This is a genomic window from Chromobacterium vaccinii, from assembly GCF_001855275.1.
Classification (GTDB): domain Bacteria; phylum Pseudomonadota; class Gammaproteobacteria; order Burkholderiales; family Chromobacteriaceae; genus Chromobacterium; species Chromobacterium vaccinii.
Genome location: NZ_CP017707.1, coordinates 3866116 through 3921276 on the forward strand (window position 1 = coordinate 3866116; position 55161 = coordinate 3921276).

The following is a 55161-nucleotide window of genomic DNA, read 5'->3' on the forward strand; positions in this document are numbered from 1 at the left end:
CTTCGATGAAGGACTTGGCGCCCGGGCTCGGCGAGCGGTAGAAGGTGCCGACCATCGGCGACTTCATCGCGTTCTGGGTGTCGGCGACCGGGGCGGCGGCGGGAGCTGCCGCTGCCGGAGCCGCGGCCGGGGTGCCGGCCGGAGCGGCGTACATCTGCGCCATCGGCTGGACAAAAGCTTGTTGAGCGACCGAGGATACGCGGGTGATGCGGACTTTTTCCTCGCCTTCGGTCACTTCCAGTTCGGCGATGCCGGACTCTTCGACCAGGTCGATCAGTTTTTTCAGTTTACGCAGGTCCATTGTCGATCCTTCGATTTGGATATTCTGTTCTGTAACGATGGTCAGGCTTGCGCGGACAGGTGTCGTACCGCGTGCGCAAGCGCCAGTTCGTAGCCATGGGCGCCCAGACCGCAGATCACGCCGATCGCCAGATCGGAGAAATACGAATGCTGGCGGAACGGTTCGCGGGCGTGGACGTTGGATAGATGTACTTCAATGAACGGGACCTTCACCGAGGCCAGCGCGTCGCGCAACGCGACGCTGGTGTGGGTGAACGCCGCCGGATTGATCAGGATGAAGGCGGTGCCGTCATCCAGGCATTGGTGTATGCGTTCTATCAGTATGTGCTCGGCGTTGCTCTGCAGCGCGGACAGGGAAAAGCCCGCCGCTTTGGCCTGCTGAGTCAGGCGCCGATTGATGTCGTCAAGGGTGTCCCGGCCGTAGTGTTGTGGTTCCCGAACGCCAAGCAAGTTGAGGTTGGGGCCGTGCAGCACGAGGATGGATTGGCTCAAGGCCAGGCTCCTGTTTTTCATCTTGGCCGCGAGTTTGCCGCAATTCGCCGCAAGATGTCCAGCGTTTGCGGGATTTAAAACGGTTGTTTGGTGCGCCGCGCCGCGCATCGCTTCGCGCGGTTTAGAGTGAAGGCCCTAGATTTTTCGGCGTTTTTTCGGGCGCGCGCGTTTTCGCCATGCCGGGAGAATACTGTGGCGAAAAGTCGGAGATGGCAAGGGCTGTCGACGCGCGGCACTGTGCCCGGAGAGTGGGCGCGGGTATAATTCGCCGATTCAGAACGATAGTTTCCGCAATGCAGCTTTCCGATTTCGACTACCACCTGCCCGAGGCGCTGATCGCGCAGCACCCGCCGGCCGAGCGCGGCGCCAGCCGCCTGTTGCACGTGGACGGCATGACGCTGTCCGACCTGGGCTTCGCCGACCTGCCGTCCCGGCTGCAAGCCGGCGATCTTCTGGTGTTCAACGACACTCGCGTGATCCGCGCCCGCCTGTTCGGCGAAAAAGCCAGCGGCGGCAAGGTTGAGGCCTTGATCGAGCGGGTGCTGGACGACCACACCGCGCTGGCCCATGTCCGCGCCTCCAAATCGCCGAAGCCGGGCAGCCGGCTGATCTTCGCCGGCCGCTGGGAGGCGGAAATGGTGGAGCGCCACGACGCCTTGTTCAAACTGCGCTTCCTGGCCGAGGAAAACGTCTACGACATCCTGGAGGCGTCCGGCAGGCTGCCGTTGCCGCCTTATATCGAGCGCAGCGCCGAGCACGACGACGACGAGCGCTACCAGACCGTTTACGCCCGCGAGCAGGGCGCGGTGGCGGCGCCGACCGCCGGCCTGCATTTCACCGACGAGATGCTGGCCGGGCTGAAGGCCCAGGGCGTGGAAACCGCCTTCGTCACGCTGCACGTCGGCGCCGGCACCTTCCAGCCGGTGAAGGTGGACAACGTGGCCGAGCACAAGATGCACAGCGAGATTTACGACATTCCGCAGGCCACGGTGGACGCCGTCGCCGCCGCCCGCGCCCGCGGCGGCCGGGTGGTGGCCATCGGCACCACCAGCGTGCGCGCGCTGGAATCGGCCGTCCGCGGCGGCGAGTTGACCGCCGGCCGCGGCGAAACCGACATCTTCATCACGCCAGGATACCGTTTCCGCGTGGTGGACCGCCTGCTGACCAATTTCCATCTGCCGAAATCGACGCTGTTGATGCTGGTGTCGGCCTTCGCCGGCTACGACCAGATTTTCCAAGCTTACCGCCACGCGGTGGAAAAGGAATACCGTTTCTTCAGTTATGGCGACGCCATGCTGCTGGAAAAGAAGGCCTGACCGCGCCGCCGCGGTCCAATCAGATATAGAGGGATCATGCCCATGTCCGGACTCGCGCCCGACGCCGCCCAGCCGGTGGAAATCCAGTTGCACCAGGTGTCCAAGATATTGGAAATCGCCTTCGACGACGGCGCCCGTTTCGAGCTGCCGTGCGAATACCTGCGCGTGCACTCCCCGTCGGCGGAAGTGCGCGGCCACGGCGCCGGCCAGGAGACGCTGCAGACCGGCAAGATGCATGTCGGCATCACGGCGCTGGAGCCGATAGGGCATTACGCGCTGAAAATCACCTTCGACGACGGCCACGACAGCGGCCTATACAGCTGGACCTACCTATACGAGCTGGGCGCCAAGCGCGGCCAGTATTGGCAGCAATATCTGGACAAGCTCGCCGCCGCCGGCGCGAGCAGGGAGTGAGCATGGAAAAGAGCACGCATTTCGGTTACAAGACCGTGGCGGAGAGCGACAAGGCCGGCAAGGTGGCCGAAGTCTTCCACTCGGTGGCCAGCAAATACGATGTGATGAACGACCTGATGTCCGGCGGCCTGCACCGGGTGTGGAAGCATTTCACGCTGACCACCTCCGGCGTGCGCGCCGGCGACAAGGTGCTGGACATCGCCGGCGGCACCGGCGACCTGTCGCGCGGCTGGGCCAAGCGCGTCGGCAAGACCGGCGAAGTGTGGCTGACCGACATCAATAGCTCGATGCTGACCGTGGGCCGCGACCGCCTGCTGGACGAGGGCGTGATCCTGCCGGTGTCGCTGGCCGACGCCGAGAAGCTGCCGTTCCCGGACAACTATTTCGACGCGGTGTCGGTGGCCTTCGGCCTGCGCAACATGACCCACAAGGACGGAGCGCTGAAGGAGATGTGCCGGGTGCTGAAGCCGGGCGGCAAACTGTTCGTGCTGGAGTTCTCCAAGGTGTGGAAGCCGTTGTCGCCGTTCTACGACTTCTACTCGTTCAAAGCGCTGCCGGTCATGGGCAAGCTGGTGGCGGGCGATGCCGACAGCTACCAGTACCTGGCCGAATCCATCCGCATGCACCCGGACCAGGAAACGCTGAAGCAGATGATGCTGGACGCGGGCTTCGGCAAGGTGGACTACCATAATCTGACCGGCGGCGTTGTTGCGCTGCACAAGGGCGTCAAGTTCTAATCTCGCGGGAGAGCGCTTCATGGCCATCCAGATCGCAGCCTTCAACCATCTGCTGAACCAGCACCCGGCACGGCGCGATGAGCTGGCGGCCCATGCCGGCCGCCGGGTGGCGATCGCGCTGCCGCCCTTGCACGTGGCCGGCGTGATCACGGAGGAGGGCTGGCTGGCCGCCTGCGACGGCGAGCCTGAGGCCAGGCTGAAGCTGCGCCACGGCGCGGTGCTGTCGCATCTGACCGGCCAGGCGCCGAAACTGGCGGACATCGCGCTGGAGGGCGACGCCGAGCTGGCGTCTGCGGTGGGGCGCATCGTCGGCCAGCTGCACTGGCACGCCAGCGAGGACTTGTCGCGGGTGTTCGGCGACGTGGCCGCGCAGCGGATGGAAAACCTGGCGCGCGGCTTGTTCGGCTTCAAGGGCCAATTGGCCTTCCGCCTGGCCGACGGCTGGATCGAGCATCTGCGCGAGGAAGCGCCGCTGCTGGCCAGCCGCCATCTGGTGCAGCGCTTCGTCGCCGAAGTGGACCATCTGCGCGACGACGCCGGCCGCTTGGGCAAGCGGCTGGAGCGCTTGGAAGCCGCGTTCAACAATAAACAGAATTCCCAGACCTGACGGATTTATGTCGATATCGCGTTCGCTGAAGATTGTTGCCACCCTGTACCGTTACGGCCTGGACGATTTCCTCGAGGGGCATTCCAGGCTCGCCTTCCTGCACAAGCTGTTCGGCCTGTGTCCGGTCCGCCGCGACACCTCGGCGCCGCTGCCGCTGCGGGTGAGGCTGGCGCTGGAAGGCCTGGGGCCGATCTTCGTCAAGTTCGGCCAGGTGCTGTCCACCCGCCGCGACCTGCTGCCGCCGGAGTACGCCGACGAGCTGGCGCGGCTGCAGGACCGGGTGCCGCCGTTCGACGGCGAAATTGCCCGCCAGGTGGTGGAGCGCAGCCTGGGCCGCAAGGTGGAGGAGCTGTTTGTCGATTTCGACCTGAAGCCGGTGGCCAGCGCCTCGGTCGCCCAGGTGCACAAGGCCTGGCTGCGCCAGGCGGACGGCAGCCGCGGCCGCGAGGTGGCGGTCAAGGTGCTGCGGCCCGGCATCCTGCCGGTGATCGAGCAGGATCTGTCCCTGATGCGGACGCTGGCCGGCTGGGTGGAGCGGCTGTTCTCCGACGGCAAGCGGCTGAAGCCGCGCGAGGTAGTGGCCGAGTTCGACAAATACCTGCACGACGAGCTGGACATGATGCACGAGGCGGCCAACGCCTCGCAGCTGCGGCGCAACTTCAAGGGTTCGGACATGCTGATCGTGCCCGAGGTGTTCTACGACTACTCTAGCCGCGAGGTGCTGACGCTGGAGTGGATGCACGGCATCCCGGTGGGGCAGATCGACAGGCTGCGCGAGGCCGGGGTCGACCTGAAGAAGCTCAGCCGTTTCGGCGTGGAGATCTTCTTCACCCAGGTGTTCCGCCACGGTTTCTTCCACGCCGACATGCACCCGGGCAATATCTTCGTCGCGCCGGACGGCCGCTACATCGCGCTGGATTTCGGCATCGTCGGCAGCCTGACCGATTCCGACAAGCATTACCTGGCGGTCAACTTCCTGGCCTTCTTCAACCGCGACTACCACCGCGTGGCCACCGCCCACATCGAATCCGGCTGGGTGCCCAAGGATACCCGCGCCGAAGAGCTGGAGGCCGCGGTGCGCACCGTGTGCGAGCCGATCTTCGAGAAGCCGTTGAGCCAGATCTCGTTCGGCATGGTGCTGTTGCGCCTGTTCGAGACCAGCCGCCGCTTCAACGTCGAGATCCAGCCGCAGCTGGTGTTGCTGCAGAAGACCCTGCTCAATATCGAGGGCCTGGGCCGGCAACTGGATCCGGAGCTGGACCTGTGGGACACCGCCAAGCCGTTCCTGACCAAGTGGATGAACGAGCAGATCGGCTGGCGCGGCCTGCTGCGGACGCTGAAGAACGAGGCGCCGCAGTGGGCGACCACGCTGCCGACCCTGCCGCGCAAATTGAACGAGGCCCTGGGCTCGGCCAAGACTGATCTCTTGGTGGAAGGCTATATGCACCTGATGCGCGAGCAGAAGCGGCAGAATTTCCTGCTGATGCTGATCGCCATCCTGTTGGCAGGACTGCTGGCGAAGATGCTTTGGTAGGGAGGCGTCTTCGATGGGAGCATGCCGCCTCCCTGGATGATTGCGGCGCAAACGGGCAACGGCCATCGGCCGCGGCCCGTTTTTCATGCCAGGAGCGTTTAGGCTGTGGACAAGTGGCGGTTCGGCGCGTGGCTGTGGATAAGAGACGCGAGCCCAAGCCCTGATCCTGTGTTGCGCCTTCGCGCCGCGCCTGTTGTATTGCGAGCGTCGTCGGAAGCGAGCCAAAGACATATTTTCTGGCGGCGGCCTGGCGTCGGCCGCCGCCAAATGACCGCGGGGCCAGGCTATCGGCATGAAGTTTCCATGGCATGGTGCTAATTTTCTCCGGACGCCGCTGGCGGGACGAAAAATGCGGTAATCTTGGCAAAAAATACCACTCATCAGGAGCTGCTTATGTTAAGCCGCAACGCGGCCGTGCCGCGCATCGTCATCGTCGGGGGCGGAGCCGGGGGGCTGGAGCTGGCTACCCGGCTGGGACGCACGCTGGGCGCGCGCCATCGCGCGCAGGTCGTGCTGGTGGACGGCTCGCCCACCCATATCTGGAAACCGTTGCTGCATGAAGTGGCTACCGGCGCGCTGAACACCGGCGAGGACGAGGTCAACTACTTCGCCCATGGCTACCGCAACGGCTACGATTTCGAGTTCGGCTTCATGCAGGGCCTGGACCAGAAGCGCCGCACCATCCGCCTGTCGGCGATACCCGGCAGCGACGGCCAGCTGCTGAGCCCCGAGCGCGAGATCGGCTACGACTGGCTGGTGATCGCCGTCGGCGCCGAGGCCAACGATTTCGGCACGCCGGGCGTTGCCGAGCACGCGATGTTCCTGAATACCCCAAACGACGCCGAGAAGCTGCGCCACCGCGTGCTGGAGCAGGCTTTCCGCGCCAGCAGCGGCGAAGCCCCGGCGCGCGCGCTGTCCATCGCCATCGTCGGCGGCGGCGCCACCGGCGTGGAGCTGGCGGCGGAGCTCAACCACACCATGTGCGAGCTGCACCACTACGGCGCGCGCTTGCAGCCGGAACGGGTGAGAATCAGCGTGATCGAAGGCGCGGACCGCATCCTGGCCGCCGCGCCGCCGTCCTTGTCGGCCTATGCCGAGGAGCAGCTCGCCGGCAAGCACATCCAGGTGCTGACCGGCAGCCGGGTGGCGGCGGTGGAGGCGGACGGAGTCGCCTTGGCCGATGGCCGCAAGGTGGAGGCCGACATCACGGTGTGGGCGGCGGGCGTCAAGGCGCCGAGCTGGCTGGCCGGCCTGGATGGGCTGGAAACCAACCGCGTCAACCAGCTGGTGGTGGATACCCGGCTGCATTGCGCCGGCGGCGACTGCGTCTACGCGATGGGCGACTGCGCTGCCGCGCCGGACGGCGACAGCGGCCGCATGCTGGCCGCCACCGCCCAGGTGGCTCACCAGCAGGCGCGCTATCTGGCCGACGAGCTGGCGCGCAGGCTGGAAGACAAGCCGGCGCGGTCGTTCGCCTTCAAGCCGCAGGGCATGATGGTGTCGCTGGGCAAGCACACCGCGGTGGGCAGCCTGGCGGCGGTGGTGGGCCCGAAGCGCGACTACCACGTGGAAGGCCGCGGCGCGAAGCTGATCTACGCGTCGCTGTACCGGATGCACCAGGCGGCCGTGCATGGCTGGGCGCTGGCGATTCTGCTGTTCATTGGCGACAAGCTGCGCCGCGCGGCGCGGCCGGCGTTGAAGCTGCACTGAGGCTGATCTGGGGGGGCGGAGCCCGTCTGCATCGATGCCGTTCGCCTATTTGGCGAGCGGCATTTTCTTTGGCGACAAAGCAGTGGACGTTTGCCGGTTTTGGCGTTCGTGTAGATGGCTGATGGGCGACCATACCCCCTTCGGCACGCGCCGGCAAAAAATAGCATCCGCTTGAATGTGTGCTGCGCCGCAGCTTGACCCATTGCCGCCTTTCTTCGATGCTGTTTTGACATTCGCATATCGAAGGGGTGGGCATGGAGTTGGGCAAGTGGCTGGATGAGCGGCCGTTGGGCGGATTTCAGCACCGGCTGTTGGTCTTGTGCGGGCTTTGCATGATTCTGGACGGCTTCGACGTGCAGGCGATGGGTTATGTCGCGCCGGCCCTGCTGGAGGATTGGGGCATCGCCAAATCGGCGCTGGGGCCGGTGTTCGCCGCCGGGCTGTTCGGGCTGCTGCTGGGCGCGCTGTTGTTCGGCGCCTTGTCCGATCTGGTCGGCCGCCGGCCGGTCTTGCTGACCTGCACGCTGATGTTCGCCTCGGGCATGCTGGCGACGGCTGCGGCGCAGACCTTGCCGCAGCTGATCGTTCTGCGCTTTCTCACCGGCCTGGGCTTGGGCGGCATCATGCCCAACGCGATGGCGCTGGCCGGCGAGTATAGTCCGGCGCGGCGGCGCGCCAGCCTGATGATGATCATTTCCTGCGGCTTCACCGCCGGCGCGCTGCTGGGCGGCTTGCTGGCGGCGTGGCTGATTCCGGCGCACGGCTGGCGGGCGGTGTTCGTGTTCGGCGGCGTCGCGCCGCTGCTGCTGTGGCTGCCGATGCTGCGCGGACTGCCGGAATCGGCGCGCTTTCTGCTGCTGCGCGGCCGCGCGCCCCAGGCCCTGTTCTGGCTGCGGCGGATGGAGCCGGGCCTGCCGGCGGATTGCCGGCCGTGGCTGGCGGAGACGCCGTTGGCCGGGAACTCGGTGGCCGCGCTGTTTGGCGGCGGCTTGGCCCGGCGAACGCTGCTGCTGTGGCTGCTGAGTTTCCTCAACCTGATCGTGCTGTATTTCCTGTCCAACTGGATGCCGTCGCTGCTGCGGGCGCAGGGTTTGGAGATGCGCGACGCGCTGCTGGCCGGCAGCATGCTGCAGTTGGGCGGCGTGGCCGGCACGCTGCTGTTGGGGTGGTGGATAGACCGCGGCGGGTTCCGACGCGCGTTGCCGCCTTGCTTTCTGTTGGCCGCGCTCGGCCTGTTGCTGCTGGGGCAGGTGGAGGGGCAGGCCTTGTGGCTGTACGCGCTGTTGTTCTGCGTCGGCTTCTTCATCATCGGCGGCCAGCCGGCGGTCAACGCGCTGGCGGCCAGCGCCTATCCCACCGGACTGAGAGCCACCGGCGTCGGCTGGAGCCTGGGCATCGGCCGCGTCGGCTCGGTGTTGGGGCCGTGGCTGGGCGGCGTGCTGATCGGCCTGGCCTGGAGCCAGGCGGCGCTGTTCGCCTTGCTGGCGCTGGTGTCGCTGGCTTCGGCCGCGGTGGTGTGGGCCTACCACCGCGACGGCGGCGGGCCGCGAAAGCGCGCGGCGCTTTAAATCGCCAGCAGCGCGGCGACCACGCGGCGGTCTTCGGCCAGCAGGATGTTGAAGGTGCGGCAGACGGCCTGGGTGTCCATGCATTCCACGCCGATGCGGGCCTGGGTCAACGCCGCGTACAGCCGGGGATGGACGAAGCGCTGGGCGGCGCCGGAGCCGAACAGCACCACTTCGGGCCGGTAGGCCAGCAGCGCCTCGAAGTGTTCGGCGGCGAGGCTGGCGAAATCCGGCGCGGACCAGGCCGCCACCTCGTCGGCGCTGACGATCAGGTTGCCGTCGCGGCGCTCGGCGTTGATCAGCACGTGGCCTTCGCCGTAGCCGGTGAACAGGTTTTTGCCTTGTCCCAGCGACTGATGCATTTTCATCGGAATGGCTCCATGGGCGTGTGTTGGTGGCGCGGCGGGCGGGCCGCGCGGCGGCGCTGTGCAGCGCACCAAAGATTGGGATAGGATTATACCCAGACCCGGGGCCGGCGCGACCACGCGCGAAGCGTGGTTTCCAGTCGGCCGGACAATGACAAGAGATCCCATGAAACAACCACACCGCCAGCGCAAGACCGTTCCGTCCGGCGGGCGGCCCGAAACGGAAACCGCCGCCGCCATGCAGCCAGTACACAAATCGCAGAAACTCGCCAACGTCTGTTACGACATCCGCGGTCCGGTGCTCGAACACGCGAAGAAGATGGAGGACGAGGGCCATCGCATCATCAAGCTGAACATCGGCAACCCGGCGCCGTTCGGCTTCTTCGCGCCTGACGAGTTGATCGAGGATGTGATCGCCAATCTGCCGGCGGCGTCCGGCTATTCCGATTCCAAGGGATTGTTCGCCGCGCGCAAGGCCATCATGCACTACGCGCAGCAGAAGCATCTGCCGAATGTGGCGATGGACGACATCATCGTCGGCAACGGCGTGTCCGAGCTGATCGTGATGGCGATGCAGGCATTGCTGGACAACGGCGACGAAGTGCTGGTGCCGGCGCCGGACTATCCGCTGTGGACCGCCGCGGTGAGCCTGGCAGGCGGCCGCGCGGTGCACTATGTCTGCGACGAGGAGCAGGGCTGGTTCCCCAGCATCGACGACATCCGCGCAAAGATCACGCCGTCCACCCGCGCCATCGTCATCATCAACCCCAACAATCCGACCGGCGCGGTGTATCCGCCCGAGCTGCTGCAGCAGATCGTCGAAGTGGCGCGCCAGCATCAGCTGATCATCTACGCCGACGAGATCTACGACAAGGTGCTGTACGACGAGGTCAAGCACACCTCGATCGCGTCCCTGGCGCCGGATCTGTTCGTGGTGACCTTCAACGGCCTGTCGAAGAACTACCGCGCCTGCGGCTACCGCGCAGGCTGGATGATCCTGTCCGGCGAGAAGAAGCACGCCAAGGACTACATCGAGGGCCTGAACATGCTGGCCTCGATGCGCCTGTGCGCCAACGTGCCGTCGCAGCACGCGATCCAGACCGCGCTGGGCGGCTACCAGAGCATAGACGATCTGGTGGCGCCTGGCGGACGCCTGGCGCGCCAGCGCGATCTGGCGCACAAGCTGTTGACCGAGATTCCGGGCGTGTCCTGCACCAAGCCGCAGGGCGCGCTGTACCTGTTCCCCAAGCTTGATCCCAAGGTGTATCCGATCGCCGACGACCAGCAGTTCATCCTGGAACTGCTGCAGCAGGAGAAGGTGCTGCTGGTGCAGGGCAGCGGCTTCAACTGGATTGCGCCCGATCACTTCCGCGTGGTATTCCTTCCCAACTCGGACGATCTGATCGAGGCCATCGGCCGCGTCGCGCGCTTCCTGGAAAGCTACCGCAAGCGTCACGGCGCCGCCGAGTAAGCGTTTGAAAACGGGCGGCGGGCCAATTTCCGCCGCCTGAGGACCGCCCGGACAGGACGCGCCTGTCCAGACGGCCTTCGGCCGGAATAAAACCAGGGACTGAATGGAGATGTGCATGAAACCGATCAATATCGGCCTGCTGGGCGTGGGCACCGTAGGCGGCGGCACTGCCACCGTGCTGAAACGGAACGCCGGCGAAATCAGCCGCCGCGCCGGCCGCGAGATCCGCCTGTTGGTGGCCGCCAGCCGCGACGCGGCCAAGGCGCGCGCCGCGCTGGGGCCGGAGGTGTCTGTGGTGGACGACGCGCACCATGTCGTCGACAACCCCGAAGTGGACATCGTGGTCGAGCTGATCGGCGGCGACGCCATCGCCAAGGAACTGGTGCTGAAGGCCATCGCAAACGGCAAGCATGTGGTCACCGCCAACAAGAAGCTGCTGGCGCTGCACGGCACCGAGATCTTCGCCCGCGCGCAGGAAAAAGGCGTGATGGTGGCGTTCGAAGCGGCGGTAGCGGGCGGCATCCCCATCATCAAGACCCTGCGCGAAGGCCTGGCGGCCAACCGCATCGAATGGATCGCCGGCATCATCAACGGCACCTCCAACTTCATCCTGACCGAGATGCGCGACAAAGGCGCGAGCTTCGCCGACGTGCTGGCCGAGGCGCAGAAGCTGGGCTACGCCGAGGCGGACCCCACATTCGACATCGAAGGCCACGATGCCGGCCACAAGCTGACCATCATGGCGGCGCTGGCCTTCGGCATCCCGATGCAGTTCGACCAGTGCTATCTGGAAGGCATCAGCAAGCTGGACGGCCGCGACATCCGCTACGCCGAGGAGCTGGGCTACCGCGTCAAGCTGCTGGGCCTGACCCGCCGCACCGACAAGGGGGTGGAGCTGCGCGTGCATCCGACGCTGATCCCGGAAGGCCGGCTGATCGCCAACGTCAACGGCGTGATGAACGCGGTGCTGGTCAAGGGCGACGCGCTGGGCCCGACGCTGTACTACGGCGCCGGCGCCGGCGCGCTGCCGACCGCGTCCGCGGTGGTGGCCGACATCGTCGACGTCACCCGCCTGTTGACCTCGGACCCGGAACACCGCGTGCCGCATCTGGCCTTCCAGCCGGACCAGTTGCAGGATCTGCCCATCCTGCCGATCGCTGAGGTGACCAGCTCCTACTACTTGCGGATCGGGGCGATCGATCGCGCCGGCGTGCTGGCCAATATCACCCGCCTGTTGGCGGAGAACGGCATCTCGATCGAGGCGCTGATCCAGAAGGGCTCGATCAGCGCCGGCACGGCCGAAGTGGTGATCCTGACCCACCGGGTGCTGGAGAAGGCGATCAACCGCGCCATCGCCGGCATCGAGGCGCTGGACAGCGTCGACGGCAAAGTGGTGCGTTTGCGAATGGAAGAGTTGAATGACTAAGTTCTTGCAAGCCGGCCTGTGCGCCGCGCTGCTTTCCGGCATGGCCGCCGCGACGCCGCTCAGTTCCGGCCAGCATCAGTTGCTGCAGGGCTTCCTGATGCGAAGCTGCCTGAAGCGCACGCCGGCGTCCGACGGCGTCGGCCAGCCCGGCAACGAGCAGGTGCAGCGCTACTGCCAGTGCGCGAGCGAGAAGCTGGCCGGCACCTTCTCCGAGGAAGACGTGATGGGGGTGGTCACCGGCCAGATCAAAAAGGACGATCCGCGCGGCAAGCAGAGGCTGAAGGAAGCCTCCGCCGCCTGCGGCCAATACCTGGAACAACGTTGATGCGATATATCAGTACCCGCGGCGGCATGGCGCCGCTGCCGTTCTGCGAAACCGTGCTGATGGGCTTGGCGCCGGACGGCGGCCTGCTGCTGCCTGAGCGCTATCCCCGGATCGACCGCGCCACGCTGGACGCCTGGCGCGGCCTGGGCTACGCCGAGCTGGCGTTCGAGATCATCCGCCTGTTCGCCGACGACATCCCGGCGGACGAGCTGAAAGGCATCGTCTCGCGCGCCTATCGCGCGGAAACGTTCGGCAGCGAGGCCATCACGCCGATCAAGCGCCTGCATGACGGCCTGGCGATCCTGGAGCTGTCCAATGGCCCGACGCTGGCGTTCAAGGACATGGCGATGCAGTTCCTCGGCCAGTTGTTCGAGTATGTGCTGGACCAGCGCGGCGAGACGCTGAACATTCTGGGCGCCACCTCCGGCGACACCGGCTCCGCCGCCGAATACGCGATGCGCGGCAAGCGCGGCATCAATGTGTTCATGCTGAGCCCGGACGGCAAGATGAGCGCCTTCCAGCGCGCGCAGATGTACAGCCTGCAGGATGAGAACATCCACAACATCGCCATCCAGGGCATGTTCGACGACTGCCAGGACATCGTGAAGGCGGTGCAGAACGACCACGCCTTCAAGGCGCGCCATAAGATAGGCACCGTCAACTCGATCAACTGGGCCCGGGTCGTCGCCCAGGTGGTGTATTACTTCAACGGCTATTTCCGCGCGACCGCCGGCAACGACGAGAAAGTCAGCTTCTGCGTGCCGTCCGGCAACTTCGGCAACGTCTGCGCCGGCCACGTGGCGCGCAGCATGGGCCTGCCGGTGGAGCGCCTGATCGTCGCCACCAACGAGAACGACGTGTTGGACGAATTCTTCAAGAGCGGCCGCTACGCGCCGCGCGGCAGCGAGCGCACCTACGTCACCTCCAGCCCGTCGATGGACATCTCCAAGGCGTCCAACTTCGAGCGCTTCGTGTTCGACCTGGTCGGCCGCGACGGGGCGAAAGTGAAGCAATTGTGGGTAGAAGTGGACGCCGGCGGCGGCTTTCAGCTGGATGCGGAAGCGATGGGGCGCGTGCGCGACGTGTTCGGCTTCGTCTCCGGCAAGAGCGCGCACGTCGACCGCATCGCCGCTATCCGCCAGGTGGACGCCGAGGACGGCGTGGTGGTGGATACCCATACCGCCGACGGCATCAAGGTGGCGCGCGAACTGCGCCGCGGCGGCGAGAACGTGGTCTGCCTGGAAACCGCGCTGCCAGCCAAGTTCGCCGAGACCATACGCGAGGCGCTGGACCGTGATCCGCCGCGTCCGGCCGGGTTCGAGGCGCTGGAATCGCTGCCGCAGCGGGTGGTGACGCTGCCGGCGGACGCCGGCCAGGTGAAGGCGCTGATCGAGAAGACGTTGGGCTGATCCAAGCCCGGCGCTCAGGCAAAAAAACAGGCTCCCGAGGGAGCCTGTTTCGTTTTGAGCAAAACGATCAGAACGACATGGCGACGCCGATGTTGCCGCCGGTCTGGTTGCCGCCGTTCTTGCCGCTGGTGGCGGTCAGTTGGCCGAAGGCGGTGACGGTCTTGTTGAAGTTGGCGCTGACGCCGGCGGTCCATTCCACCCAGTTGGCATCCGGCTTGCCCAGATTGGTGGTCCAGTCGCCGACGGTGGTGGCGAGGCCGGCGGTCACGTTGCGGTCGTCCTGCTTGAACTCGTGGGCGAGGCTGACCTTGGCGTAGGGGCTGAACCTGCCGACGTCTGCGTCCAGCTGCCAGCCGACGCGGCCCACCAGCGAGCTGACGTTCTGGCTGGAGAAGTTCATGCTGCTGCTGTTGCCGCCTTGTTCGGCGAAACCGGCGACCTTGGCGTAGGCGTAGTCCAGGCCGACTACCGGCCCGGTGGTGACGCCCCGGTACTGCATCCGATAGCCACCGGCGGCGCGCAGGCCGAACTGGGTGGCGCGGGTCTTGCCGTCGATGCCCACCGTTGTCGGCCCCAGGGTCACGTTGCGGTGGGTGTCGAGATCGCCGGAGCCGAGGTGCAGGTCGCCGTCCACCCAGAACTTGTCCTGGTTGTAGCTGGCGAAGCCGCTCATCAGCGTGGTGCGGTCGTTGATGCTGCCCGGCGTGCCGACGCTGTCGACATCAGTCTTGCCCTGCTGGCGTGACATCGCCAGGCCGACGCTCAGCGCCGGTGTCGCCTGGAAGTCCAGACCCACCGTGTACAGCTGACCCTTGGGCTTGGCCGACAGGCCGCCGTAGCTGGCCTTGTCGGCGCTGAAGGCGCCGTCCGCGAAGGCGCTGACCGTGCCGACCGCGCGCTTCTGCGAGCGGATGGCCTGGTAGCGGGCGTCCAGCGCGCCGCCGAGCTGGCGGGCGTTGTTCAGCGACGATTCCGGGATTGCGGCGGCGAAGTAGGGGGCCTGAGTTAAACCATAATAGTAATCCCCGACTATTTTATAGGCAGTAGGGGTCGGATGCAGTGCATCGGTGAATAGATAGATCAGTCCAGGTGTTGTTTTTGTATTTTGATAGCAATAAATTGCGGATTGAGGGCAGGCCGAGCCAGATGTATTGGTAATGCCATACGCTTGGGGGTTGGCCAGGATTTCCTTAAACAGCGTATTGATGTCGGCTCGAATGATATTGTGTTGCAAGCCTGCGGAAACTAAGCCGTTATCTACCAATTGGTTGTAACCACCCGACAATTGCTGCAGCAAGTTTTGGGTCAGCAAGTTGGTTTGGTTAAAGGTTCCAGCAGGCTGGCCCAATGTGGATGCTGCGGCATTCAAGGCCTGAGTAATAAGTGTGCTGGAGTTTGTGGTTTGTCCTGCGCTGAGGACGCTCCATGCAGATTGCCAAGCATTCTGAAGATTGCTTCCGCTGAGGCCTGCGGCCTGGAGAGTAGCGAGAACTGCCAGCGGCGCAGCGGAGATATCTGGCAAATTGGGGGCCAGAACTAGGTTTGCACCTGCGACGCGTAAGGCCCCGATTGATTGGATCGTAGCGGTGGCCGAGGTCGTGAGATATGTTGTCCCAGCGGTCGTCGCAGCGGCATTGCCCGCAGCTGCCGCTGCAGTTTGGCTGGCGCCTCCTGTCAGGGCGTTGATGTAAGCAGTCTGATAGGCGGAGCCTGCTTTTGTCGCTGCGGCGATTACATCATTTCCGCCAATCCATACCGAGTAGATTGCATTTGGGTCGGCTTTGCCGCCAGTTTGCGCCAAGTAGGTTTGTACTTGACCTTGCAAGTCAGCGACGTTGATGGCGTCTGCAGTTGGGGTGTCCGTGATATCGCTGGGTTCGCGGGTGGCCGGGCTGGCTGCTTGGGCTTGGGCTCCGCCTTGCGCATAGTTGTTCCCGCTGCTGCTTGTGTGAGCAGCATTGGCGGGATTGTTGGCGCTGACCGTCAAACCATAATGACCTGCAAAAACTTGAGACCAGTTGGTGCCTGTGTTGACCCCCAAGGTCCAGCGCGCGTTTACGGGCAGGCCCCCTAGTCCGCCAAAGGCACCTGTGTCAGTTAGGCTGTCGCCGAAAAAATAGAAATTGCTGTAAGCATGGGCGGCTGCGGGCAGAGCCATCGCGGTGGCCAGGGCGAGTGTGGTCAAGCGGTTGCGCATCATGTTCCTCTTTTCGTTCGGGGTGTTGTCTGCTGTTATTTAGTGTCAAGAGTCTAAGCTCTAATCAAACGATTATTCGAATATGACGACCGTTTGTCAATCGCCGTCGCGCCGGGAGGGAGCATCGGTTAAAATGCCGACATGCGAAGACTAATCATCGGCCTGTGCTGGCTGCTTGCCGCTGGCCTCGCCTGGGGCGGCGGAACGCAGGATCTGGCGCAGCTGGAGCGTCTGGCGAATCTGTTTCTGAAGCGCGAGCTGGAAATGCGCGCCGCCACATGGACGCTGGGGCAGCTGGACCGCCGGTTGGCGGTGCCGGCTTGCAAGGCGCCGAAAGCGGATTGGGCGACGCCGGGCGTGACCACCGGATCCACTTTCGTGGCGGTGTCCTGCCAGGAGCTGGGCTGGTCCTTCCGCATTCCGGTGAGGATCAATGAAAAGCGGCTGGGCGTGGTGCTGAACCGCGCGATGGCGGCTGGCGAGACCATCGGCGGCGACGATGTGCGGGTGGTGGACATCAGCAATCCCGCCTTGGCCAGCAATGTGCTGACCGACGCCAGCCAGGCGGTGGGGCAGGTGCTGCGGACCGGCGCGCCGGCCGGCGTCTGGCTGCGCAACTTCATGGTGCGCGCGCCGTATCTTGTGCGCAGCAACCAAAGGGTGAAGGTCCTGGCGCAGGGCGATGGCTTCAGCGCCGAAGCCGAAGGCACGGCGCTGGCCAACGCGGCCCAGGGCGAGCAGATCAGCGTGCGGCTGAGCACCGGACGGGTGGTTCGGGGCGCGGTCCAGGCGGACGGCAGCGTGGCCGTGGTTTTCTAGACTGGGGAATCTCGCAGAAAATAGTTCAAGAGATTGTTTTTTCGGTCGATAATAGGATCAGTTGAGTTTAGCTACGGGAAGGTCAGGCCATGAAGATCGACAATTCGGGCAAGCTGTCGGGCACTTACAGCACCCAGAGCAAGCCGTCGCCCCGTGCTTCCTCCAGTTCCAGCAGCAGCGCGAGCGCTGGCGACGACAGCGTGAAGATCGATTCGCTGGCGAGCAAGCTGAGCGCCATCGGAAACGATCCCAGCACCCAGCAGCCGTCGTTTGACGCGGCCAAGGTGGATCAGATCAAGTCTGCGATCGCCAACGGCAGTTTCAACATCAATGCAGACAAGATCGCGGATGGCTTGATTTCCTCTGCCCGCGAGTTGTTGAATGGTTGAGGCCTAGGCCGGGACGGATAACGGAAGAAGCGATATGTCAGCCGTCGAGCAGTTCGTCAATTTTTGCCGGGACGAGACCGAAATCGTCGACCGGCTGGTCGACTTGCTGGAGCAGGAGCAAGCGCTGCTGATCCAGGGCGAGAGCCTGCCGCTGGAAGGGTTGGCGGATCGCAAGAGCGAGGTGCTCGATCTGCTTGCCGCGCAGTCGTCGCAGCGAGGGCGGCTGATGGAGTCGCTGGGCGTGCAGGACAAGGATACGCTGTACATCTGGCTGGCGGACAAGCCTGAGGCGTGCGTCGAGTGGACCCGGCTGGAGGACGCGGTGAACCGCGCGCAGAGCATCAATCAGCTGAATGCCGTTTTCGTCAGCGAGCGTCTGGCGCTGGTGGAAGGGTCGCTGGATGTTTTGCGCAGCGCCGCCGCCGCGACGCTGGGCTATGGCCGAGACGGCCAGACGCCGGAACTGGTGACCGGACGCCGTTTGCTGGGGTCCGCCTGAGCTGTTTTTGCCGGAATGATTTGCACGGGGCGCGAGAGGCGCCCCTTGTTGTTTCTGGCGCGGCCGCGATATCTCGGGTGGGCGCGCCCCTGCCTTTATGGTATCTTCCCCAGCGGTCCCGTGAAAACCGCTAACCAGAATCCATGACCCTGATTTCACTGATTCTTGCCCTGGCTTTGGAGCAATTGCGTCCGCTAGGCAATCGCAACCGGGTGTGGCTGCTGTTCACCCGCTACGCCAATCATCTCGAGCGCAACCTGAATGCCGGCGCCGAGCGCCATGGCGTGCTGGCGTGGCTTGCCGCCATCGTGCCGGCTCTGCTGTTGAGCCTGCTGCTGTTCTATTCGCTGAAGGCGATGAGCCCCGTTCTGGCACTGGCCTTCAATGTGCTGGTGTTGTACCTGACTATGGGCTTTCGCCATTTCTCCAGCGCCTTTTCCGAGATTTCCCAAGCGTTGGCCGAGGGGCGGGAATACGACGCCCGGGTGGCGCTGGCCAATTGGACCGGCCTGCCGACCGCTGAGTTGTCGGTGGAGGAGATTTCCCGCCTGGCGATAGAACAGGGGGTAGTCGACAGCTATCGCCACGTGTTCGGCACGATGTTCTGGTTCGTGGTGCTGCCGGGACCGTCCGGCGCCTTGTTGTACCGCTTGTGTTCTATGCTGAATCAGAAGTGGGGCAGCCGGAATGCCGACGAAGATCCGTTCGGCCTGTTCGCCGCCCGCTTCGCGGCCTGGCTGGATTGGATTCCGGTGCGCCTGACCGCGGTTTCGTTCGCGATCATGGGCGATTTCGAGGATGCGATCTACTGCTGGCGTTCTCAGGCGCGGACCTGGGGCAACTACGCCAACGGCATTCTGCTGGCGTCCGCCGCCGGCGCGCTGGGCGTCAAGCTGGGGGACCCGCTGCGCCAGGACTATTCGGTGAAATACCGGCCGGAACTGGGCCTGGGTGATGAAGCCGATCCCAGCTTCTTGAAAAGCGCGGTTGGCTTGGTGTGGCGTTCCGCCTTGCTGTGGCTGGCCGTGACGCTGCTGATCAGCGTGGTCAGCCATATGGGTTGATCTGGAGTCGCCGCCTGAGGGCGGCGCGTTTCTGTCTGCCGCCGGTTTAGAGCGGCCAGCATGGCAAGCGCCCGAAGCCGAGCGTTGCCTTATGAGTCTGGCAGCTGTTATTGATGAACATCGGGGCGCGTTGGCGCGAAAGGCGCAACGTGCCCTTACGTATTGCAGGAGTGTGTTGAATGTTGTTTTCCGAACTCGGCTTGTCGCCGGAAATCCTGCGCGCCATCGACGAGCAGGGCTATAGCCAGCCGACGCCGATCCAGGAGAAGGCGATTCCCCTGGTGCTGTCCGGCCGCGATCTGCTGGCCGCTGCCCAGACCGGCACCGGCAAGACCGCAGCCTTCATGTTGCCGATCCTGGAGAGGCTGAAGAAGTTCGCCAATACCAGCGTGTCGCCGGCGATGCATCCAATCCGCGCGCTGGTGCTGTCGCCGACCCGCGAGCTGGCCGACCAGATCGGCGTCAATGTGCAGAGCTATACCAAATATCTGCCGTTGCGCGCCACCACCGTCTATGGCGGCGTCAATATGGACCCGCAGACTCAGGAACTGCGCCGCGGCGTGGAAGTCCTGATCGCGACGCCGGGCCGCCTGCTGGACCACATCCAGCAGAAGACCGTGCAGCTGAACAAGGTGGAAGTGCTGGTGCTGGACGAAGCCGACCGCATGCTGGACATGGGTTTCATCCAGGATATCCGCAAGATCATGGGCATGTTGCCGAAGGAACGCCAGACGCTGCTGTTCTCCGCGACCTTCGCGCCGGAAATCAAGCGCCTGGCCGCCGATTTCATGCATACGCCGCAGACTGTGGAAGTCGCGCGCCAGAACGCCACCAACGAGCAGGTCGAGCAACTGGTGTTCAAGGTGGACAATTTCAAGAAGCGCCAGGTGCTGGCCCACTTGATCCGTTCGCGCGAGATGAGCCAGGTGATCGTGTTCTGCAAGACCAAGATCAGCGCCGACCAGCTGGCGCGCGATCTGAAGCGCGACGGCCTGGATGCCGAAGCCATCCATGGCGACAAGACCCAAGGCACGCGCCTGGAGACGCTGGCCGCCTTCAAGGAAGGCAAGCTGCGCGTGCTGGTGGCCACCGACGTCGCCGCGCGCGGCCTGGACATTTCCGAGCTGCCTTATGTGGTGAACTTCGAGATGCCCAATTCGCCGGAGGACTACGTGCACCGCATCGGCCGCACCGGCCGCGCCGGCGCCAAGGGCGTGGCGATTTCGCTGATGGGGCCGGAGGAGACGCGCCAGCATGAGGCGATCGAGAAACTGACCAAGCAGACCTTGACGCCGCAGAGCGTCGATGGTTTCGGATTGTCCAGTCAGCAGCGGCCGAAACCGATGCTGACGCCGATGCGTGAACCGATGCGCGAACCGATGCGTGAATCTATGCGTGAATCGATGCGTGAATCGTCGCGCGATCTGTCGCCGACGCCGGTGTTGTCGGCTGGCAAGGGCGAAGGGCTGAAGCAAGCCCGCCCGGGCCGCCGCAACCGCAAGGAAAAGCGCGAGGTGCCGGCCTTGCTGCTGCCGCCGCGCTACAAAGTCGAAATCATCCGTTAATGGCTGTTAACGAAACCCCGCTGCGGCGGGGTTTTGTTTTGGCGGCGGTTCCGGCGAAATGGCGGTATGCTGGGAAAAGAAAACGGTTCTCCCTAGGGAGGAAGTCGATGACGAAGAACAGAAGGTGGATTTACGCCTGTGGCGCAGGCGGGATGCTGCTGGCCGCGGCTTGCCAGGCAGGAGCTGTGCCGGTGCCGACGGAGCAGCCGATGCCTCATGGCGGTGGCGGCGTGGTTCTGGGCCCGCCTTTTCAAGGGGGCAGCTCCGCGGCGGAGGCGGCGCGGCTGTACAGGCTGCGGGTTTTGGTGCACGAGGCCGCCATCCATTGCAACGATCCCAATTGTCCGATCTGCCATCCGCAGCGCCGTCAATCGGCGCCGCTTTGACGCGAGGCGCGAAAAACGCCGGCTGCGGGAGCGCTGCCGGCGTTTTTGTTTTCAGGATTGCGGTTCAGGCGTTGTCGCCGGGGCGCAAGGGCAGCGTAGCGATGTCGCGCACCGGCGTGCCGGCGTCGCGTTTGGCATCGGCGTGGCGGAATTGATCGCGCACTTCCTGCACCAGCAGGAAGGGCGTGTCAGCCGGCCAGGATTCGTTCCAGGTGGTGGCAATCATCGGCTCTGCCGACTGGGGTGGCGCGTGGTTGACGGCGTAGGTCTCGAATTGCCAGAGCAGGCTCAGCATCAGCAGCGTCGGCACGCCGCGGCGCCAGGCATGGAAAACAGGTGTGGTCATGGTGGGGATAGACCGTCCATCCAGGGTAAAGTTGCCTGACGGATTATATGGATGGAAATGAAAATGGAATAGTTTGCGGCCTGGGTGTCGCCTGAGGCCCTGGATCAGGCCATGCGGCCCAAGCCGCGCGGTTCTTCCAGCCCGGCCGGATCGATGTGGGTCATCACATCCAGAACCGGCAGCTCATTCAGCACGCGGCCGCGGGCGCGCTCGGTGATTTCATGGGCCTGGTAGACATTGATGCGGCCATCCACCTCCAGGTGCACGTCCACCAGGATCAGGTCGCCCATCTTGCGGGTGCGCAGGTCGTGGATGCCGACAATGCCGGGCGTGTCCAGCAAGGTGTCGCGTATGGCCGCGATGTCTTCCTCGCTGGCCGCGCGGTCCATCAGGTCGTGCAGCGCGTCCCAGGCGAAGTTCCAACCCATTTTGCCCACCAGCAGGCCGACCACCAGGGCCGCCACCGGGTCCAGTATCGGGTAGCCCATCAGATTGCCGGCCACGCCGGCGGCGACCACCAGCGAAGAGGCCGCGTCGGAGCGCGCGTGCCAGGCGTTGGCCACCAGCATGCTGGAGCGCACGCGCTGCGCCACCGCCAGCATGTAGCGGAACAGCGTTTCTTTGGCCAGCAGCGCCAGCGCGGCGATCCACAATGCCAGCGAGTGCACCGAAGGAATGTCTTCAGGATGCAGGAACTTGGCTGCCGCCGAGTACAGCATGCCGCCGCCGACGGCCAGCAGCAGCAGCCCGAGAACCAGCGACGCGGCGTTTTCGTAGCGCTGATGGCCGTAATGGTGGTCATCGTCCGGCTCCTTGCCGCTGTGCCGGCCGGCCAGCAGGACCACGAAGTCGGCGAACAGGTCGGACAATGAGTGCACGCCGTCTGCGATCAGCGCCGAGGAATGCGACCACGCGCCGGCCACGATCTGCAGCGTGGACAGCACGATGTTGACGGCGACGCTGACCAGCGTGCTGCGGCGAGCGGCCTGTCGGCGCTCGGCGTTGTCGGCTTCGTCGCGGGCAAAAGTGCGGGTTTGGCTCATGGTGATTCGCATCGGCTGATTATCTCGGTATTTTATAATTGTTTTCTCTATCGGTCATTAAATTTTGATTTATAAAGTAAATGATAATGAAAACGATAATGAGATGCAGAGACCATTAAGCAAGTATGGTCGAACCTCCTGAGGCCGGATGATGAGCGGGGAATGGCCGGAAGGCGGCGTTGATTGCGTTCCTAAAAACGCTGCGAAGCCAGGTAGAGCAGATAGGCCAGCGACAGCAGCACCAGCGTGCCGCTGAGCCAGCAGGCCAGCCATTCGAGCAGTTGCCACGGAGCGTGGCGGCGGGCGAGTGTCCATGCCCGCCGCCTGGCGGCGCGGTGGAACAACAATAGCCAGCCCTGAAGGGTGATGTCGGCCCAGCGTTCGACGCCATGCCGCAGCATGGCGCTGTCCGGATGGAAACCGCGGGAAGGAAAAAACAGTTTCATGGGGTGGCTCCGGGCCTGGCATTCTCTCTTTGAAATTAGCAGATCCGGACCCGCCGCGTCGTTGAAACCCCGCGTCGCGGGGGCGACTGCCGCTATAATCCGCGGATGGACAACGCACACACTCCCCCATTCGCCGGCCTGACGCCGGATGCCATTCTCGACGCCGTGGAAAGCCTGGGTCTGCGCGCCAGCGGCAGCCTGCTGGCGCTCAACAGCTATGAAAACCGCGTTTACCAGGTGGGGCTGGACGACGAAGCGCCGCTGGTGGCCAAGTTCTACCGTCCGGAGCGCTGGAGCGACGAGGCCATTCTGGAGGAGCACGCGTTCTCCCTGCAGCTGGCCGAGCGCGAGATTCCGGCGGTGCCGCCGCTGGTTTTCGACGGCCGCACCTTGCACAGCCATGGCGGCTTCCGTTTCGCCCTGTTCGCCCGGCGCGGCGGCCGGGTGCCGGAGCTGGACCGGGACGAGACGCTGCAATGGGTCGGCCGCTTTCTGGGCCGCATCCACGCGGTGGGTCGGACCGAGGCCTACCGCCACCGTCCGACGCTGGACATCCGGAGCTTCGGCCGCGATTCGGTGGATTTCCTGCTGAATGGCCGCTTGTTGCCGCCGGAGCTGGAGGAGGTTTACCGCGGCGTGGCGGAGCAGGCGCTGCAGGGCGTGGCGCGCTGCTTCGAGCGGGCCGGCGCGGTGGCGCAGCTCAGGCTGCACGGCGACTGCCATGTCGGCAATCTGCTGTGGACCGACGCGGGGCCGCATTTCGTCGACTTCGACGACAGCCGCACCGGCCCGGCGGTGCAGGATCTGTGGATGCTGCTGTCCGGCGATCGGGCAGACCAGTCGCGCCAGCTGGGCGAGGTGTTGGCCGGCTATGAGGACTTCTGCGACTTCGACCAGCGCGAACTCAATTTGCTGGAGGCGCTGCGCACCCTGCGGCTGATGCATTACAGCGCCTGGCTGGCGCGCCGCTGGCATGATCCGGCCTTCCCGGCGGCCTTTCCCTGGTTCGGCGCGCAGCGTTACTGGGAGGAGCAGATCCTGGCCTTGCGCGAGCAGATCGCGCTGATGGACGAGCCGCCGCTGTGGTCGTGCTGAGCGCTCAGCTCGCGGCGCCGGCGGTGGGCAGCACCGGCGGCTGCCGGGTCCATTCCAGGAAGGCGGCGGCGGGCAGCGGCCGGGCGAAGTAATAGCCCTGGCCCAGCTGGCAGCCGCGTTCCGACATCAGCCGGTAGTCTTCCGCGGTTTCTATGCCTTCGGCGACCGTGGACAGCTGCAGCCGGCGGGCCATTTCGATGATGCTGTTGAAGACGGCTTGAAGGTGGGGCTTGTCTGAGATGCCGGTGACCAGGGACTGGTCGATTTTCAGCTCGGTGAAGGGGAAGCGGGTCAACTGCTGCAGGGTGGCGAAACCGGTGCCGAAATCGTCGATCGACAGGCCCAGTCCCGCCAGCCGCAATCGGACCGCGCAGCCTATCGCCTGCGCCAGGTTGTCGACGATGGCGGTTTCCGTCACCTCGAATATGATGAAGCGCGGCGGCACGTGGCTGCCGCGCACATAGCACTCGATCTCGTCCACCAGGTCGTCGCCGCGCAGCGACAGCGCGGACAGGTTGACCGACAGCGGCAGCCGCAAGCCATGGCGCGCCCATTCCTGCCATTGCGTCAGGCCTTGGCGCAGCATCAGCATGGTCAGCTCGGTGGCCCAGCCGCTTTCCTCTATCACCGGGATGAAGCGGCTGGGCGGGATCAGTCCCTGGTCGGGATGCTGCCAGCGCGCCAGCATCTCGGCGCCCTTGACCCTGCCGTCGGCCAGATTCACCTTGGGCTGGTAGTAGGGGATGATCTGGCCTTTCTCCAGCGCGACGCGGACTTCGTCCGCGGCTAGCTGAGAATCGTCGGACCGCTCTGCCTTAGGCGTCCAGACGCGGTGCATCAGGTCGAGCAGGGCGGGCAGCTGCAGCGGCTTTTGCAGGCAGCCCAGCACCGGCAGGCCCAGCTCGCGGCCCATCAGCTCCACGGTGGAGATCAGCAGGTAATCCTTGCCCGAGGTGATGATGACGGGCGCGATCAGGCCGGAGCGGGCCATCTCCTGCATCACTTGCACGCCGTCCTGTTTGGGCATTTCCAGGTCCAGCAGCAGCAGGTCGGGCATCTGCACCCGCATCAGGGTCAGGCCGCGCTCGCCGTCCGGCGCCTCCCGCACGCTGGCGATGCCGAGTTGGCGGCAGAGGTCCGTCGCGTGCTGGCGTTGCACCCGGCTGTCGTCGATGATCAGGATGTCGTGGATGTCCATGCGTCGGAATTCGTCCTGTTCAGCGGCAGATGGCTTTGGCGATCAGTTCCAGCGACATCACCTCGTCGGCGGCCCCCAGTTTGATCGCTTCCTTGGGCATGCCGAACACCACGCAGCTTTCTTCGTCCTGGGCGATGGTCTTGGCGCCACAATCGTGCATTTCCTTCAGCCCCTTGGCGCCGTCGTCCCCCATGCCGGTCATGATGATGCCCAGCGCGTTCTTGCCGGCGAACTTGGCGGCGGAGCGGAACAGCACGTCGACCGATGGCTTGTGGCGGCTCACCAGCGGGCCGTCCACCACTTCCACCTGGTAATAGGCGCCGCTGCGCTTGACCATCATGTGCTTGCCGCCGGGGGCGATCAGCGCGCGGCCGGGCAGGATGCGGTCGCCGTTGTCGGCTTCCTTCACCTCGATCTGGGACAAGCTGTTCAGCCGGTCGGCGAAGGAGCGGGTGAATTTTTCCGGCATGTGCTGGACGATGGCCAGGCCGGGGCAGGTCCGCGGCAACTGGGTCAGCACCGCCTCCAGCGCCTGGGTGCCGCCGGTGGAGGTGCCGATGGCGATGATGCGCTCGGTGGTGGCGAACACATTGCTGCCGGTGGGGGCGGACAGGATGGCGTCGGCCGACAGCTTGGGACGGGTTTCCAGCGGGTTGCCGCCGTTGGCCGACGGCATCACCCGCACCCGGTTCATCCGCGCGGCGGCGGCGCAGCGCACCGCCATCACCAGCTCGTGCGAGCTCTCCTCGAGAAAGCCCTTGACGCCGGAGACCGGCTTGGCGATGACCTCCACCGCGCCCGCGGCCATCGCCTGCATGCTGATGTCGGTGCCTTTCTGCGTCAGCGACGAACAGATCACTACCGGCGTCGGCCGGCTGGCCATCAGCTGCTTCAGGAAGGTGATGCCGTCCATTCGCGGCATCTCCACGTCCAGCACGATCACGTCCGGCCAGTGCGCCTTCATCTTGTCCATCGCCATATAGGGGTCGTTGGCGACGTCCATCACCTCGATGCCGTTGGCGGCGGTGAAAACCTGGCTCAACACCTGGCGGACCACGGCGGAATCGTCGACGATCAAAACCTTGATGCTCATTTGCGCGTCCTCGTGTTGGGAGCCTGCTCCAGCTCGGCTTCTTGCGATTGCTTGATCCAGACGTTGCCGCTGGAGACGTCGAACAGCACCAGGCGCGGGCAGTTGCCGCCCAGGTCCTCGGCCAGCAGCTTCAGGCCGAGCTGCTTCACCATCGAACGCGCCTGCTGAATATTGCGGGAGGGCACGTCGTGGCTGAGCTTGCGTTCCCGGCTCAGCAGCATCGAAGCGCCGCCTATCAGCCTGGCCTGGAATTCCAGCAGCGGCAGGCCGGTGGCCAGGATCTCGCGCAGCAGCAGCAGCATCGCTTCGTCGCCGTAGCGGCCGGACAGCGATTCGCCGCGGTGGGGCGTGCGCTGGGCGAGCAGGTAGTGGCACATGCCGCCGACCCTGGCTTGCGGGTGCCACAGCGTGATCGACACGCAGGAGCCCAGCAGGGTGCGGATGCGGGTCTGGCTGTCGCCGAAATGCCAGTCGCCCGGATGCAGGAATACCGCCTCGCCCGCCGGCTCTGCGGTCGGAGAGGGGGGCGAGCGAGGATCGGCGGGAGCCGCCGGACGCGCCGGCGGAGTGTGCGGCATGGTGCTGGCCTTCCAGGTGCGCGGCTTTGCAGCCGTTGGTGTCGTCATGGTTTCAATCTAGTACAGCGCGTTGTCAGAAGCGGAACATGTCTTCCAGTTCGTTGGCCTCCCCGGCGAGGGGGCGCGCGCCCGTCATCGGCGCCGCGGCCGGGAGCGCGCGGCGCGGCAGGTCTCGCGCCGCCGCGGGGCCCAGTTTGAAGAAGGCCATCGCCTGCTGCAGCCGCTCGGCCTGGTGGCTCATTTCCTCCGCGGTGGAGGCCAGTTGTTCGCTGGCGGCCGCGTTTTGTTGGGTCGCGTGGTTCAGATGCTGGACCGCGTGGCTGATCTGGCCGATGCCGCCGGCCTGTTCCCGGGTGGCGGCGGCGATCTCCTGCACCAAGTCCGCGGTGCGGCCGCTGGAGCGCACGATTTCCTTCAGCAGCTTGCCGGCTTGTTCGGAAACGGTGACGCTGCGCTCGGCCAGCTCGCCGATTTCCTGGGCGGCCACCTGGCTGCGCTCGGCCAGCTTGCGCACTTCGGCGGCCACCACGGCGAAACCCGCGCCGTGCTTGCCGGCGCGCGCGGCCTCGATGGCGGCGTTCAGCGCCAAGAGATTGGTCTGGTAGGCGATGTCGTCGATGATGCCGATCTTTTCGGCGATCTGCCGCATCGCCGCCACCGTCTGCAGCACCGCCTCGCCGCCTTCGGTGGCCTCGGCGGAGGCTTTTTCCGCGATGGCTTCTGTGGTGCGGGAGTTGTCGCTGGTCTGATTGATCGACGCCGACACCTGCTCGATCGAGGCCGAGCTCTGCTGCAGGCCGGCGGCCGAGGTGCTGGCGCCCTGGGACAGCGCCATCGCCGTCGAGCTGACTTGCTGCGCGGCGCAGGCGATGCCGTCCGAGCTGTTCTTGACTTCGGCGATGATGGCGAGCAGTTGCCGGCACATCTGCTGCACCGAGTCGGACAGGCTGCCGGCCGGCGCGGGCGGCATTTCGACGTCCAGCCGGCCGATCGCCACCTCGCCGGCGATTCGCGCCACCTCGTGCGGCTCGCCGCCCAGTCCGCGGATCAGCTGGCGGTAGATCATGACCAGCGATCCGACCAGCAGCACCAGCACCAGCACGCTGACCGCCGCCACGGCGGCGAAGGTTTGCGCGGTGATGCGCTGCGCTTCGCCCTCCATCCGCGCCTGCCGGTCCATGGTCTTGGCGATCAGCGGCTGCATCGCCTGGTCGTTGCGGTCGTATTGCGCCGACAGGCGGTCGAACGACTGGTTGATCGCCAGCTGGTCATGGGATTCCAGCGCCGGCAGGTAGCGGCTGTCGATTTCCTGGAAGAAGGCGTCGGCCGATTGCCGCACCTGCTGCGTCAGCAGGTCGCGCAGTTCTTGCGGCAGTTCGCTGTTGCCCCATTTTTTCTGGCCGTCGTAGAAGATGGCGCGCTGTTTCTGCAGCTGGTTGGTCAATTGCTGGCGTATCGAGGGATCGTTGGTGTTGCGCAGCTGGTTGGCCAGCAGGAAGCTGGAGATCAGCTGCTGGGTGGGAGGATCCAGATCGTTGATGAAATCCTTGCCTATCACCACCTGGTGGTACATGGCTCCATTGATCATCACGGTGCGCAGGCCCTGCCAGGAGGTGAGGGTCAGCCCTCCCAGGCCCAGCAGCACGCAGGCGGCCAGCAGGATGAATTGCCGGCGGACGGTGAATGTTTTCATCTTGGTTCCAGGCGGTCTGGTTTCGGGCTGCGGTGCGGGGTCATTCTTCCTGCGCCTCTTCCTGCCGGCTCAGTTCGGACAGCAGCGACATCTCGCCCACCGACAGCACCTTGTCCACGTCCAGCATCACCACGAAGCGGTTGTCTATCCTGGCCATGCCGGAGATGAAGTCGACGCGTATCTTGCTGCCGAACTGCGGCGGCGGCTCGATCTCGCTGTCGGGAATGGCCAGCACTTCGTGCACGGTGTCCACCAGCACGCCGATCAGCTGCCACTGTTCGTCGTATTCCATTTCGATGATGACGATGCAGGTGCGGCGGTTGATCGCGGTTTCGTCGCGGCCGAAGCGCAGCGACAGGTCGATCACCGGCACCACGGCGCCGCGCAGGTTCATCACCCCGCGGATGAAGGGCGGCATCAACGGCACCGAAGTGGGTTTGATGTATTCCAGGATTTCCCGTATCCGCAGAATGCCGATGGCGAAGGTTTCGCCGGCGAGCTGGAAGGTCAGGAATTGCCTCACCTCGGCCTGGGCGCCAGGCTCAGGGGCGGTTTCGCTGCGGCGGAGAATATTGAGTGCGGCCATGTCTGTGTCTCTCCTGCCGGGTCAGAACTGCATCAGGCCGTGTGGATCCGGCGCCGGCGGCGGTCTGCGGGCGGTATCGGACGGGGTGGCGGCATGCAGCGATCCCAGGTGGAAAAAGCCTATCAGGTCGTGCAGGTTTTCCGCCTGGCGGTTCATTTCCTCCGCCGTGGCGGCCAGCTCTTCGCTGGCGCTGGCGTTCTGCTGGGTGGTCTGATTCAGCTGCTGCACCGCCAGGCTGATCTGGCCGACGCCGCCGGACTGTTCCTTGGAGGCGGCGGCGATCTCCTGCACCAGGTCCGAGGTGCGGCGGCTGGAGCGGACGATTTCCTCCAGCAGGCTGCCGGCGCCGTCCACCAGGTCGACGCTGCTGCGGGCGAGGCCGCTGATTTCCTGAGCGGCCACCTGGCTGCGCTCGGCCAGCTTGCGCACTTCGGCGGCCACCACGGCGAAGCCCTTGCCGTGCTCGCCGGCGCGCGCGGCCTCGATCGCGGCGTTCAGCGCCAGCAGGTTGGTCTGGTAGGCGATGTCGTCGATGATGCTGATCTTGTCGGCGATCTCGCGCATCGCCCGTATCGTCTGTTGCACCGCCTGGCCTCCCTCGGCGGCTTCGCCGGACGCCTTCTCGGCCATGCTCTCGGTCAGACGCGCGTTGTCGTTGGTCTGGTTGATCGAATTGGACATCTGCTGGACCGAGGCCGACGTCTCTTCCAGTCCGGACGCCTGCTGGCTGGCCGATTGCGCGATCATCTGCGAGGTAGAGTGGATGTGCTGCGCGGCGACGGACAGGTTTTCCGAGCCGTTCTTCACCTCGCCCAGGATGGCGCCCAGCGTTTGTATCGTTTGCATGATGGAGGCGGCCAGGCTGCTCTGGTCGCCGGCGCGCAGCGGAATCTGGCCGTTCAGGTTGCCGCCGGCCACCTGGCGCATCAGCTCCGCGACCTGCCGTGGCTCGCCTCCCAGCGTGCGCAGCAGGTCGCGGCGGATCAGCAGCCCGATCGCCAGGCTGGCGAGCAGCGCGATTCCCGCCAGCAGCAGCAGGCGGTTGCGGCTGTCGATGTAGGTTTCCTCCCCTTGATGGGCGAGATCGTCGTTCAGCTTGTCCTCATAGGCGGCGAGCGCAGTAATGGTTTCGTTCAGCTGTCCGCCCTTTCCGGTCAGCAGCTGGGCTGCTTCTTTGCCTTGCTGCCTGGCCATCAGCGCCAGCGCCTGAAGGTAGTCTTGATGGACGACGCGGCTGCCGTTCTGGATGGCGTTTATCAATTCCCTCTCGCGGGGCTGGGTGCCGGATTCGCGCTGGAACATCTGCGCCAGTTGCTGCTCGGTGTCCTGGTAGCGGCGCAGCGAGTCCTGCAGGGCCTGGACCGTGCGCGCGGCCTCTTCGGGGCTGGCGGCCAGCAGGCCGTTGCGGATCTCGATGCGGATCTGCTGGTTTTGTTCCAGCAACTGGTGGGCCAGCCGCCCCTCTACATTGTTGACCTGGGTGATGTCGTGGATGATGCCGCTGGTGCTGGAGAAGCCATGCAGGGCGGCCGCCACGCACAGCAGCAGCAGGGCGATGATGGCGCCGTAGCCCAATGCCTGCTTGGTTTGAATGCGCATGCCTGATAGGGCTGTCATGGCGTGTTTCCTTGCAAGGGTGTGCCGGGGCGGGGAACGGCGTCGGCGCGCGGCGGCAGCGCGAAGCGCTCGGACTCGCGTCGGCAGGCGCGCTGTATCAGCGAGGGGACATCCAGAATCAACGCGACTTCGCCGGTGCCGAGTATGGTGGAGCCGCTGATCGCTTTCAGCGTGTTGAACAGCGCGCCCAGCGGCTTGATCACGGTCTGGAATTCGCCCTGCAGCGCGTCCACCACCAGGCCGGCCTTGCGCTCTCCGTATTGCACCACCACCACGTTGCGGCGGAGGGTCGCGGCGGGCGGCAGCTCGAAGAAGCTGTCGAGGTGCAGCAGGGGCAGCAGCTCGCCGCGCAGGTTGATGCAGTCGTGCACGCCGTTTTCGGGCAGGCCGGCCGGCAGTTCTATGCACTCGATCACGGCCTCCAGCGGCAGCACGAAGGTGGATGCGGCCACCTCCACCAGAAAACCGTCGATGATGGCCAGCGTCAGCGGCAGCCGGATGCGGAAGGTGGTGCCCTGGCCGGCTTCGCTGTCGATCTCGATGTTGCCGTGCAGCTGCTCGATGCCGCGCCGGACCACGTCCATGCCGACGCCTCGCCCGGACAGATTGGTCACTTGGTCGGCGGTGGAGAAGCCAGCCTCGAATATCTGCTGGAACACCACGCTGTCCGGCGGCTCCTCATCCAGGCCGAGCAGGCCGCGCTCGCGCGCCTTGGCCAGGATGCGTCCGCGATCGAGGCCGCCGCCGTCGTCGGCCACTTCGATCACCACGCTGCCGGATTCGTGGTAGGCGTTGAGCCAGAGATTGCCTTGGGCGGGCTTGCCGTGGGCCTGGCGGACGTCGGTGGGCTCGATGCCGTGGTCTATGGCGTTGCGCACGATGTGCAGCAGCGGGTCGCCCAGTTTTTCCACCATCGACTTGTCCAGTTCGGTTTCCGCGCCGACGATGCGCAGCTGGATGTCCTTGCCCAGTTCGCGCGAGACGTCGCGGACCACGCGCGGGAAGCGGTGGAAGATTTCTCCTATCTGCACCATGCGCATCGACAGCGTGCCGGTGCGGATCTGTTCGATCAGATTGGCGATGCCCAGTGTGGCCTCCACCAACTGCGGCTGCTGCGAGCGGCGCGCGATCAGGTTGGCCGCCGAGCCGGCGATCACCAGTTCGCCTATCAGATTGATCAGGCTGTCCAGTTTGCCGGCCTCCACCTTGATGAAGCGGCTCTCTCCGCCGCGTCCGGCGCGGGCCTCGCCGTGGGTGGGCGGGGTTTCCGGAGGGAGAGGCGCATGCGGCTCGGCCTGGGCGGCGGGCTGAGCCGGCTCGGCGGGAGAGGGCTCGGCTGTCGCGGCCAGTGGGTGCTCCAGCAAGGGATCGACGCCGGCGGGGGCCTCTTCCTCAAGCGGCTGCGGCTGGCCCAGCGCGCCGAACCGCCGCCAGGCCTCCTCCACTTCCCGCGCCTCGTCCGGCGTCGCGCTGGCGCAGGATTCATGCAAATGGGCGGCGGCGATCTTCAGCGGCCAGATGAATAGCTCGCTGTCCTCGCGGATGAATTCGAAGACTTCATGCAGCGATTTCTCGTCGATGTCCGAGTGGTACAGCAGCTCGAAGCGCAGGTAATTGCTTTCCGCGTCGAAATCGGCGCCGGCGGGCAGCCGGCAGGCGATCGCGCGGATGCCCTCCACGGTGCCCAGCGTCGCCAGATAGCGGATGAAGGATGAAGGGTCGAGGCCATTGCGCAGCACGTCTGGGCCGAAGCGCAGCGACAGCACCCAGCGCTCCGGCCGGGATGCCGCGGGGGGAGGCGCTTCCCGGACGGGAGGCTGCATCGCCTGCGGCACGGTCAGATAGCCTAGCAGCGCGGCTTCCAGCGCCTCGTCGCTCAGCGCCTCCAGCGAGTCGCCGGCCGCCAGCGCCTGGATCAGCAGCTTGACGTGATCGTGGCAGCGCAGCAGCAGGCCGACCAGCTCGTCATCCAGCTTCAGCTTGCCGTCGCGCAGCTGGTCCAGCAGATTCTCGGCCTGATGGCTGAAGCGGATGATGGGGTCCAGGCCGAACAGCCCGGCCGAGCCCTTGATGGTGTGCATGGTGCGGAACAGCGCGTTCAGCTGCTCCGAGCTGGTCTGCTCGGCCTCGACGTCCAGCAGGATGCTTTCCATCTCGTCCAGCAGCTCGCGGGACTCTTCCAGGAAAGTCTGCATCGCCTGTTCAAGATCCATCGCCGGCTCCGCTGCGCCTGAATGCCAGTTCGCCCTCCATGCCCATCTGGCGGAGGAATTCATCCAGCGGACGGCTGGGGTCGAGCAAGCCCATCCGCCTGTCCAGCCTGGCGGCCTCGCGCTGCAGCCACAGCAGCACTTGGGCGCCGGCGCAGTCGATCTCCTCTATCGAGGACAGGTCGAGCAGGATGTCCTCGCCGCTTCGCAGGGCGGCCTCCAGCTCCGTCCGCCATTGCGCGGCCTGGTAGATGGTCTGTTCGTGTCCGGCGACGATCGAAAGCGCCATGTCCGCTCCAGGGTTCGTTGGCCGGTTCAGGGCAGGATCAGCTTGGACACCGCGGTCAGCAGCACCGGGGGCTGGAACGGCTTGACCACCCAGGCCTTGGCGCCAGCCTCCTTGCCCTCGCGTTTTTTCTCATCCGCCGACTCCGTCGTCAGCATGATCACCGGCGTGAACTTGTAGTGGGGCAGCTGCTTGATGTTTTTCAGCAGGCTGATGCCGTCCATCTGCGGCATATTGACGTCCGAGATGATCAGATGGATCTTGCGGCCGTCCAGAATGTCCAGCGCTTCCTTGCCATTGCCGGCCTCCAGCACTTCGTAGCCGGCGCCGGCCAGCGTCATGCGCACCACCTGCCGCAAGGTGGTGGAGTCGTCGACGATCAATATGGTTTTGCCCATCTGCGACTACCCCGTCATTCAGAAAAAAGTGATATCGCTGGGCCCCGGCGCCTTGTCATTGCCTTCCCGGCCGTGAAGCGCGCGTTGCTCGTGGGTGGTGTAGCTGTTCTTCAGCGCGGACAGCCAGGCTTCGGTGTCCGGCGGAGTCGGCAATTCGCCTTCGCAGTTCAAGGCTTCATGCAGCGAGGCCTCCAGTTGCCAGATGTCGTTTTGCACGTGGGACAGTATCTGGCTGACCCGGTCTTGAAATTGGAGATGGGTCAGGATGTCTTCCACGGTGGCGGGCAGGTCGAAGCCGTCGGCCCGGAAGCCGGCGGCGATCTGCTGGTCCAGCGCGTGCAGCCGCTGCGCCAGCGTGCGGGCCTCTCCGGCGATTGTCGTCGCGTGGGCCGCGCCGCCGCCGGACTGGGCCAACTCGTCCAGCTTCAAGCTGGACTGGCGCAACTGCCGCAGTTCGGTCGAGAGCCTGCGCTGCAGCCCGGCGGGCGGCCACTGCGCGTCGCGTGCGTCGGCGGCGGGGATTTCGGCCGCGTCTATCGAATCCAGACCGTCATGCTCTGCCGGCTGGTGGCCGAGCAGGCGCAGCATGCTGTCGAAACGGTCGGTCAGGTGGCCGGCGGCCTCGTCTATTTGTTCGCGGCTGAGCGCGATGTGTCCGGCCCACAGCGGCAGCAGCGCATAGACGTGGCTGGCGTAGTCTCGCCAGTAGCTCTCGTTGCCGCCGCCGGAGACTAGCCGGTGGGCAGAGGAGGCGATCGGGATCGGCCACAGCAGCAAAAGCGCGATCAACAACGAAGTCAGGCCCAGAGCGGGCCAGAACAAGGGATGGTTGATCAGCAGCGTGTATTGGATTCCCCCGTTGACGGCCAGGCCGATTTGCAGCCGGATCCAGCGCCAGGGTTGAACAGGGGCGATCATGCAAGGGTCCTGTCGGTCGGATGCGTATTCTTCCTACTGATTTGTAGCCGCTGCGATGTGGGGATGCAAACAGGCAGTCAATTGTCGTAAACCGCCGGCGCCGGGCGCGGATGCCCAATTCCGCCTTGCATTTATCGACATTCTGTGGTCAGAATCGAAGTTCGACATTTCAACCATTTTGAAACAAGAAGCACGTATGGCACTCATCGTACAGAAGTACGGCGGCACCTCGGTCGGGACAACCGAGCGCATCAAGAATGTGGCCCGTCGCGTCGCCAAGTGGAAGGCCCAGGGGCATGATGTGGTGGTGGTGGTTTCCGCGATGAGCGGCGAAACCAATCGCCTGATCGCCCTGGCCAAGGACATTCAGGACTATCCGGACCCGCGCGAGCTGGACGTGATCGTCTCCACCGGCGAGCAGGTCACCATTGGCCTGTTGGCGATGGCGCTGAAGGAAATCGGCGTGCCGGCCAAGAGCTATTGCGGCTGGCAGGTGAAGGTGGTGACCGACCAGGCCCACACCAAGGCCCGCATACAGTCGATAGACGAGGGCGTGATGCGCGCCGACCTGAAGGAAGGCCGCGTGGTGATCGTCGCCGGCTTTCAGGGGGTGGACGAGGAAGGCAACATCACCACGCTGGGCCGCGGCGGCTCGGATACCTCGGCGGTGGCGCTGGCCGCCGCGCTCAAGGCCGACGAGTGCCAGATCTACACCGACGTCGACGGCGTCTACACCACCGATCCGCGCGTGGTGCCGGAGGCGCGCCGCCTGAAGACGGTCACTTTCGAAGAAATGATCGAAATGGCGTCGCTGGGCTCCAAGGTATTGCAGATCCGTTCGGTGGAATTCGCCGGCAAGTACAAGGTGCGCTTGCGCGTGCTCTCCAGCTTCGAGGACGAAGGCGAGGGCACCCTGATTACGTTTGAGGAAGATGAGAGCATGGAAAAGGCGGTAGTGGCAGGCATCGCGTTCGATCGCAACGAAGCCCGCATCAATGTGAAGGGCGTGCCGGACAAGCCGGGCATCGCCTACCAGATCCTGGGCCCGATCGCGGATGCCAACATCGAAGTGGACATGATCATCCAGAATGTCGGCGAGAACGGCACCACCGATTTCTCGTTCACCGTGCCGCGCGGCGAATTCAACCGCGCGCTGGCCATCCTGCGCGAAGTGCAGACCCACATCGGCGCCGCCAAGATCGACGCCGACGACAAGGTGGCCAAGATCTCCATCGTCGGCGTCGGCATGCGCTCGCATTGCGGCATCGCGTCCACCATGTTCCGCACGCTGGCGGAAGAGGGCATCAATATCCAGATGATTTCCACCTCGGAAATCAAGGTGTCGGTGCTGGTGGATGAGAAGTACCTGGAACTGGCGGTTCGCGTTTTGCATAAAGTTTTCGGCCTGGATCAGGCGGCGTAAATATTTTTGCGCAGCTTGCTTGACAGAGGGGGCGCCGCTAATTAATATGGCGCTCTCTGAACGGAGAAATGGCCGAGTGGTCGAAGGCACTTCCCTGCTAAGGAAGCATACGGGCTTAAACCTGTATCGAGGGTTCGAATCCCTCTTTCTCCGCCAGAAACTGCACCCGTAGCTCAGTTGGATAGAGTATCTGGCTACGAACCAGAGGGTCGGGCGTTCGAATCGCTCCGGGTGCACCAAAACGTCCCTATAGTTTAGCGGTTAGAACACCGCCCTTTCACGGCGGTAGCCGGGGTTCGATTCCCCGTGGGGACGCCAGGATTCAGAAAAAAGCCTCGCATGAAAATGCGGGGCTTTTTTCATTTCTTTATTCATTTTCGTGCCGGATCGCGTAACAAAGGGATGCCTTGCGGCATCCCTTTCTCGTCTCCGCCTTAGAACTTGTGGTTCAGCTCCAGCCAGGCCTGGCGGCCGTATGGCGCGTAACTGCCTACTGGGTAGTAGGGCCAGCCGCCGGTGTAGTCCTTCTTGAGGAAATCCTGGACGTTGTTGACGATCAGCCCAAGCGATGTCTTCTTGTTCAGCTGGCGGGTGACGCTCAGGTTGGCGAGCACGGTCGGCGTCAGGTAGCCATTGCCGGCGCCGTTGGGGATCTTGCCGTAGCGAGTCAGCAGCAGCGTGGACGACCAGTCGCCGATGTTCCAGGTGGTGGTGAAGTCCAGCTTGTCCGGCCAGTCGGTGTTGCTCATGTCGGTCAACTCGTTCTGGGCCGGGTCGCCGGCGAATTGTTGGTAGGTGTGGGTCAGGACCTTGGTATAGGTGGCTTTGAACAGGAAATCGCCCAGCTTGGCGGTGCGCAGGCGGTATTTGCCGCTGAGGTCGATGCCGCTGGTGCGTTCGCTGGCGGCGTTGATCGGATTGACGACGATGGTGTTGATCGCGCCGGGGTCTACCACTGCATTGTTCGGATTGCGCATCACGCGACGGAGCGCGTCCTGGCACTGGGTGGAGCTGGCGTTCAACTGGCCGCCGCGGCACAGCGCCTCGTCGCGCAGCAGCTTGTCGGCGCTGAGGGTGGTGACCAGGTCGTCGATGGTGATGTTCCAGTAGTCCAGCGAGATGTCGGCGTCGCGGCTGGGCGACCAGACGAAGCCCAGTCCATACGATTTCCCGCTTTCCGGCTTCAGGCCGGCGTTGCCGTTGCTGATGTAGTTGGAGCCGGGCGAGACGCCGGCGTATTGGCAGTTGGCCAGCGGCTGGCCGGCTTGCGCGCAGCGCCAGTAGTCGGTGGTGGATGAGTAGTAGCCTCGGGTCTGGGTCTGGAACAGGTAGCTCATGTCCGGAGCGCGGAAGCTGGTGGCGTAGTTGCTGCGCAGCAGCAGGCTTCCGGTGGGGCGGTATTCCAGGCCGGCGCCGTAGGTGAGCTTGCCTTCGCTGTTGGCGGAGGTCTGGTAGCGGTCGTAGCGGCCGGACAGGGTCAGGTTGACCGGTTTGGCCAACGGCAGCAGCAGTTCGGCGCCGGCCGCCTCGCGCGAGCGGGAGCCGCTGGCTCGGATCGCGGGGCTGGCGTTGTAGTACACGCCCTGGTTCAGGCTTTGGTCGGGGTCGTTGCTGAAGCCTTGGCTGCCCCATTCCAGCAGGCCCGCCAATTTGGCGGGGCCGGCCGGCAATTGGAAGGCCTCTCCGCTGGCGCTCAGGCTGAGCACCTGCAGCCAGGATTTGTTGTTGCCAGTGCTGTCGCCGATCAGGCTGGAGGCTTGCGTCGGCGTCAGCGGCCGGTAGAAGCGGCTGGTGTTGGGGGCGTAGATAGGAACGCCGCTGCCGTCGGTCCCGAGCTGCGAGCCGAGGAAGTAAGCGTTGACGCCGGAGAGCAGCATCGGGGTGGTGGTGCGGCTGGTGTAGACTGAGGCGTTGTAGGCCGCCTCGTAATTCCAGCTGCCGGTCAGGTCGCCGCGCACGCCCAGCGTCAGGTTGGCCGCCAGGTCGTCCCACTTGCGGTTGTAATTGCTGGTTCCGCCCAGCTCTTCGGGGGCGAAGCGCTTGTTCCAGACTTCGTAATTGCCGCTGTTCTGGTTCAGGAAGTAGCCGCCCTGGCCGGCGGCCGCGGTCCAGTTGGGGCCGCGGGTGTTGTTTTCGGTGTGAGTGACGCCCAGCATGGCGTCGCTGAACAGCTCGGCATGCGAATTGATCTGGTAGTTGAGGCTGAGGAATCCGCTCTGGCTTTGGGTGGCCGTCTGTATCGTCCAGTACGATGGTTTCAGCAGGCCGCTGGCGCAATATCCTTTTTGGCTGTTGCCCACGGTGGTGACGCTGCCGGCGAACATGCCGGCGAAATTGCCGCAGGCGCTGCCGGCGTCGAGATAGGCGCCGCCGGCGATGCGTCGCGACAGGATGGCGGAGGGGGCTTCTCCGAGGGCGGTGGAGTCGGACATGAAGCCCCGCTGGCGCGACCAGATCGCGTTGCGTTTGCTCAATTCCAGGCCGTAGACCGCGCTGAGCTGATCCCAGCTTTTGCCGCCGGTCAGCTGCAGCCTGGCGTTTTCGCCGCCGTGATGCTCGGTGGAGCCGATCTTGACGTTGACGGCGGCGCCGTCGGTTTTCTTTTTCAGGATGATGTTGACCACGCCGGCGATGGCGTCGGAGCCGTAGATGGCGGAGGCGCCGCCGTTCAGGATTTCGATGCGGTCTATCAGCGCGGCGGGGATGTTGGCCAGGTTGACGAAGTTGACCTGGCCCTCGTAGGCGATCGGATAGTCGGCCATGCGGCGGCCGTTGATCAGCGTCAGCGTGTGATTCGGTCCGAGGCCGCGCAGGCTGATGGCGTTGGCGGCCGGCGTGAAGGTATTGCCGAAGTCGGCGCCCTGGGTGAAGCCGGTGTTCTGCGTCAGGTTGTTCAGGGCATCGTAGACATTGGTGTAACCCTGTTTTTCGATGTCGTCGCCGCTGATGACGGTGACGCTGGTCGGGCCCTCTTTGGCGGAGCGGGCGATGCGCGAGCCGGTGACGGTCACGCGTTCCAGCGAGTCGGCCGGCGGCGTGTCGGCCAGGGCTGGCCAGGCGGAGAGAAGCAGCAGGGCGGATAGCAGCCTGGGGTGGGGCGGAGTTTTCGCGGAATGCACGGCGGGCCTGTTCTTGTATGGGTATCAGGAAGAACAGGATATCTCCATGTCATTTTTGTTGTGCGAAGAAAAACGGCAATGCAAATGACGCAGCGGCATATTGGGAGATCGGGGCGGAGCCATCTGGCCGCTGGAATGAAAAAAGCCCCGCATTTCCATGCGAGGCTTTTTTCTGAATCCTGGCGTCCCCACGGGGAATCGAACCCCGGCTACCGCCGTGAAAGGGCGGTGTTCTAACCGCTAAACTATAGGGACGTTTTGGTGCACCCGGAGCGATTCGAACGCCCGACCCTCTGGTTCGTAGCCAGATACTCTATCCAACTGAGCTACGGGTGCGTATTTGGCGTCCCCACGGGGAATCGAACCCCGGCTACCGCCGTGAAAGGGCGGTGTTCTAACCGCTAAACTATAGGGACGCTGATTTGTGGTGCACCCGGAGCGATTCGAACGCCCGACCCTCTGGTTCGTAGCCAGATACTCTATCCAACTGAGCTACGGGTGCACTGTCTTGCGAGACGTTGTGTCTTGCGAGAGACCGGATATTACAGAGAGGGGTTTTCTCTGTCAACACTTCGTAGGATTTTTTTTGCAAAGCCGGTAAACTCGGCAGCTGTCCCTGTCGCGGCGGGCCAACATCTTCAACCATTTGACATGTTGGCGGCGTGGCCGCAAGACACGAAAGCGAAGCGAGATTGAATACCCTGTTTGCGCAGCCTTGCGCCATCATCGACCTGGAAACCACCGGCGGCAACATCGCGCGCGACCGCATCACCGAAGTCGGCGTGGTGCTGATAGACGGCGAACGCGTCGAGCGCCTGTCCTGGCTGGTCAATCCCGGCCAGCCCATTCCGCCCTTCATCGAAAACATGACCGGCATCAGCAACGAGATGGTGGCCGGCGCGCCGCCGTTCGCCGAACTGGCCGACGAGCTGCTGGCCACGCTGCGCGGCCGTCTGCTGCTGGCGCACAACGCCCGCTTCGACTACGGCTTCCTCAGAAATGAATTCCGCCGCCATGGCCTGCGCTTCCAGGCGCGCGCGCTGTGCACGGTCAAGCTGTCGCGCCGACTGTATCCACAGCATTTCAAGCACAGCCTGGACAGCCTGATCGCCCGCCACGGCATAGAAATGCCGGAGCGCCACCGCGCGCTGGCCGACGCTGAGGCGGTCTACCGCTTCATTCAGATCGCCGGCGCGGAGCTGGGCGAGGACAAGGTGGCGCATGAGGCCGCGCAACTATTGTCGCAACCGGCCGAACTGTCCAGCCTGCCGGCGGAGCTGCAGCAGCAGGTGGAGGATATGCCGGATTCGGCCGGCGTCTACGCGATGTTCGGCGAGGATGGCCGCGCGTTGTACATCGGCCGCGCGACCAATCTGTACCGCAAGGCGTTGGGCCACTTCGCCGAACGCAAGCCCGGGCACAAGAGCCATGAGGTGCGGATAGACGAGCCGGTGGCGAGGGTGGAGTGGCGCGAAAGTTTGAGCGAGTTCGGCGCCCGTTTGCTGGAGTTGCAGTGGCTTGGCCGCTTGCAGCCGCTCCATAACCCGCGGGCCAGGATGATGGGCGAGGTGTGCACGCTGCAGCTGCAAGCCGGCGACGACGCTTTTTCGCGGCCGGTCCCGGTATCCGCCCGCGACATCGACTTCACCCGCACCGCCGATCTCTACGGCTTGTTCCGCCACGCGCGCGAGGCGCGCAAGGCGCTGGCGCAGATCGCGCTGGCTCAGGGGCTATGCCAGTCGGTGCTGGGGGTGGAGCAGGTGACCAGCCGCAAGGGCGCGCCTTGCGCCGCCTACCGGATCCGCCGCTGCCGCGGCGCCTGCGTCGGCGACGAGGGCGCCGACAGCCACAACGCCAGGTTGCTGGCGGCGCTGCAGCGGCTCAAGGTCAAACCGTGGCCGTTCGAGGGCGCGGTGGCGGTGGCGGAGCGCGACGAGGTGTGCGGCGATGTGGTGGAGCACCTGTTCGACCGCTGGTGCTATCTGGGCAGCCGCCGCAATGGCGGCGCGCTGGAGGGCGAGCCGGCTTTCGACATCGATTACTACAAGCTGCTGGAGAGCGAGCTGCGCAAACCGGAGAGGGGCGTGTCGCCGCAGTAAGCCGGCATGGCTCCGGACATGAAAAAAGGCAAGCGTCGCTTGCCTTTTTCGATTCCGGGGGGCTTTAGAGCGGGGCGATCAGCGAGGATTCCTTCACGCCATCCTGGCCGGTTTTCTCGTCGACTTCCTGCAGCTGGTTGCGGGGAGCGAACAGGCCCATCTTCACTTCTTGCCAGATGTAATAGATTTTGCCGGCGACTGCGTCCAGGGTGATGCTGGAATCGTTCTCGCCCTTGCCGGTGATCGTATGTTTGCCGGCCGGCAGGTCCTTCATGATGTAGCTATGGGCCACGGTATCGCCGGCCATCGCGTTGTCGATGGCGACCGGCAGCTTCACCGCAGCGCCGAAGTTCTCGTTGCGATAGATGTAGACGCGGGCGGCATCGGCGGCGGGAATCTTGAATTCTTTGGCGGCGGCGTCCGCTTCCTTGGAGGCCATGGGAGTGCTGGCGCAGGCGCTCAGGCCTGCAACCAGCGCGGCAGCGATCAGAATACGCATAGTCGTCATCAGTGGTTGCGATAAGGCGCGACATGATAACGGCAAATTGTAAATCCATGTGAATTTTTGTGTGCTGGGCGGCGGCCTTACTCGTGCATCGCCAGATAGCCGCGCAGCCGGCTTTCGATGATGCGCGGGTTCTCGCCGTTGGCGATCGCCACTACGCCCTCGACCACTAGCTCCTTCATGGCCACCTCGGATGCCACCAGGTGTTTGAGCTTGTTGGCCATGGGCAGGAAAAACAGGTTGGCCGAGCCGACGCCATACACGGTGGCGACGAAGGCCACCGCGATGCCGCCGCCCAGCTTGGCCGGGTCGGACAGATTTTCCATCACGTGGATCAGGCCCAGCACCGCGCCCAGAATGCCCATGGTCGGCGCGTAGCCGCCAGCCGACTCCCAGATGCGGGCCGCCTGCTTGCGGGCGTGCTCGAACATGCTGATTTCCACTTCCATCACCGCGCGCAGCGTGTCCGGCTCGGTGCCGTCCACCAGCATCTGCATCGCCTTCTTGGTGAACGGATCGCGTTGGGTGGCGATCAGGCCCTCCAGCGCCAAGAGGCCGCCCTTGCGCGAGGTCTGGCTCCAGTTGATGACCTCGCGGATCATTTTTTCGTGGTCGAAGTTGGGCGGGCGGAATATCCAGCGCAGCATGCGCAGGCCGGCCATGAACTGTTTGGGCGTGCTTTGCAGCATCACCGCGCTGGTGGTGCCGCCGATGACGATCATGAAGGCGGTCAGCTGCATCAGCGAGCCGATGCTGCCCCCTTCGATGGCTTGGCCGGCGATGATGGCGGTCAAGCCCATTACAATGGCGATAAGACTGATCTTGTCCACAAAAAGGTTCCGTTATCGATCTGGTCTGAGACCCGGCTTGGGGTCTTCGCTTACAGCCAGTCTTTCAATTTTGCGCGCAGACGGGCGATGGCTTGGCTGTGCAATTGGCAGACGCGGGATTCGGTGACGCCCAGCACCGCGCCGATTTCCTTCAGGTTCAGCTCTTGTTCGTAGTAAAGCGCCATCACCAGCTGGTCGCGCTCGGGTAGGAATTTGATCGCGCTGATCAGCTGTTGGCGGAAGCTGTCGTCGGAGAAGGTGGCCAGCGGGTCGGGCGAGTCTTCGTCGGCGACATTGGTCACCGGATTGTGGCTGCTTTCGTCGTCGCCGCCGCCGAAGTCCTCGAAATGCAGCAGGGTGGTGCCTTTGCAATCGCCGAGCATGTCCTGGTATTGCTCCAGTTCCAGGCCCATCTCAACGGCGATTTCCGATTCCAGCGGCGTGCGGCCCAGCCGTTGCTCCAGCTTGGAGATCGCTTCCTCTATCTGGCGGGAGTTGCGGCGCGCCTGGCGCGGCAGCCAGTCCTCGCGCCGGAGTTCGTCCAGCATCGAGCCGCGGATGCGTTGGCTGGCGAAGGTTTCGAACTGCACGCCCTGGGCGGGATCGAACTGGCGGGCGGCCTCGATCAGGCCGATCATGCCGACCTGAATCAGATCGCCCAGCTCCACCGACGCCGGCAGCCGGGCGATCATGATGCTGGCCAGCTTGCGCACCAGCGGGGTATAGGCCTCCACGTCGATCTCGACGCTGGGGGCTGCTGCGGCATAGCCCGATCGGCGGAAGGACGGAAAGGTCATAAGGGTTTGGCTCCATCTGCCTCGGCCCAATCGCGCGAGGCGGCAATCAGCAAGTCCATGTATCCGGTACTGTCGCGGCTGGTTTCCGGCGCGTCCCACTGCGGCAGCACCGCCGACAGCTGCGAGAAGGCCATCGCCGCCTCGCTGTCCGGGAACGCCTCCATCAGCGGCCGGCGCAGCGTCTGGCTGCGGCGCACCGCGTTGTCCTGCGGCACGAAGCCCACCCAGCGCAGCGAAACGGTCAGGAATTCGCTGGTGACAGCCGACAGCCGGGTGAACAGCTCGTGCGCCTCTTCCAGATGCCGCGCGCGGTTGACCAGTACGTTGAAGCGCTGGCGGCCGTAACGGCTGGCCAGGCGCTTGATATTAGCGTAGGCGGCGGTCAGCGAATCGGCTGCCGGCGTCAGCACCAAGACCAGGTTGTCGGCCACGCAGGCCGGGATCGGGTCGCGAACCGGGTCGGGCGCGTCGATCAGCAGCGCCGAAGCGTCGCGCTCCTGCGCGCCGAATTCGCTGCCCAGCCGCAGCCACAGCTGGGTGGAGAATAACGCGCGTTGCTCGGGCTGCGCATAGAGATTGATCAACTGAACGCCTTGCCGCGACACTACCATCATTTCGTCCAGACCGCCCACGCTGACCACCTGGCTTTCCAGCGTGGCGGTGGAGGGCACGCCCAGGCGGCGGGTCTGCACCTGGCCCAGGCAGCAGTCCACCATGATGGGGCGCAGGCCGGCGTAGGCGAGGCCCAGCGCGAGCTCGGTCACCACGGTGCTGGTGCCTGAGTGTTCGGAGCCGATGAAGGCGAAGCTGGGCGCGCGCTGCCGCTGGGCGGCGAGCAGACGAAGGCTGGCGGCCTGGTCCTGCATGGCGTTCATAGCCATCCGGCCTGAGCCGCCTGCATGATGGACATTTCATCGGCCTGCAGCGCGAACGGGGAGGCGATCTGCTGCGCGCGCATCGCGCGGTCGACCAGGAAGGCGGCGTTGGCCGAATGCAGGTCTTCCGGCACCCGCTGGCCGTTGGTGACGTAGTAAAGCTTGAGCCGGTTGCGGATGATCACGTCCAGGCTGGGGCCCTGGGCCACCGCCTCGTCTATCTTCGACAGGATGCAGCCGGACAGGCCGTCGCCGCGGTAGCGTTTCACCACATCCTCCAGCGTATGGCCGTCGGTGTTGGCGGCCAGCAGCAGCAGCCGCTCGATCGGCCGGCCGGCGGTGCGCAGCATGTCGATCTGCGCCAGCACGCGCGCGTCGCGCTGGCCCATGCCCACGGTGTCGATGAACACGATGTGGCGGTTGGACAGGTCGGCCAGCGTCAGCTGCAGATCGCCCTCGTTCTGGATGGAGAACACCGGCACGCCCAGGATCTTGCCGTAGATGCGCAACTGGTCTTGCGCGCCGATCCGGTAGCTGTCGGTGGTGATCAGCGCCACGTGCTGGGCGCCGAAGCGCATCGTCGCGCGGGCGGCCAGCTTGGCCACGGTGGTGGTCTTGCCGACGCCGGTGGGGCCGACCAGCGCGAAGATGCCGCCGCGGTCCATCACCTCGCGGTCGGCGTCCGCGCATTTCAGATTGTGCGCCAGCGCCGAGCGCGCCCATTTCACCGCGACCTCGGCTTGGTACTGAGCCGGCATCTTCTCGATCAGCTGGCGGATCAGCTGGGCGGAAAAACCCATGGCCAGCAGGTGCTTGAACAGCTCCAGCCGGTTGGGCGCCTTGCCCTCCATGTCCGACCAGGCGAAGCTGGCCAGCTGGCTTTGCAGCAGGCTTCTGAGCAGTTTGATCTCGTCGCCGATCTGCCTGAGTTCCTGGGCCATTTGTTCCTGCTCCTCGCCGTTGACCTGCGGCGCGGCAGGCGCCGGCTGCGGCCGCTGCGCGGCGCGCGGGGGAGATTGCGCCGCCGGCTGCATCATGGGCTGGGCGGCGGGCTGCGGCGGGGTAAAGGTCGGCTCCATCCGCGGCGGCGCCGTTTCCAGCCGCGGCGGGGCGGGGCTTTCCAGCGGCTCCACCGGCATCGCGTAGGTGCGGGCGATGGCGCGGTTCATCGCGCTGCCGTTGGCGGGCGGGATCGGCGCGGGTTGCTGCGGCCGGTTGACCGCGGGCGGCGCGTTGCGCGGCGGATGCTTGCTGCTGGAGGTGGACAGCGTGCTGGCCAGGTTGGCGACGTCCGCGTCGGCCACCGCCATGATTTCCACGCCGCCGCCCATCGTCGGGCGATTGGACAAAATAAGGGCATCCGCGCCCAGTTCTTCGCGAACTTGCCTGAGTGCGTCTCGAGTGGTTTTCCCGAAGAACTTTTTCACCACCATTATTGTTTAGCCCTTAGCCCTTGCTGCCGCCGATTACCGCAATTATACGAATGGATTTATTGTCCGGAATCTCATTATGCGAAATCACACGCAATTGCGGCAATGCCCGGCGCAGGAAACGCGCTAGCAGCGGCCGCAGGCCCGGCGCCGTCAGCAGCACCGGATTATACCCCTGGATTTCCACTTGTTCGGTCTGTTGGGCCGCGCTTGACAGCAGATTCTCCGCCAAACCCGGCTCCAGTCCGCCGCCGGCTTTCGATTGCACCGCCTGCATCAGCACGTTTTCCAGCTGCGGCTCCAGCGTCATCAGCGGCAGCTCGGCCTCGCCCGGGAACAGTTGCTGGACGATCACCCGCGACAGCGCGGTGCGCACGGCGCTGGTCAGCTCGTCGACGTCCTGGTTTTGAGGCACGTGGTCGGCCAGAGTTTCGACGATGGTGCGGAAGTCGCGGATGTGTATGCCCTCCGACAGCAGTTGCTGCAGCACCTTCTGCAGTATGCTCACCGGCACCACCTTGGGCACCAGATCCTCGATCAGTTTCGGCGATTCCTTGGCCTGGTGGTCGATCAGCGCCTGGACCTCTTCGCGTCCCAGCAGCTCGGCGGAGTGGGTCTGCAGCAGGTTGGAGATGTGGGTGGCCACCACGGTGCTGGCGTCCACCACGGTATAGCCCAGGCTCTGCGCTTCCTCGCGTTTGCCGGCGTCTATCCACACCGCCGGCAGGCCGAAGGCCGGGTCGGTGGTGGCCGCGCCGGCGATCTCCTTGCTGACCATGCCCGGATTGATGGCCAGGAACTGGCCGATGAAGGCCTCGCCCTTGCCCAGCTCCACGCCCTTCAGCAAGATGCGATAGGCGTTGGGCTTGATTTCCAGATTGTCGCGGATGTGGACCGGCGGCACCAGAAAGCCCAGGTCTTGGGCGATCTTTTTGCGGATGCCGCGGATGCGGCGCAGCAGCTCGCCGTCCTGGGTGCGGTCCACCAGCGGGATCAGCCGGTAGCCGACCTCCATGCCCAGCTGGTCGACGTGCTGGACGTCGTGCCAGCCCACTTCGGCCGCCTGCTGCTCCGGCGCCGCCGCCGGCTGCGCGGCCGCCTGCAGTTCCCGGGCCAGCTTTTGCTTGCCGCGCTGCTCCATCGTCCTGGCCAGCGCCAACAGGCCGCCGGCGATCAGCAGGAAGGAGAAATGGGGCATGTTGGGGATCAGGCCTATCATGCCGATCACCGACGCGGTGATGTACAGCACCTGCGGCTTGGTGAACAGCTGGCCCAGGAACTGCTCCGACATGTCCTGGTCGGTGCCGACGCGCGTCACCACGATACCGGCCGCGGTGGAGATGATCAGCGCCGGAATCTGCGCGACCAGGCCGTCGCCAATGCTCAGCAGGGTGTAGGTTTCCGCCGCCTGGCCCACCGGTAGGTCGTGCTGGACCACGCCGACGATCAGGCCGCCGATCACGTTGATCAGGATGATCATGATGCCGGCCATCGCGTCGCCGCGCACGTATTTGGACGCGCCGTCCATCGCGCCGAAGAAGTTGGCTTCCTCGGCGATGGTGGAGCGGCGCTTGCGGGCATCGTCCTCGCCGATCAGGCCGGCGTTGAGGTCGGCGTCGATCGCCATCTGCTTGCCCGGCATCGCGTCCAGGGTGAAGCGGGCCGACACTTCGGCGATCCGGCCGGCGCCCTTGGTGATCACCACGAAGTTGATGATGGTGATGATTATGAACACCACGATGCCGATGGCGACGTTGCCGCCCACCAGGAAGTGGGAGAACGATTCGATCACCTTGCCGGCGGCGTCCGGGCCGGTATGGCCCTCCAGCAGCACCACCCGGCTGGAGGCGACGTTCAGCGACAGCCGCAGCATGGTGGTGATCAGCAGCACCGAGGGAAAGGACGAGAAGTCCAGCGGCTTGCGCACATTGATGCCGACCAGCAGCACGATCACCGACACCGCGATGTTGAAGGTGAAGAAGATGTCCAGCAGCACCGGCGGCAACGGCAGGATCATCATCGTCAGGATCAGGATGATGAGCAGCGGCCCCGCGAGCTGGGCGATCTTCATTTTGCGCAATATCTGGAGGATGGAGTCCATGCTGGCTTATCGGCTTTCTTCTGGCGCCGAATCTTGCGGACGTTTGCTGTACGGGTCAAGCTCGTCGGGCACGTCCAGTTGATCCGGGAAGGTCGGGGCCACGCCGCCGATGGATTGATACTGCTGCAGCTGGAACACATAGGCCAGCACCTGGGCCGCCGCCGCGTACAGCTGGGCCGGGATGTCCTGGCCCAGTTCTCCGTGGAAATACAGCGCCCGGGCGAAGGGGGGAGAGCGCATGATGGGCACGCGGCTGTCCTTGCCGGTGTCGATGATCTTTTCCGCCAGTTTCAGCGAACCCTTGGCCACCACCTGCGGCGCGCGCATGGTGTCGTCGTATTTCAGCGCCACCGCGAAGTGGGTCGGGTTGGTGACGATCACGTTGGCCTTGGGCACCTCCTGCATCATCCGCTTGCGAGCGGCTTCGCGCTGCATCTGGCGGATGCGGCCCTTGACCTCGGGGGAGCCTTCCGCTTCCTTGTATTCCTGCTTGACCTCTTCCTTGGTCATCCTGAGCTTCTTGTAGTAGCTCCATAGCTGGTAGGGCACGTCCAGCGCCACCAGCAGGATCAGCGCGGCGGTGACGATGAAGAAGGTGCGGATCATCAGGTCGGTCATCTTCAGGATGCCGGCTTCCAGCGGCATGGACAGCAGGCCGATGATCTCGCCGCGCTCCTTCCAGATGTACCAGGTGGCGATGCCGCCGATCAGCAGGCTTTTCAGTATCGCCTTCAAGCCTTCGTTGACCGCGTTCAGCGAGATGATGCGCTTCATGCCCGGAAAGGGGTTCAGTTTGCCGAAATTGGGCTCCAGCGCCTTGAAGGTCATGTTCCAGCCGCCGACCAGCAGCGGCGCGCACAGCGCCGCCAGCGCCAGCCCGACGAAGAACGGAGCCAGCGCGGTCAGCGCCTGGAACAGGCTTTCCTTGAACCGGATCAGCGCGGGCTCGGTGTGCTGCACCGCGGCTTGGTCGAAGGTGAGCAGGTGGCGCATGATTTCGCCGAGCGCATGGCCTAGCTGGCCGCCCATCGCCATCAGCAGCGCGACTCCGGTCATGGTGACGGCGAAGGTCGACAGCTCCCGCGACCGGGGGATGTTGCCATCCTCACGGGCCATCGACAGCCGTTTGGCTGACGCGGGTTCGGTGCGTTCGAGGTCTGAGTCTTCTGCCATGGGCTCGCTTTAGATAAATGCTTTTGTCTTGATTTTAAACTGAATGGTAGCGTATGCCGGCCGGTCTCGGCCAGCCCCGCGCCTCGCGCGGCAGCGCCGCTAGCGGTACAATAATCTGATTATTGACGGAATCGCCCACATGCAACAGTACCTCGACCTGATGCGCCATGTGCTGGAACATGGACACGACAAGGCAGACCGCACCGGAACCGGCACCCGCTCGGTGTTCGGCTACCAGATGCGCTTCGATCTGGCGGACGGTTTTCCGCTGATCACCACCAAGAAATGCCATCTGCGCTCCATCATCCACGAACTGCTGTGGTTCCTGTCCGGCGATACCAATATCCGCTATCTGAAGGAAAACGGCGTGTCGATCTGGGACGATTGGGCCGACGAGAACGGCGATCTCGGCCCGGTCTACGGCTACCAGTGGCGCAGCTGGCCGGCGCCGGACGGCCGCCACATCGACCAGATCAGCCAGTTGCTGGACATGATCAAAAAGAACCCCGATTCGCGCCGGCTGATCGTGTCGGCCTGGAACCCGGCGCTGGTGGACCAGATGGCGCTGCCGCCTTGCCACAGCCTGTTCCAGTTCTACGTCGCCGACGGCAGGCTGTCCTGCCAGCTGTATCAGCGCTCGGCCGACATTTTCCTCGGCGTGCCGTTCAACATCGCCAGCTACGCGCTGCTGACGATGATGGTGGCCCAGGTATGCGGCCTGCGGCCGGGCGACTTCGTCCACACGCTGGGCGACGCCCATCTGTACAGCAACCATCTGGAACAGGCGCAATTGCAATTAACGCGCGAACCGCGCCCGCTGCCGACGATGAAGCTGAATCCCGAGGTGAAAGACCTGTTCGCGTTCAAATTCGAAGACTTCGCGCTGGAAGGCTACGACCCGCACCCGCACATCAAGGCGCAGGTGGCGGTATGAGCCGGAAACCGACGCTGACGCTGGTGGCCGCGATGGCCGCCAATCGCACCATCGGCATAGACAACCAGCTGCCCTGGCGTCTGCCGGAGGATCTGAAGCATTTCAAGGCGACCACGCTGGGCAAGCCGGTGATCATGGGCCGAAAGACCTGGGATTCGATCGGCCGGCCGCTGCCGGGCCGCCGCAATATCGTGGTGACCCGCCAGGCGGACTGGAGGGCGGACGGCGCGGAAACCGCTCATTCTCTGGAGGAGGCGCTCGCGCTGGCCGGCGCGGTGGACGAGGCCTGCCTGATCGGCGGAGCCGACCTGTACCGCCAGGCTCTGGCACTGGCCGACCGGCTGTGCCTGACCGAAATCGCCCGCGACTACGACGGCGACGCCCACTTCCCGGAGTTCGACCCGGACGACTGGCGCGAGGCGTCGCGCGAGGGCGCGGTCAGCGCCGACGGGTTGCCTTACGCCTTTGTAGAATACCGCCGCCGCTGACGCTGGGGCGCGCAAAGCAAAGGCTGCCGTCGGCAGCCTTTTTTCATTCGATCGGGCGGATGTCAGACGCCGCCTTCCAGCGCCTCCGCGGCGCTTTGCGCGAGCTGGCTGTAGTCGCGGCCGAATTCGATGATCATCTGCTTCAGGCGGCCGGTGTCGCGCGCGATCAGCGTTTTCAGCAGGCTTTCCAGGAATTGGTGGGTGCGGTCCATCTGGCTCTTGCCGGCGCGCAGGATGGCGTACAGGCAGCGCTGGGTCAGCGGCAGCATGTCGATCAGCGTGTCGGTCAGATAGCGGTTGTCGGCGTGGCGGTACAGCGCCGACAGGAATTCGATGCCGTGCTCGTAGAAGGCCTGCAGGTCGTCGCGGCGGTTGTCTTCCTCCAGCAGCGCCATCAGCTCGATGAAGCGCGCTAGGTCGTCGTTCTGCCAGCCGGCGGCCAGGTTCTGCACCACGCGGTCCAGCAGCAGGAACCACAGGTCGAAGAAGTCGCGCACGTCGCGCGCGCTGATGCTGGACACCATCGCGCCGCGGCGCGGGAAGATGTCCACCAGGTGGCGGCGCTGCAAAATCAGCAAGGCCTCGCGCACCGAGCCGCGGCTCACTTCCAGCTCGGAAGCGATCCGCAACTCCTGGATCCGCTCGCCCGGCTTCATCTCGCCCTGGATTATCTGCCTGCCTAGGTATTGGGCGATCTGCTCGGTCAAGAGGTCATTGGCCTTGAATGTCATGAATCATCATCTCCGGAAATTGATTTTCTCGTTCTCTTGATATTGTACGGCATCCTGCCGGATTGTCCGGCAGTATCCTGTCTGTCTGCCTGTTTGTATCCAGCCCGGGCGCGCGTGGCGCGGCACTGCCATGCCGCGCCGCTTGCGCGCATTATGCGCGTTGGCGTTGAGGGCGGCTATGATATCAACCAGATGATTAAAACGCATGTTTTCTTGTTGTGTTGACTTGTGGCGTGGGCGTTTTCTGCCATTTTTCACAAGGCGGCCGAAACAAGCGTGCGGAAAAAAGAAAGGCCCGGCTGGGCCGGGCCTTGTTGGACGCGTCGCGCTCAGGCGGAGCGGCGGGTCGCCATCAGGTAATTGACGTCGGTATCGTCGTTCAGCGAGTAGATGCGAGTGACGGGATTGTAGCCCATGCCGCTCAGCGTCTGCAGGCCGAGGCCGGCGTGGCGGGCCATGCGGCTCAGCTCGGACGGCTTGAGGAAACGCGCGTACTCGTGGGTGCCGCGCGGCAACATGTTGAGCACGTATTCGGCGCCGACCACGGCCAGCAGATAGGCCTTGGCGTTGCGGTTCAACGTGGAGAAGAACACCCAGCCGCCCGGCTTCACCAGCGTGGCGCAGGCGCGGACCACGCTTTCCGGGTCCGGCACATGCTCCAGCATTTCCATGCAGGTGACCACGTCGAAGCTGGCCGGCATCTCGGCCGCCAGCTCTTCCACCGGCACGCAGCGGTAGTCGATGGGCACGCCGGACTCCAGGCTGTGCAGCTGCGCCACCTTCAGCGATTTTTTCGCCAGGTCGATGCCGGTCACCTGCGCGCCCCTCAGCGCCATGCTCTCGGCCAGGATGCCGCCGCCGCAGCCGACGTCCAGCACCTTTTTGCCGGCGATGGACGCATGGCGGTCGATGAAGTCCAGGCGCAGCGGGTTGATCTCGTGCAGCGGCTTGAATTCGCTGTCCTTGTCCCACCACTTGTGCGCCAGCTGGCTGAATTTGTCGATTTCGTGTTCGTCTACGTTGCTCATGCTCTTACTTTGCCAGGATGCGGTTGCGCCAGTCGCCGGCGCGGGCCTTCAGATCGCTCTCGTCCAGGGTGGTCAGCTTGCGCTCGCGCATCAACGTGCGGCCCTTGACCCAGACGTGGCTGACCTGCTCGCGACCGGCAGCGTACACCACATGCGAGATCGGGTCGAATGCCGGGGCGGTTTCCAGCTCGGCGAAGTTGATGGCGATCAGGTCGGCCTGCTTGCCCACCTTGACCGAGCCCACCTTGTCGGCGATGCCCAGCGCGCGGGCGCCGTTCAGTGTGGCCATGCGGATGGCCGCGGCGGCCGGCACCGAGGTGGGATCCAGCGTGCCCACCTTGGCCAGCAGCGCGGCCAGGCGGGTTTCGGCCAGCATGTCCAGCTTGTTGTTGGACGCGGCGCCGTCGGTGCCGATGCCCACCGATACGCCGGCGGCCAACAGCTTGCTCACCGGCGAGATGCCGGAGGCCAGCTTCATGTTGGAGGCCGGGTTGTGGGCGGTGGAGATGCCGTGCCTGGCCGCCAGCTCGATCTCGGCGTCGTTCAAATGCACCATGTGCGCGGCGATCAGCCGCGGCGACAGCAGTCCCAGTTGCTGCAGGCGGGCCAGCGGGCGTTGGCCGTGCTCCTTGAGGCTGTTGCTCACTTCCTCGGCGGTTTCGTGGATGTGGCAGTGGATCAGCATGTCCTCCTGCTCGGCCAGCGTCACGACCTTGCGGAAGGTGTCGTCCGACACGGTATAGGGCGCGTGCGGCGCCAGCGTGAAGGTGAGCAGGTCCTCGCCCAGGAACTGGCTGCGCTCGGCCATGCCCTTGGCGATGTAGTCGTCGGCGTTGCTGGCGTAATTGGTCGGGAATTCCAGAATCGAACAGCCGACGAAGGTGCGCATGCCGGAAGCCAGGCCCGCGCGCGCGACGGCGGCGTTGTAGAAGTACATGTCGTTGATGGTGGTGGTGCCGCCGCGGATCATTTCGCCCATTGCCAGCAGCGAGCCGTCGAACACGAAATCGTCGTGGACGTGCTTGCCTTCGGTGGGCCAGATGTAGTTGGTCAGCCAGTCCATCAGCACCTTGTCGTCGGCCAGGCCGCGCAGCAGCGACATCGCCGAATGGCCGTGCAGATTGATCAGGCCTGGCATCAGCACGTGGTTGGGCAGCTCCAGTCTTTCGTCTGCCTCTAGCCCGGCGGCGTCGGCTGCTGGAATAATGGCGGCTATCTTGCCGTCCCGGATGGCGACGGCGTGGTTTTCCAGGACTTCGCCGTCAGTTTCCACGGTGATGATCCAGCGGGCGGAGATAATCTTTTCATAACGGGACTGCTGCATGGCTGATATCCTGATGATCCGTTGCAAAGTGTCGTGCGATTTTAGGCCCTGCGATTGCGACAAGGCAATGAGCTGCTGTGGCCTCTTTATATTTGGCTGATTTGTGCTGTAGATATGCTTGAAAATGATAAGGGTGGATGACTGGTGAATATTCCAGCGAAAAGCCGCTGGCCGCCGGTGTATACTGCTGATTGCACTTGTGAATTATGGAACTCAGGCATTCGATCTTCCGCGACTCGCGGCGAACCAAAGACTAGCGCGACATGGCTCAACAAGCAGACGAAAAATCCACTGCCAGCACTGGCCTGAATCTGAGGGATGTGTTTCTCATCGCCGTAATACTCGGCTTGTTGATTCCCGCCTCCATCATCAGCTATCTCAGCTTCAATATTCAGAAGGATAACCTGACCACGCAGCTGGAAACCGACCAGCGGCGTTTATTGGATATCGTCGCGCTGGGCATGCAGGAGCCGTTGTGGAATCTCAGCCGGCAGGCCGGCAATCCCTTGATCGCATCGGTGATGGAAGATCCGCGCGTGATTTCCATCCGCGTCACCGACACCCAGTCCAATCAGGTATTCCTGTCCGCGGTTCGCAGCGAACGCCGCATCGGCAGCGTGTCCTACGTGGAAAAGCCGGTGATTTACCGCGGCGAGGCCATCGGCCAGGTGACGATGGAATTCGACAACGAAAACCTGGCCATCGCGCTCAGCAACCAGGTGAAGAACATCCTGATGATCCTGGCGGCGCAACTGGTGCTGTCCATCATGCTGATCATGAGCATCCTGCATTCGCGCTTCCTCAGCCCGATGCGGCTGCTGACCGAGCAGGCGCGGCTGCTGGCCGAGTTGAAGCTGGATTCGCCGTTCGAGTGGTCGCGCCGCGACGAGCTGGGCCGCCTCGGCACCCACCTGGAGTGGACCCGTTCCGAGCTGAAGCGCCTGGTGGACGAGCTCAGGGCCAAGACGCTGGCGCTGGAGGCAGACATCGCCCGCCGCCGCGAGGTTGAGGACGCGCTGCGCCGCTCGGAAAACAAGTACCGCGAGCTGTTCTGGTCCAATCTGGACGGCATCGTCATCAGCTCGCTGGACGGCCAGGTGATAGACGCCAACCCGGCCTTCCTCAACCTGATGTGCTACAGCCTGGACCAGTTGAAGCAACAGAATTTCTGGAGCCTGGTGGCCGAGGAGAGCGAGGCGCTGGAGCGTTTCAATCTCGACAACAAGGTGCTGCGATTCGGCTATTGCGACGAGTTCGAAGCCACGTATCTGAACCGTTTCGACAACCAGGTGCCGGTCAGCGTCAAGACGGTGGCGATGCGCGACGCCTTCGGCCGCATCAACGCGGTGTGGCGGATGGTGCGCGACATCTCCGAGAAGCGCGCGGCCGAAGAGCGGGTGCAGCTGGCGGCCAAGGTGTTCGAGAACACCGTCGAGGGCATCATGATCACCGACGCCGATCGCCGCATCCGCAGCGTCAACCGCGCGTTCACCGAAATCACCGGCTACACCCAGCACGAGGTGCTGGGCCAGAAGACCAGCATCCTGTCGTCCGGCCGCCACGACGAGCCGTTCTACGAGCAGATGTGGCAGTCCATCTCCGAGCAGGGCTCCTGGCAGGGCGAACTGTGGAACCGCCGCAAGAACGGCGAGGTGTATCCGGAATGGCTGGCGATCAACGCCGTGCGCAACAGCCTGGGCGAGATCACCCATTATGTGGCGATCTTCAGCGACCTGACCGAGCGCAAGGCCGCCGACGAGCGCATCCAGTTCCTGGCCCATTTCGACGTGCTCACCAGCCTGCCCAACCGCATCCACATGCAGGATCGCGTCGAGCTGGCCATTCACAACGTCGTGCGCGACAACCAGCGGCTGGCGCTGCTGCTGCTGGACCTGGACCGTTTCAAGACCGTCAACGAGTCGCTGGGCCACTCCGCCGGCGACACCTTGCTGCAGGTGGCCGCCGACCGCATCCGCTCGGCGCTGGCACCGGGCGAGATGCTGGCGCGCCAGGGCGGCGACGAGTTCATCATCCTGCTGCCGGTGATTTCCGACCCGGGCGAGGCCGCGCTGGCTGCGGAACGGGTGCGCGACGTGTTCGCCAACCCGATCGAGCTGCACAACCACGTGCTGACCATCACCCCGTCCATCGGCATCAGCGTCTACCCGGACGATGGCCGCGACTACGAGACCCTGGTGCGCAACGCC

Annotated in this window: 51 protein-coding genes and 7 tRNA genes (2 of these 58 cut by a window edge); 26 read left to right on the top strand and 32 right to left on the bottom strand. The window is 64.7% G+C overall.

Annotated elements, in window-relative coordinates:
* Together accB and aroQ are read right to left on the bottom strand one after the other, a co-directional pair.
* Window positions 1-301, bottom strand: the 5' portion of a protein-coding gene (gene accB / locus BKX93_RS17975) for an acetyl-CoA carboxylase biotin carboxyl carrier protein (RefSeq protein WP_070980780.1). It extends 158 nt beyond the left edge of the window; the window shows 301 of its 459 coding nt (coding positions 1-301); the start codon lies at window positions 299-301; its stop codon lies beyond the left edge, outside the window.
* 41 nt (window positions 302-342) lie between these two features.
* Window positions 343-813 carry a type II 3-dehydroquinate dehydratase gene (gene aroQ, locus BKX93_RS17980; protein ID WP_186009440.1) on the bottom strand — a complete coding sequence of 157 codons (471 nt, stop codon included), beginning with the start codon at window positions 811-813 and terminating at the stop codon, window positions 343-345.
* A 272-nt stretch (window positions 814-1085) separates the two neighbouring features.
* Here aroQ and queA point away from each other — a divergent pair, with 272 nt between their 5' ends.
* From queA to BKX93_RS18015, 7 genes are all read left to right on the top strand, one after another.
* Window positions 1086-2108 carry a tRNA preQ1(34) S-adenosylmethionine ribosyltransferase-isomerase QueA gene (queA, locus tag BKX93_RS17985; protein ID WP_070980781.1) on the top strand — a complete coding sequence of 341 codons (1023 nt, stop codon included), beginning with the start codon at window positions 1086-1088 and terminating at the stop codon, window positions 2106-2108.
* A gap of 42 nt (window positions 2109-2150) precedes the next feature.
* Window positions 2151-2522, top strand: coding sequence for a gamma-butyrobetaine hydroxylase family protein (locus BKX93_RS17990; protein ID WP_070980782.1), 372 nt, complete (start codon window positions 2151-2153; stop codon window positions 2520-2522).
* A 2-nt stretch (window positions 2523-2524) separates the two neighbouring features.
* A complete protein-coding gene (ubiE, locus tag BKX93_RS17995; RefSeq protein ID WP_070980783.1) occupies window positions 2525-3259 on the top strand; it encodes a bifunctional demethylmenaquinone methyltransferase/2-methoxy-6-polyprenyl-1,4-benzoquinol methylase UbiE in 735 nt (244 codons plus the stop codon).
* 19 nt (window positions 3260-3278) lie between these two features.
* Complete coding sequence (locus BKX93_RS18000; RefSeq protein ID WP_070980784.1) at window positions 3279-3866, top strand: ubiquinone biosynthesis accessory factor UbiJ; 588 nt, start codon at window positions 3279-3281, stop codon at window positions 3864-3866.
* Between the two features lie 7 nt (window positions 3867-3873).
* Window positions 3874-5400: a ubiquinone biosynthesis regulatory protein kinase UbiB gene (ubiB, locus tag BKX93_RS18005; RefSeq protein ID WP_070980785.1), complete on the top strand. Its 1527-nt coding sequence runs from the start codon at window positions 3874-3876 to the stop codon at window positions 5398-5400.
* A 393-nt stretch (window positions 5401-5793) separates the two neighbouring features.
* Window positions 5794-7110, top strand: a complete 1317-nt coding sequence (locus tag BKX93_RS18010) for an NAD(P)/FAD-dependent oxidoreductase (RefSeq protein ID WP_070980786.1) — start codon at window positions 5794-5796, stop codon at window positions 7108-7110.
* Between the two features lie 254 nt (window positions 7111-7364).
* Window positions 7365-8678 (top strand): MFS transporter, encoded by a 1314-nt coding sequence (locus BKX93_RS18015; RefSeq protein ID WP_070980787.1) that lies wholly within the window; start codon window positions 7365-7367, stop codon window positions 8676-8678.
* Here the strand turns inward: BKX93_RS18015 and BKX93_RS18020 are convergent.
* Complete coding sequence (locus tag BKX93_RS18020; protein ID WP_046155410.1) at window positions 8675-9043, bottom strand: Mth938-like domain-containing protein; 369 nt, start codon at window positions 9041-9043, stop codon at window positions 8675-8677. The genes BKX93_RS18015 and BKX93_RS18020 overlap by 4 nt on opposite strands.
* A 235-nt stretch (window positions 9044-9278) precedes the next feature.
* Between BKX93_RS18020 and BKX93_RS18025 the strand changes: the two genes are divergently transcribed.
* The 4 genes from BKX93_RS18025 (at window position 9279) to thrC (ending at window position 13671) form a co-directional block, all read left to right on the top strand.
* The gene (locus BKX93_RS18025; RefSeq protein ID WP_046155468.1) at window positions 9279-10511 is read left to right on the top strand and encodes a pyridoxal phosphate-dependent aminotransferase; all 1233 of its coding nucleotides are present in this window, start codon (window positions 9279-9281) and stop codon (window positions 10509-10511) included.
* Between the two features lie 115 nt (window positions 10512-10626).
* A complete protein-coding gene (locus tag BKX93_RS18030; protein ID WP_046166356.1) occupies window positions 10627-11937 on the top strand; it encodes a homoserine dehydrogenase in 1311 nt (436 codons plus the stop codon).
* Window positions 11930-12262 (top strand): hypothetical protein, encoded by a 333-nt coding sequence (locus BKX93_RS18035; RefSeq protein WP_046155408.1) that lies wholly within the window; start codon window positions 11930-11932, stop codon window positions 12260-12262. Before BKX93_RS18030 ends, BKX93_RS18035 begins: the two co-directional genes overlap by 8 nt.
* Window positions 12262-13671, top strand: coding sequence for a threonine synthase (thrC, locus tag BKX93_RS18040; RefSeq protein WP_070980788.1), 1410 nt, complete (start codon window positions 12262-12264; stop codon window positions 13669-13671). Before BKX93_RS18035 ends, thrC begins: the two co-directional genes overlap by 1 nt.
* Window positions 13672-13738: 67 nt before the next feature.
* On the opposite strand, the gene BKX93_RS24180 is transcribed toward thrC, so the two are convergent.
* The gene (locus BKX93_RS24180) at window positions 13739-15871 is read right to left on the bottom strand and encodes an autotransporter outer membrane beta-barrel domain-containing protein (RefSeq protein WP_083340598.1); all 2133 of its coding nucleotides are present in this window, start codon (window positions 15869-15871) and stop codon (window positions 13739-13741) included.
* A 138-nt stretch (window positions 15872-16009) separates the two neighbouring features.
* Between BKX93_RS24180 and flgA the strand changes: the two genes are divergently transcribed.
* The 6 genes from flgA to BKX93_RS18075 all read left to right on the top strand — a co-directional run bounded on the left by flgA (window position 16010) and on the right by BKX93_RS18075 (window position 20590).
* Window positions 16010-16687, top strand: coding sequence for a flagellar basal body P-ring formation chaperone FlgA (gene flgA / locus BKX93_RS18050; RefSeq protein ID WP_046155405.1), 678 nt, complete (start codon window positions 16010-16012; stop codon window positions 16685-16687).
* 89 nt (window positions 16688-16776) lie between these two features.
* Window positions 16777-17076, top strand: a complete 300-nt coding sequence (flgM, locus tag BKX93_RS18055; protein WP_021475492.1) for a flagellar biosynthesis anti-sigma factor FlgM — start codon at window positions 16777-16779, stop codon at window positions 17074-17076.
* A 34-nt stretch (window positions 17077-17110) separates the two neighbouring features.
* Entirely contained in the window at window positions 17111-17575 is a 465-nt protein-coding gene (locus tag BKX93_RS18060; protein ID WP_070980790.1) for a flagella synthesis protein FlgN, read from the top strand.
* 143 nt (window positions 17576-17718) lie between these two features.
* Window positions 17719-18639, top strand: a complete 921-nt coding sequence (locus tag BKX93_RS18065; protein WP_021475490.1) for a CobD/CbiB family protein — start codon at window positions 17719-17721, stop codon at window positions 18637-18639.
* A gap of 179 nt (window positions 18640-18818) precedes the next feature.
* Window positions 18819-20204, top strand: a complete 1386-nt coding sequence (locus tag BKX93_RS18070) for a DEAD/DEAH box helicase (protein ID WP_070980791.1) — start codon at window positions 18819-18821, stop codon at window positions 20202-20204.
* 107 nt (window positions 20205-20311) lie between these two features.
* Entirely contained in the window at window positions 20312-20590 is a 279-nt protein-coding gene (locus BKX93_RS18075; protein ID WP_144410140.1) for a hypothetical protein, read from the top strand.
* A gap of 64 nt (window positions 20591-20654) precedes the next feature.
* Here BKX93_RS18075 and BKX93_RS18080 read toward each other — a convergent pair whose 3' ends face one another.
* The 3 genes from BKX93_RS18080 to BKX93_RS18090 form a co-directional block, all read right to left on the bottom strand.
* Entirely contained in the window at window positions 20655-20936 is a 282-nt protein-coding gene (locus BKX93_RS18080) for a hypothetical protein (RefSeq protein WP_046155400.1), read from the bottom strand.
* A 104-nt stretch (window positions 20937-21040) separates the two neighbouring features.
* A complete protein-coding gene (locus BKX93_RS18085) occupies window positions 21041-21979 on the bottom strand; it encodes a cation diffusion facilitator family transporter (RefSeq protein WP_046155399.1) in 939 nt (312 codons plus the stop codon).
* Window positions 21980-22170: 191 nt separating this feature from the next.
* Window positions 22171-22425, bottom strand: coding sequence for a hypothetical protein (locus BKX93_RS18090; RefSeq protein ID WP_070980792.1), 255 nt, complete (start codon window positions 22423-22425; stop codon window positions 22171-22173).
* A gap of 105 nt (window positions 22426-22530) precedes the next feature.
* On the opposite strand from BKX93_RS18090, the gene BKX93_RS18095 reads away from it, so the two are divergent.
* Complete coding sequence (locus BKX93_RS18095) at window positions 22531-23520, top strand: serine/threonine protein kinase (protein ID WP_070980793.1); 990 nt, start codon at window positions 22531-22533, stop codon at window positions 23518-23520.
* A gap of 4 nt (window positions 23521-23524) precedes the next feature.
* Here BKX93_RS18095 and BKX93_RS18100 read toward each other — a convergent pair whose 3' ends face one another.
* Genes BKX93_RS18100 through BKX93_RS18145 form a run of 10 tightly spaced genes read right to left on the bottom strand, consistent with a single transcriptional unit; the run spans window position 23525 to window position 34097 of the window.
* Window positions 23525-24718: an EAL domain-containing response regulator gene (locus BKX93_RS18100; protein WP_070980794.1), complete on the bottom strand. Its 1194-nt coding sequence runs from the start codon at window positions 24716-24718 to the stop codon at window positions 23525-23527.
* Window positions 24719-24737: 19 nt separating this feature from the next.
* Window positions 24738-25811, bottom strand: a complete 1074-nt coding sequence (locus BKX93_RS18105; RefSeq protein WP_046155395.1) for a protein-glutamate methylesterase/protein-glutamine glutaminase — start codon at window positions 25809-25811, stop codon at window positions 24738-24740.
* The gene (locus BKX93_RS18110) at window positions 25808-26437 is read right to left on the bottom strand and encodes a chemotaxis protein CheD (RefSeq protein WP_231153066.1); all 630 of its coding nucleotides are present in this window, start codon (window positions 26435-26437) and stop codon (window positions 25808-25810) included. The genes BKX93_RS18105 and BKX93_RS18110 overlap by 4 nt, the downstream gene beginning before the upstream one ends.
* Before the next feature lie 25 nt (window positions 26438-26462).
* Window positions 26463-28082, bottom strand: coding sequence for a methyl-accepting chemotaxis protein (locus BKX93_RS25590; RefSeq protein ID WP_046155394.1), 1620 nt, complete (start codon window positions 28080-28082; stop codon window positions 26463-26465).
* A gap of 40 nt (window positions 28083-28122) precedes the next feature.
* On the bottom strand, window positions 28123-28668 hold the full coding sequence (locus BKX93_RS18120) for a chemotaxis protein CheW (protein WP_021475896.1): 546 nt from the start codon (window positions 28666-28668) through the stop codon (window positions 28123-28125).
* A gap of 21 nt (window positions 28669-28689) precedes the next feature.
* Window positions 28690-30285, bottom strand: a complete 1596-nt coding sequence (locus tag BKX93_RS18125; RefSeq protein WP_082106992.1) for a methyl-accepting chemotaxis protein — start codon at window positions 30283-30285, stop codon at window positions 28690-28692.
* Window positions 30282-32498: a chemotaxis protein CheA gene (locus BKX93_RS18130; RefSeq protein ID WP_046166348.1), complete on the bottom strand. Its 2217-nt coding sequence runs from the start codon at window positions 32496-32498 to the stop codon at window positions 30282-30284. The genes BKX93_RS18125 and BKX93_RS18130 overlap by 4 nt, the downstream gene beginning before the upstream one ends.
* A complete protein-coding gene (locus tag BKX93_RS18135; protein WP_052717283.1) occupies window positions 32488-32784 on the bottom strand; it encodes an STAS domain-containing protein in 297 nt (98 codons plus the stop codon). Before BKX93_RS18135 ends, BKX93_RS18130 begins: the two co-directional genes overlap by 11 nt.
* Before the next feature lie 26 nt (window positions 32785-32810).
* Complete coding sequence (locus BKX93_RS18140) at window positions 32811-33179, bottom strand: response regulator (protein ID WP_046155392.1); 369 nt, start codon at window positions 33177-33179, stop codon at window positions 32811-32813.
* Window positions 33180-33197: 18 nt separating this feature from the next.
* Window positions 33198-34097, bottom strand: coding sequence for a hypothetical protein (locus BKX93_RS18145; protein ID WP_070980795.1), 900 nt, complete (start codon window positions 34095-34097; stop codon window positions 33198-33200).
* 196 nt (window positions 34098-34293) lie between these two features.
* Between BKX93_RS18145 and BKX93_RS18150 the strand changes: the two genes are divergently transcribed.
* The 4 genes from BKX93_RS18150 (at window position 34294) to BKX93_RS18165 (ending at window position 35838) form a co-directional block, all read left to right on the top strand.
* Window positions 34294-35520: an aspartate kinase gene (locus BKX93_RS18150; RefSeq protein WP_021475890.1), complete on the top strand. Its 1227-nt coding sequence runs from the start codon at window positions 34294-34296 to the stop codon at window positions 35518-35520.
* Between the two features lie 62 nt (window positions 35521-35582).
* Window positions 35583-35676, top strand: a tRNA-Ser gene (locus BKX93_RS18155).
* 6 nt (window positions 35677-35682) lie between these two features.
* Window positions 35683-35759 (top strand) — tRNA-Arg (locus BKX93_RS18160).
* A 4-nt stretch (window positions 35760-35763) separates the two neighbouring features.
* Window positions 35764-35838: transfer RNA gene (locus tag BKX93_RS18165), tRNA-Glu, on the top strand.
* Window positions 35839-35954: 116 nt separating this feature from the next.
* Here BKX93_RS18165 and BKX93_RS18170 read toward each other — a convergent pair.
* The 5 genes from BKX93_RS18170 to BKX93_RS18190 form a co-directional block, all read right to left on the bottom strand.
* A complete protein-coding gene (locus BKX93_RS18170) occupies window positions 35955-38639 on the bottom strand; it encodes a TonB-dependent receptor plug domain-containing protein (RefSeq protein WP_070980796.1) in 2685 nt (894 codons plus the stop codon).
* Window positions 38640-38819: 180 nt separating this feature from the next.
* A tRNA-Glu gene (locus BKX93_RS18175) sits at window positions 38820-38894 on the bottom strand.
* A 4-nt stretch (window positions 38895-38898) separates the two neighbouring features.
* Window positions 38899-38975: transfer RNA gene (locus BKX93_RS18180), tRNA-Arg, on the bottom strand.
* 5 nt (window positions 38976-38980) lie between these two features.
* Window positions 38981-39055, bottom strand: a tRNA-Glu gene (locus BKX93_RS18185).
* Window positions 39056-39064: 9 nt separating this feature from the next.
* Window positions 39065-39141, bottom strand: a tRNA-Arg gene (locus BKX93_RS18190).
* A 190-nt stretch (window positions 39142-39331) separates the two neighbouring features.
* Here BKX93_RS18190 and BKX93_RS18195 point away from each other — a divergent pair.
* Complete coding sequence (locus BKX93_RS18195) at window positions 39332-40738, top strand: exonuclease domain-containing protein (RefSeq protein WP_235429170.1); 1407 nt, start codon at window positions 39332-39334, stop codon at window positions 40736-40738.
* Window positions 40739-40802: 64 nt separating this feature from the next.
* Here BKX93_RS18195 and BKX93_RS18200 read toward each other — a convergent pair whose 3' ends face one another.
* The 7 genes from BKX93_RS18200 to flhB all read right to left on the bottom strand — a co-directional run bounded on the left by BKX93_RS18200 (window position 40803) and on the right by flhB (window position 48449).
* On the bottom strand, window positions 40803-41246 hold the full coding sequence (locus BKX93_RS18200; RefSeq protein ID WP_046155390.1) for a DUF2846 domain-containing protein: 444 nt from the start codon (window positions 41244-41246) through the stop codon (window positions 40803-40805).
* Between the two features lie 77 nt (window positions 41247-41323).
* Entirely contained in the window at window positions 41324-42073 is a 750-nt protein-coding gene (locus tag BKX93_RS18205) for a flagellar motor protein (RefSeq protein WP_021475887.1), read from the bottom strand.
* Window positions 42074-42123: 50 nt separating this feature from the next.
* A complete protein-coding gene (locus BKX93_RS18210; RefSeq protein ID WP_046155389.1) occupies window positions 42124-42870 on the bottom strand; it encodes an RNA polymerase sigma factor FliA in 747 nt (248 codons plus the stop codon).
* Window positions 42867-43745, bottom strand: a complete 879-nt coding sequence (locus BKX93_RS18215; RefSeq protein ID WP_021475885.1) for a MinD/ParA family ATP-binding protein — start codon at window positions 43743-43745, stop codon at window positions 42867-42869. The genes BKX93_RS18210 and BKX93_RS18215 overlap by 4 nt, the downstream gene beginning before the upstream one ends.
* Window positions 43742-45178, bottom strand: coding sequence for a flagellar biosynthesis GTPase FlhF (flhF, locus tag BKX93_RS18220; protein WP_046155388.1), 1437 nt, complete (start codon window positions 45176-45178; stop codon window positions 43742-43744). The genes BKX93_RS18215 and flhF overlap by 4 nt, the downstream gene beginning before the upstream one ends.
* Before the next feature lie 13 nt (window positions 45179-45191).
* Entirely contained in the window at window positions 45192-47276 is a 2085-nt protein-coding gene (gene flhA / locus BKX93_RS18225) for a flagellar biosynthesis protein FlhA (protein ID WP_046166345.1), read from the bottom strand.
* A 6-nt stretch (window positions 47277-47282) separates the two neighbouring features.
* Window positions 47283-48449 carry a flagellar biosynthesis protein FlhB gene (flhB, locus tag BKX93_RS18230; RefSeq protein ID WP_046155386.1) on the bottom strand — a complete coding sequence of 389 codons (1167 nt, stop codon included), beginning with the start codon at window positions 48447-48449 and terminating at the stop codon, window positions 47283-47285.
* A 139-nt stretch (window positions 48450-48588) separates the two neighbouring features.
* Between flhB and BKX93_RS18235 the strand changes: the two genes are divergently transcribed.
* Both BKX93_RS18235 and BKX93_RS18240 read left to right on the top strand, forming a co-directional pair.
* Window positions 48589-49383: a thymidylate synthase gene (locus BKX93_RS18235; RefSeq protein ID WP_046155385.1), complete on the top strand. Its 795-nt coding sequence runs from the start codon at window positions 48589-48591 to the stop codon at window positions 49381-49383.
* Window positions 49380-49871, top strand: coding sequence for a dihydrofolate reductase (locus BKX93_RS18240; RefSeq protein WP_046155384.1), 492 nt, complete (start codon window positions 49380-49382; stop codon window positions 49869-49871). Before BKX93_RS18235 ends, BKX93_RS18240 begins: the two co-directional genes overlap by 4 nt.
* A 62-nt stretch (window positions 49872-49933) precedes the next feature.
* On the opposite strand, the gene BKX93_RS18245 is transcribed toward BKX93_RS18240, so the two are convergent.
* From BKX93_RS18245 to BKX93_RS18255, 3 genes are all read right to left on the bottom strand, one after another.
* Window positions 49934-50602, bottom strand: coding sequence for a GntR family transcriptional regulator (locus tag BKX93_RS18245; RefSeq protein WP_021477708.1), 669 nt, complete (start codon window positions 50600-50602; stop codon window positions 49934-49936).
* A 329-nt stretch (window positions 50603-50931) separates the two neighbouring features.
* On the bottom strand, window positions 50932-51630 hold the full coding sequence (ubiG, locus tag BKX93_RS18250) for a bifunctional 2-polyprenyl-6-hydroxyphenol methylase/3-demethylubiquinol 3-O-methyltransferase UbiG (RefSeq protein WP_046155383.1): 699 nt from the start codon (window positions 51628-51630) through the stop codon (window positions 50932-50934).
* A gap of 4 nt (window positions 51631-51634) precedes the next feature.
* Window positions 51635-52954 carry a TRZ/ATZ family hydrolase gene (locus BKX93_RS18255; protein WP_070980797.1) on the bottom strand — a complete coding sequence of 440 codons (1320 nt, stop codon included), beginning with the start codon at window positions 52952-52954 and terminating at the stop codon, window positions 51635-51637.
* Window positions 52955-53217: 263 nt separating this feature from the next.
* On the opposite strand from BKX93_RS18255, the gene BKX93_RS18260 reads away from it, so the two are divergent.
* Window positions 53218-55161, top strand: the 5' portion of a protein-coding gene (locus BKX93_RS18260) for an EAL domain-containing protein (RefSeq protein WP_046155381.1). It continues 867 nt past the right edge of the window; 1944 of the gene's 2811 nt are visible here — the first part of the coding sequence; it begins with the start codon at window positions 53218-53220; its stop codon lies off the right edge, out of view.

Excerpts from the sequence above, each read along its gene's own strand:
- BKX93_RS17990 (WP_070980782.1), top strand. The coding sequence starts at position 2,151 with ATGTCCGGACTCGCGCCCGACGCCGCCCAGCCGGTGGAAATCCAGTTG.
- BKX93_RS18095 (WP_070980793.1), top strand. The coding sequence starts at position 22,531 with ATGGACAACGCACACACTCCCCCATTCGCCGGCCTGACGCCGGATGCC.
- BKX93_RS18135 (WP_052717283.1), bottom strand. The coding sequence starts at position 32,784 with ATGGCGCTTTCGATCGTCGCCGGACACGAACAGACCATCTACCAGGCC.
- BKX93_RS18235 (WP_046155385.1), top strand. The coding sequence starts at position 48,589 with ATGCAACAGTACCTCGACCTGATGCGCCATGTGCTGGAACATGGACAC.
- BKX93_RS18025 (WP_046155468.1), top strand. The coding sequence starts at position 9,279 with ATGCAGCCAGTACACAAATCGCAGAAACTCGCCAACGTCTGTTACGAC.
- ubiG (WP_046155383.1), bottom strand. The coding sequence starts at position 51,630 with ATGAGCAACGTAGACGAACACGAAATCGACAAATTCAGCCAGCTGGCG.
- BKX93_RS18090 (WP_070980792.1), bottom strand. The coding sequence starts at position 22,425 with ATGAAACTGTTTTTTCCTTCCCGCGGTTTCCATCCGGACAGCGCCATG.
- BKX93_RS18150 (WP_021475890.1), top strand. The coding sequence starts at position 34,294 with ATGGCACTCATCGTACAGAAGTACGGCGGCACCTCGGTCGGGACAACC.
- BKX93_RS18110 (WP_231153066.1), bottom strand. The coding sequence starts at position 26,437 with ATGACGACACCAACGGCTGCAAAGCCGCGCACCTGGAAGGCCAGCACC.
- flhF (WP_046155388.1), bottom strand. The coding sequence starts at position 45,178 with ATGGTGGTGAAAAAGTTCTTCGGGAAAACCACTCGAGACGCACTCAGG.
- BKX93_RS18010 (WP_070980786.1), top strand. The coding sequence starts at position 5,794 with ATGTTAAGCCGCAACGCGGCCGTGCCGCGCATCGTCATCGTCGGGGGC.
- flhA (WP_046166345.1), bottom strand. The coding sequence starts at position 47,276 with ATGGACTCCATCCTCCAGATATTGCGCAAAATGAAGATCGCCCAGCTC.
- BKX93_RS24180 (WP_083340598.1), bottom strand. The coding sequence starts at position 15,871 with ATGATGCGCAACCGCTTGACCACACTCGCCCTGGCCACCGCGATGGCT.
- ubiE (WP_070980783.1), top strand. The coding sequence starts at position 2,525 with ATGGAAAAGAGCACGCATTTCGGTTACAAGACCGTGGCGGAGAGCGAC.
- BKX93_RS18145 (WP_070980795.1), bottom strand. The coding sequence starts at position 34,097 with ATGATCGCCCCTGTTCAACCCTGGCGCTGGATCCGGCTGCAAATCGGC.
- thrC (WP_070980788.1), top strand. The coding sequence starts at position 12,262 with ATGCGATATATCAGTACCCGCGGCGGCATGGCGCCGCTGCCGTTCTGC.
- queA (WP_070980781.1), top strand. The coding sequence starts at position 1,086 with ATGCAGCTTTCCGATTTCGACTACCACCTGCCCGAGGCGCTGATCGCG.
- BKX93_RS18030 (WP_046166356.1), top strand. The coding sequence starts at position 10,627 with ATGAAACCGATCAATATCGGCCTGCTGGGCGTGGGCACCGTAGGCGGC.
- BKX93_RS18000 (WP_070980784.1), top strand. The coding sequence starts at position 3,279 with ATGGCCATCCAGATCGCAGCCTTCAACCATCTGCTGAACCAGCACCCG.
- flgM (WP_021475492.1), top strand. The coding sequence starts at position 16,777 with ATGAAGATCGACAATTCGGGCAAGCTGTCGGGCACTTACAGCACCCAG.
- BKX93_RS18125 (WP_082106992.1), bottom strand. The coding sequence starts at position 30,285 with ATGACAGCCCTATCAGGCATGCGCATTCAAACCAAGCAGGCATTGGGC.
- BKX93_RS18075 (WP_144410140.1), top strand. The coding sequence starts at position 20,312 with ATGACGAAGAACAGAAGGTGGATTTACGCCTGTGGCGCAGGCGGGATG.
- BKX93_RS18015 (WP_070980787.1), top strand. The coding sequence starts at position 7,365 with ATGGAGTTGGGCAAGTGGCTGGATGAGCGGCCGTTGGGCGGATTTCAG.
- BKX93_RS18035 (WP_046155408.1), top strand. The coding sequence starts at position 11,930 with ATGACTAAGTTCTTGCAAGCCGGCCTGTGCGCCGCGCTGCTTTCCGGC.
- BKX93_RS18210 (WP_046155389.1), bottom strand. The coding sequence starts at position 42,870 with ATGACCTTTCCGTCCTTCCGCCGATCGGGCTATGCCGCAGCAGCCCCC.
- BKX93_RS25590 (WP_046155394.1), bottom strand. The coding sequence starts at position 28,082 with ATGAAAACATTCACCGTCCGCCGGCAATTCATCCTGCTGGCCGCCTGC.
- BKX93_RS18105 (WP_046155395.1), bottom strand. The coding sequence starts at position 25,811 with ATGAGCATCAAGGTTTTGATCGTCGACGATTCCGCCGTGGTCCGCCAG.
- BKX93_RS18200 (WP_046155390.1), bottom strand. The coding sequence starts at position 41,246 with ATGACGACTATGCGTATTCTGATCGCTGCCGCGCTGGTTGCAGGCCTG.
- flhB (WP_046155386.1), bottom strand. The coding sequence starts at position 48,449 with ATGGCAGAAGACTCAGACCTCGAACGCACCGAACCCGCGTCAGCCAAA.
- BKX93_RS18060 (WP_070980790.1), top strand. The coding sequence starts at position 17,111 with ATGTCAGCCGTCGAGCAGTTCGTCAATTTTTGCCGGGACGAGACCGAA.
- BKX93_RS18140 (WP_046155392.1), bottom strand. The coding sequence starts at position 33,179 with ATGGGCAAAACCATATTGATCGTCGACGACTCCACCACCTTGCGGCAG.
- BKX93_RS18130 (WP_046166348.1), bottom strand. The coding sequence starts at position 32,498 with ATGGATCTTGAACAGGCGATGCAGACTTTCCTGGAAGAGTCCCGCGAG.
- BKX93_RS18120 (WP_021475896.1), bottom strand. The coding sequence starts at position 28,668 with ATGGCCGCACTCAATATTCTCCGCCGCAGCGAAACCGCCCCTGAGCCT.
- ubiB (WP_070980785.1), top strand. The coding sequence starts at position 3,874 with ATGTCGATATCGCGTTCGCTGAAGATTGTTGCCACCCTGTACCGTTAC.
- flgA (WP_046155405.1), top strand. The coding sequence starts at position 16,010 with ATGCGAAGACTAATCATCGGCCTGTGCTGGCTGCTTGCCGCTGGCCTC.
- BKX93_RS18240 (WP_046155384.1), top strand. The coding sequence starts at position 49,380 with ATGAGCCGGAAACCGACGCTGACGCTGGTGGCCGCGATGGCCGCCAAT.
- BKX93_RS18245 (WP_021477708.1), bottom strand. The coding sequence starts at position 50,602 with ATGACATTCAAGGCCAATGACCTCTTGACCGAGCAGATCGCCCAATAC.
- BKX93_RS18085 (WP_046155399.1), bottom strand. The coding sequence starts at position 21,979 with ATGAGCCAAACCCGCACTTTTGCCCGCGACGAAGCCGACAACGCCGAG.
- aroQ (WP_186009440.1), bottom strand. The coding sequence starts at position 813 with ATGAAAAACAGGAGCCTGGCCTTGAGCCAATCCATCCTCGTGCTGCAC.
- BKX93_RS18065 (WP_021475490.1), top strand. The coding sequence starts at position 17,719 with ATGACCCTGATTTCACTGATTCTTGCCCTGGCTTTGGAGCAATTGCGT.
- BKX93_RS18100 (WP_070980794.1), bottom strand. The coding sequence starts at position 24,718 with ATGGACATCCACGACATCCTGATCATCGACGACAGCCGGGTGCAACGC.
- BKX93_RS18020 (WP_046155410.1), bottom strand. The coding sequence starts at position 9,043 with ATGAAAATGCATCAGTCGCTGGGACAAGGCAAAAACCTGTTCACCGGC.
- BKX93_RS18215 (WP_021475885.1), bottom strand. The coding sequence starts at position 43,745 with ATGAACGCCATGCAGGACCAGGCCGCCAGCCTTCGTCTGCTCGCCGCC.
- BKX93_RS18080 (WP_046155400.1), bottom strand. The coding sequence starts at position 20,936 with ATGACCACACCTGTTTTCCATGCCTGGCGCCGCGGCGTGCCGACGCTG.
- BKX93_RS18255 (WP_070980797.1), bottom strand. The coding sequence starts at position 52,954 with ATGCAGCAGTCCCGTTATGAAAAGATTATCTCCGCCCGCTGGATCATC.
- BKX93_RS18070 (WP_070980791.1), top strand. The coding sequence starts at position 18,819 with ATGTTGTTTTCCGAACTCGGCTTGTCGCCGGAAATCCTGCGCGCCATC.